58 protein-coding genes and 3 pseudogenes (2 of these 61 running past the window's edge) are annotated in these 57,671 nt (G+C 35.9%); 32 read left to right on the forward strand and 29 right to left on the reverse strand.

Going from position 1 to position 57,671, the window contains the following annotated elements; all coding sequences use genetic code 11:
• The 3 genes from AAGD93_RS05010 to glpX form a co-directional block, all read right to left on the reverse strand.
• Positions 1-336, reverse strand: partial view of a hypothetical protein gene (locus tag AAGD93_RS05010; protein WP_341819205.1) — the 5' portion only. Its footprint begins 492 nt before the window's first position; 336 of the gene's 828 nt are visible here — the first part of the coding sequence; its start codon is at positions 334-336; the stop codon falls past the left edge of the window.
• A 108-nt stretch (positions 337-444) separates the two neighbouring features.
• Entirely contained in the window at positions 445-909 is a 465-nt protein-coding gene (locus tag AAGD93_RS05015) for a hypothetical protein (protein ID WP_341819206.1), read from the reverse strand.
• An 81-nt stretch (positions 910-990) separates the two neighbouring features.
• The gene (gene glpX / locus AAGD93_RS05020; RefSeq protein ID WP_264338238.1) at positions 991-1,917 is read right to left on the reverse strand and encodes a class II fructose-bisphosphatase; all 927 of its coding nucleotides are present in this window, start codon (positions 1,915-1,917) and stop codon (positions 991-993) included.
• Between the two features lie 43 nt (positions 1,918-1,960).
• Here glpX and AAGD93_RS05025 point away from each other — a divergent pair, with 43 nt between their 5' ends.
• Together AAGD93_RS05025 and AAGD93_RS05030 are read left to right on the forward strand one after the other, a co-directional pair.
• Positions 1,961-2,476 (forward strand): hypothetical protein, encoded by a 516-nt coding sequence (locus tag AAGD93_RS05025; protein WP_341819207.1) that lies wholly within the window; start codon positions 1,961-1,963, stop codon positions 2,474-2,476.
• Between the two features lie 50 nt (positions 2,477-2,526).
• Positions 2,527-3,327 carry a hypothetical protein gene (locus AAGD93_RS05030; protein WP_341819208.1) on the forward strand — a complete coding sequence of 267 codons (801 nt, stop codon included), beginning with the start codon at positions 2,527-2,529 and terminating at the stop codon, positions 3,325-3,327.
• Positions 3,328-3,412: 85 nt separating this feature from the next.
• On the opposite strand, the gene ppdK is transcribed toward AAGD93_RS05030, so the two are convergent.
• Positions 3,413-6,148 (reverse strand): pyruvate, phosphate dikinase, encoded by a 2,736-nt coding sequence (ppdK, locus tag AAGD93_RS05035; protein ID WP_341819916.1) that lies wholly within the window; start codon positions 6,146-6,148, stop codon positions 3,413-3,415.
• 210 nt (positions 6,149-6,358) lie between these two features.
• Here ppdK and AAGD93_RS05040 point away from each other — a divergent pair, with 210 nt between their 5' ends.
• Entirely contained in the window at positions 6,359-7,210 is an 852-nt protein-coding gene (locus AAGD93_RS05040) for an Rpn family recombination-promoting nuclease/putative transposase (RefSeq protein WP_096616857.1), read from the forward strand.
• A gap of 106 nt (positions 7,211-7,316) precedes the next feature.
• On the opposite strand, the gene AAGD93_RS05045 is transcribed toward AAGD93_RS05040, so the two are convergent.
• A complete protein-coding gene (locus AAGD93_RS05045) occupies positions 7,317-8,672 on the reverse strand; it encodes a phosphomannomutase/phosphoglucomutase (RefSeq protein WP_341819209.1) in 1,356 nt (451 codons plus the stop codon).
• 137 nt (positions 8,673-8,809) lie between these two features.
• Here AAGD93_RS05045 and AAGD93_RS05050 point away from each other — a divergent pair.
• The 3 genes and pseudogenes from AAGD93_RS05050 (at position 8,810) to AAGD93_RS05060 (ending at position 12,387) form a co-directional block, all read left to right on the forward strand.
• Positions 8,810-11,100: pseudogene (locus AAGD93_RS05050) on the forward strand (hypothetical protein).
• Between the two features lie 521 nt (positions 11,101-11,621).
• Positions 11,622-11,882, forward strand: coding sequence for a hypothetical protein (locus AAGD93_RS05055; protein ID WP_341819211.1), 261 nt, complete (start codon positions 11,622-11,624; stop codon positions 11,880-11,882).
• Positions 11,872-12,387 (forward strand): transposase, encoded by a 516-nt coding sequence (locus AAGD93_RS05060; RefSeq protein ID WP_341819212.1) that lies wholly within the window; start codon positions 11,872-11,874, stop codon positions 12,385-12,387. The genes AAGD93_RS05055 and AAGD93_RS05060 overlap by 11 nt, the downstream gene beginning before the upstream one ends.
• Positions 12,388-12,739: 352 nt before the next feature.
• Here AAGD93_RS05060 and tsaD read toward each other — a convergent pair whose 3' ends face one another.
• A complete protein-coding gene (tsaD, locus tag AAGD93_RS05065) occupies positions 12,740-13,747 on the reverse strand; it encodes a tRNA (adenosine(37)-N6)-threonylcarbamoyltransferase complex transferase subunit TsaD (RefSeq protein WP_341819213.1) in 1,008 nt (335 codons plus the stop codon).
• A gap of 125 nt (positions 13,748-13,872) precedes the next feature.
• Here tsaD and AAGD93_RS05070 point away from each other — a divergent pair, with 125 nt between their 5' ends.
• Positions 13,873-14,094 carry a hypothetical protein gene (locus AAGD93_RS05070; protein WP_341819214.1) on the forward strand — a complete coding sequence of 74 codons (222 nt, stop codon included), beginning with the start codon at positions 13,873-13,875 and terminating at the stop codon, positions 14,092-14,094.
• Between the two features lie 106 nt (positions 14,095-14,200).
• On the opposite strand, the gene AAGD93_RS05075 is transcribed toward AAGD93_RS05070, so the two are convergent.
• Positions 14,201-14,938, reverse strand: a complete 738-nt coding sequence (locus AAGD93_RS05075; protein WP_341819215.1) for a hypothetical protein — start codon at positions 14,936-14,938, stop codon at positions 14,201-14,203.
• Positions 14,939-15,466: 528 nt separating this feature from the next.
• Positions 15,467-16,603: a cysteine desulfurase family protein gene (locus AAGD93_RS05080; RefSeq protein WP_341819217.1), complete on the reverse strand. Its 1,137-nt coding sequence runs from the start codon at positions 16,601-16,603 to the stop codon at positions 15,467-15,469.
• 155 nt (positions 16,604-16,758) lie between these two features.
• Here AAGD93_RS05080 and AAGD93_RS05085 point away from each other — a divergent pair, with 155 nt between their 5' ends.
• On the forward strand, positions 16,759-17,457 hold the full coding sequence (locus tag AAGD93_RS05085) for an alpha/beta hydrolase (RefSeq protein ID WP_341819218.1): 699 nt from the start codon (positions 16,759-16,761) through the stop codon (positions 17,455-17,457).
• A gap of 238 nt (positions 17,458-17,695) precedes the next feature.
• On the opposite strand, the gene AAGD93_RS05095 is transcribed toward AAGD93_RS05085, so the two are convergent.
• Positions 17,696-18,370, reverse strand: a complete 675-nt coding sequence (locus AAGD93_RS05095; RefSeq protein ID WP_065106727.1) for an ABC transporter ATP-binding protein — start codon at positions 18,368-18,370, stop codon at positions 17,696-17,698.
• A 314-nt stretch (positions 18,371-18,684) separates the two neighbouring features.
• On the reverse strand, positions 18,685-19,146 hold the full coding sequence (locus AAGD93_RS05100) for a HesB/IscA family protein (RefSeq protein WP_010081891.1): 462 nt from the start codon (positions 19,144-19,146) through the stop codon (positions 18,685-18,687).
• A 47-nt stretch (positions 19,147-19,193) separates the two neighbouring features.
• Here AAGD93_RS05100 and AAGD93_RS05105 point away from each other — a divergent pair, with 47 nt between their 5' ends.
• The 3 genes and pseudogenes from AAGD93_RS05105 (at position 19,194) to tnpC (ending at position 23,135) form a co-directional block, all read left to right on the forward strand.
• A complete protein-coding gene (locus tag AAGD93_RS05105) occupies positions 19,194-20,393 on the forward strand; it encodes a deoxyguanosinetriphosphate triphosphohydrolase (RefSeq protein WP_341819220.1) in 1,200 nt (399 codons plus the stop codon).
• Positions 20,393-21,643 carry a bifunctional diaminohydroxyphosphoribosylaminopyrimidine deaminase/5-amino-6-(5-phosphoribosylamino)uracil reductase RibD gene (ribD, locus tag AAGD93_RS05110; protein ID WP_341819221.1) on the forward strand — a complete coding sequence of 417 codons (1,251 nt, stop codon included), beginning with the start codon at positions 20,393-20,395 and terminating at the stop codon, positions 21,641-21,643. The genes AAGD93_RS05105 and ribD overlap by 1 nt, the downstream gene beginning before the upstream one ends.
• Before the next feature lie 112 nt (positions 21,644-21,755).
• A pseudogene (gene tnpC, locus AAGD93_RS05115) lies at positions 21,756-23,135 on the forward strand (IS66 family transposase).
• Between the two features lie 143 nt (positions 23,136-23,278).
• Here tnpC and rpe read toward each other — a convergent pair.
• Complete coding sequence (gene rpe, locus AAGD93_RS05120; RefSeq protein WP_341819222.1) at positions 23,279-23,959, reverse strand: ribulose-phosphate 3-epimerase; 681 nt, start codon at positions 23,957-23,959, stop codon at positions 23,279-23,281.
• Positions 23,960-24,062: 103 nt separating this feature from the next.
• Complete coding sequence (locus tag AAGD93_RS05125) at positions 24,063-24,491, reverse strand: zinc-ribbon domain-containing protein (protein WP_182366253.1); 429 nt, start codon at positions 24,489-24,491, stop codon at positions 24,063-24,065.
• 75 nt (positions 24,492-24,566) lie between these two features.
• On the opposite strand from AAGD93_RS05125, the gene dapD reads away from it, so the two are divergent.
• Positions 24,567-25,397: a 2,3,4,5-tetrahydropyridine-2,6-dicarboxylate N-succinyltransferase gene (gene dapD, locus AAGD93_RS05130; RefSeq protein ID WP_341819223.1), complete on the forward strand. Its 831-nt coding sequence runs from the start codon at positions 24,567-24,569 to the stop codon at positions 25,395-25,397.
• A 254-nt stretch (positions 25,398-25,651) separates the two neighbouring features.
• Here dapD and AAGD93_RS05135 read toward each other — a convergent pair whose 3' ends face one another.
• Positions 25,652-25,936 carry a DUF2610 domain-containing protein gene (locus AAGD93_RS05135; RefSeq protein ID WP_064125056.1) on the reverse strand — a complete coding sequence of 95 codons (285 nt, stop codon included), beginning with the start codon at positions 25,934-25,936 and terminating at the stop codon, positions 25,652-25,654.
• On the reverse strand, positions 25,937-26,308 hold the full coding sequence (locus AAGD93_RS05140; protein WP_410529898.1) for a hypothetical protein: 372 nt from the start codon (positions 26,306-26,308) through the stop codon (positions 25,937-25,939). It abuts the gene before it with no gap.
• A 101-nt stretch (positions 26,309-26,409) separates the two neighbouring features.
• Between AAGD93_RS05140 and AAGD93_RS05145 the strand changes: the two genes are divergently transcribed.
• The 3 genes from AAGD93_RS05145 to AAGD93_RS05155 all read left to right on the forward strand — a co-directional run bounded on the left by AAGD93_RS05145 (position 26,410) and on the right by AAGD93_RS05155 (position 29,321).
• On the forward strand, positions 26,410-27,459 hold the full coding sequence (locus AAGD93_RS05145; RefSeq protein ID WP_182320464.1) for a class I SAM-dependent methyltransferase: 1,050 nt from the start codon (positions 26,410-26,412) through the stop codon (positions 27,457-27,459).
• A 536-nt stretch (positions 27,460-27,995) separates the two neighbouring features.
• A protein-coding gene (locus AAGD93_RS05150) for an IS630 family transposase (protein WP_341819182.1) occupies positions 27,996-28,855 on the forward strand; the annotation gives its coding sequence in 2 pieces (ribosomal slippage) (positions 27,996-28,320 and positions 28,320-28,855; 861 coding nt in all).
• A 328-nt stretch (positions 28,856-29,183) separates the two neighbouring features.
• Complete coding sequence (locus AAGD93_RS05155; RefSeq protein WP_160142664.1) at positions 29,184-29,321, forward strand: hypothetical protein; 138 nt, start codon at positions 29,184-29,186, stop codon at positions 29,319-29,321.
• A gap of 662 nt (positions 29,322-29,983) precedes the next feature.
• Here the strand turns inward: AAGD93_RS05155 and recG are convergent.
• Positions 29,984-32,005 (reverse strand): ATP-dependent DNA helicase RecG, encoded by a 2,022-nt coding sequence (gene recG, locus AAGD93_RS05160; protein WP_341819225.1) that lies wholly within the window; start codon positions 32,003-32,005, stop codon positions 29,984-29,986.
• A 296-nt stretch (positions 32,006-32,301) separates the two neighbouring features.
• Here recG and AAGD93_RS05165 point away from each other — a divergent pair, with 296 nt between their 5' ends.
• Positions 32,302-33,132, forward strand: coding sequence for a hypothetical protein (locus AAGD93_RS05165; RefSeq protein WP_341819917.1), 831 nt, complete (start codon positions 32,302-32,304; stop codon positions 33,130-33,132).
• Here the strand turns inward: AAGD93_RS05165 and miaA are convergent.
• The gene (gene miaA, locus AAGD93_RS05170) at positions 33,129-34,013 is read right to left on the reverse strand and encodes a tRNA (adenosine(37)-N6)-dimethylallyltransferase MiaA (RefSeq protein WP_341819226.1); all 885 of its coding nucleotides are present in this window, start codon (positions 34,011-34,013) and stop codon (positions 33,129-33,131) included. The genes AAGD93_RS05165 and miaA overlap by 4 nt on opposite strands.
• Before the next feature lie 75 nt (positions 34,014-34,088).
• Here miaA and AAGD93_RS05175 point away from each other — a divergent pair, with 75 nt between their 5' ends.
• The 4 genes from AAGD93_RS05175 (at position 34,089) to AAGD93_RS05190 (ending at position 37,251) form a co-directional block, all read left to right on the forward strand.
• On the forward strand, positions 34,089-34,559 hold the full coding sequence (locus AAGD93_RS05175; RefSeq protein ID WP_182309938.1) for a hypothetical protein: 471 nt from the start codon (positions 34,089-34,091) through the stop codon (positions 34,557-34,559).
• Between the two features lie 415 nt (positions 34,560-34,974).
• Positions 34,975-35,562 (forward strand): L-threonylcarbamoyladenylate synthase, encoded by a 588-nt coding sequence (locus tag AAGD93_RS05180; protein WP_264338125.1) that lies wholly within the window; start codon positions 34,975-34,977, stop codon positions 35,560-35,562.
• A 17-nt stretch (positions 35,563-35,579) separates the two neighbouring features.
• Complete coding sequence (locus tag AAGD93_RS05185; protein ID WP_341819227.1) at positions 35,580-36,401, forward strand: AAA family ATPase; 822 nt, start codon at positions 35,580-35,582, stop codon at positions 36,399-36,401.
• Positions 36,402-36,474: 73 nt separating this feature from the next.
• Positions 36,475-37,251 (forward strand): hypothetical protein, encoded by a 777-nt coding sequence (locus AAGD93_RS05190; RefSeq protein WP_341819228.1) that lies wholly within the window; start codon positions 36,475-36,477, stop codon positions 37,249-37,251.
• On the opposite strand, the gene AAGD93_RS05195 is transcribed toward AAGD93_RS05190, so the two are convergent.
• From AAGD93_RS05195 to AAGD93_RS05210, 4 genes and pseudogenes are all read right to left on the reverse strand, one after another.
• A protein-coding gene (locus AAGD93_RS05195; protein WP_341819229.1) for an IS630 family transposase occupies positions 37,164-38,023 on the reverse strand; the annotation gives its coding sequence in 2 pieces (ribosomal slippage) (positions 37,164-37,699 and positions 37,699-38,023; 861 coding nt in all). The two genes, AAGD93_RS05190 and AAGD93_RS05195, sit on opposite strands and share 88 nt — an antisense overlap.
• Before the next feature lie 575 nt (positions 38,024-38,598).
• A protein-coding gene (locus AAGD93_RS05200) for an IS630 family transposase (protein ID WP_341819230.1) occupies positions 38,599-39,595 on the reverse strand; the annotation gives its coding sequence in 2 pieces (ribosomal slippage) (positions 38,599-39,132 and positions 39,134-39,595; 996 coding nt in all).
• 87 nt (positions 39,596-39,682) lie between these two features.
• A pseudogene (locus AAGD93_RS05205) lies at positions 39,683-40,538 on the reverse strand (IS4 family transposase); the annotation flags it as partial.
• 287 nt (positions 40,539-40,825) lie between these two features.
• Positions 40,826-41,773 carry an IS110 family transposase gene (locus tag AAGD93_RS05210; RefSeq protein WP_265035888.1) on the reverse strand — a complete coding sequence of 316 codons (948 nt, stop codon included), beginning with the start codon at positions 41,771-41,773 and terminating at the stop codon, positions 40,826-40,828.
• A 241-nt stretch (positions 41,774-42,014) separates the two neighbouring features.
• Here AAGD93_RS05210 and AAGD93_RS05215 point away from each other — a divergent pair, with 241 nt between their 5' ends.
• Positions 42,015-42,176, forward strand: a complete 162-nt coding sequence (locus AAGD93_RS05215) for a hypothetical protein (RefSeq protein ID WP_341819231.1) — start codon at positions 42,015-42,017, stop codon at positions 42,174-42,176.
• A gap of 190 nt (positions 42,177-42,366) precedes the next feature.
• On the opposite strand, the gene AAGD93_RS05220 is transcribed toward AAGD93_RS05215, so the two are convergent.
• The 4 genes from AAGD93_RS05220 to rlmB form a co-directional block, all read right to left on the reverse strand.
• The gene (locus AAGD93_RS05220; RefSeq protein WP_341819232.1) at positions 42,367-43,353 is read right to left on the reverse strand and encodes a quinone oxidoreductase; all 987 of its coding nucleotides are present in this window, start codon (positions 43,351-43,353) and stop codon (positions 42,367-42,369) included.
• Between the two features lie 170 nt (positions 43,354-43,523).
• Positions 43,524-44,060: a cytochrome c oxidase assembly protein gene (locus AAGD93_RS05225; protein WP_264338050.1), complete on the reverse strand. Its 537-nt coding sequence runs from the start codon at positions 44,058-44,060 to the stop codon at positions 43,524-43,526.
• Positions 44,061-44,783 (reverse strand): Bax inhibitor-1/YccA family protein, encoded by a 723-nt coding sequence (locus AAGD93_RS05230; RefSeq protein WP_341819233.1) that lies wholly within the window; start codon positions 44,781-44,783, stop codon positions 44,061-44,063.
• Positions 44,784-44,862: 79 nt separating this feature from the next.
• The gene (gene rlmB / locus AAGD93_RS05235; RefSeq protein ID WP_341819234.1) at positions 44,863-45,627 is read right to left on the reverse strand and encodes a 23S rRNA (guanosine(2251)-2'-O)-methyltransferase RlmB; all 765 of its coding nucleotides are present in this window, start codon (positions 45,625-45,627) and stop codon (positions 44,863-44,865) included.
• A 92-nt stretch (positions 45,628-45,719) separates the two neighbouring features.
• Here rlmB and AAGD93_RS05240 point away from each other — a divergent pair, with 92 nt between their 5' ends.
• Entirely contained in the window at positions 45,720-46,220 is a 501-nt protein-coding gene (locus AAGD93_RS05240) for a Smr/MutS family protein (protein WP_182319589.1), read from the forward strand.
• Positions 46,221-46,498: 278 nt separating this feature from the next.
• Here AAGD93_RS05240 and AAGD93_RS05245 read toward each other — a convergent pair whose 3' ends face one another.
• A complete protein-coding gene (locus AAGD93_RS05245) occupies positions 46,499-46,630 on the reverse strand; it encodes a hypothetical protein (RefSeq protein WP_341819235.1) in 132 nt (43 codons plus the stop codon).
• 403 nt (positions 46,631-47,033) lie between these two features.
• Complete coding sequence (locus AAGD93_RS05250; RefSeq protein ID WP_341819236.1) at positions 47,034-48,068, reverse strand: aspartate-semialdehyde dehydrogenase; 1,035 nt, start codon at positions 48,066-48,068, stop codon at positions 47,034-47,036.
• A gap of 140 nt (positions 48,069-48,208) precedes the next feature.
• On the opposite strand from AAGD93_RS05250, the gene AAGD93_RS05255 reads away from it, so the two are divergent.
• From AAGD93_RS05255 to AAGD93_RS05270, 4 genes are all read left to right on the forward strand, one after another.
• Positions 48,209-48,661, forward strand: coding sequence for a hypothetical protein (locus AAGD93_RS05255; protein WP_341819237.1), 453 nt, complete (start codon positions 48,209-48,211; stop codon positions 48,659-48,661).
• Positions 48,662-48,711: 50 nt separating this feature from the next.
• Entirely contained in the window at positions 48,712-48,849 is a 138-nt protein-coding gene (locus AAGD93_RS05260) for a hypothetical protein (protein WP_156517973.1), read from the forward strand.
• 208 nt (positions 48,850-49,057) lie between these two features.
• On the forward strand, positions 49,058-49,225 hold the full coding sequence (locus AAGD93_RS05265; protein WP_156518135.1) for a hypothetical protein: 168 nt from the start codon (positions 49,058-49,060) through the stop codon (positions 49,223-49,225).
• A gap of 16 nt (positions 49,226-49,241) precedes the next feature.
• Positions 49,242-49,886: a transposase gene (locus AAGD93_RS05270; RefSeq protein ID WP_341819055.1), complete on the forward strand. Its 645-nt coding sequence runs from the start codon at positions 49,242-49,244 to the stop codon at positions 49,884-49,886.
• 212 nt (positions 49,887-50,098) lie between these two features.
• Here AAGD93_RS05270 and AAGD93_RS05275 read toward each other — a convergent pair whose 3' ends face one another.
• Positions 50,099-51,373 carry an APC family permease gene (locus tag AAGD93_RS05275; RefSeq protein ID WP_341819238.1) on the reverse strand — a complete coding sequence of 425 codons (1,275 nt, stop codon included), beginning with the start codon at positions 51,371-51,373 and terminating at the stop codon, positions 50,099-50,101.
• A gap of 142 nt (positions 51,374-51,515) precedes the next feature.
• Here AAGD93_RS05275 and AAGD93_RS05280 point away from each other — a divergent pair, with 142 nt between their 5' ends.
• From AAGD93_RS05280 to AAGD93_RS07695, 5 genes are all read left to right on the forward strand, one after another.
• Positions 51,516-52,982 carry a hypothetical protein gene (locus tag AAGD93_RS05280; RefSeq protein WP_341819239.1) on the forward strand — a complete coding sequence of 489 codons (1,467 nt, stop codon included), beginning with the start codon at positions 51,516-51,518 and terminating at the stop codon, positions 52,980-52,982.
• Positions 52,983-53,151: 169 nt separating this feature from the next.
• Positions 53,152-53,316, forward strand: a complete 165-nt coding sequence (locus AAGD93_RS05290; protein ID WP_227738651.1) for a hypothetical protein — start codon at positions 53,152-53,154, stop codon at positions 53,314-53,316.
• Between the two features lie 92 nt (positions 53,317-53,408).
• Positions 53,409-54,575: an aspartate kinase gene (locus tag AAGD93_RS05295; RefSeq protein WP_341819240.1), complete on the forward strand. Its 1,167-nt coding sequence runs from the start codon at positions 53,409-53,411 to the stop codon at positions 54,573-54,575.
• Between the two features lie 91 nt (positions 54,576-54,666).
• On the forward strand, positions 54,667-54,870 hold the full coding sequence (locus AAGD93_RS05300) for a transposase (RefSeq protein ID WP_341819241.1): 204 nt from the start codon (positions 54,667-54,669) through the stop codon (positions 54,868-54,870).
• A 179-nt stretch (positions 54,871-55,049) separates the two neighbouring features.
• Complete coding sequence (locus tag AAGD93_RS07695; RefSeq protein WP_410529899.1) at positions 55,050-55,286, forward strand: hypothetical protein; 237 nt, start codon at positions 55,050-55,052, stop codon at positions 55,284-55,286.
• Here the strand turns inward: AAGD93_RS07695 and AAGD93_RS05305 are convergent.
• On the reverse strand, positions 55,283-55,435 hold the full coding sequence (locus tag AAGD93_RS05305) for a hypothetical protein (protein ID WP_341819242.1): 153 nt from the start codon (positions 55,433-55,435) through the stop codon (positions 55,283-55,285). The two genes, AAGD93_RS07695 and AAGD93_RS05305, sit on opposite strands and share 4 nt — an antisense overlap.
• A 13-nt stretch (positions 55,436-55,448) precedes the next feature.
• On the opposite strand from AAGD93_RS05305, the gene AAGD93_RS05310 reads away from it, so the two are divergent.
• Positions 55,449-55,661 (forward strand): hypothetical protein, encoded by a 213-nt coding sequence (locus tag AAGD93_RS05310; RefSeq protein ID WP_065094389.1) that lies wholly within the window; start codon positions 55,449-55,451, stop codon positions 55,659-55,661.
• A 154-nt stretch (positions 55,662-55,815) separates the two neighbouring features.
• On the opposite strand, the gene AAGD93_RS05315 is transcribed toward AAGD93_RS05310, so the two are convergent.
• On the reverse strand, positions 55,816-57,671 hold the 3' portion of the coding sequence (locus tag AAGD93_RS05315) for an ATP-dependent helicase (protein ID WP_341819243.1). 61 nt of this gene lie beyond the right edge of the window; 1,856 of the gene's 1,917 nt are visible here — the last part of the coding sequence; the start codon falls outside the window, past its right edge; the stop codon is at positions 55,816-55,818.

Genomic DNA, 57,671 nt, shown 5'->3' on the forward strand with positions numbered 1-57,671 from the left:
TTGTATCTCATTTTTAATTGTTTCCATCCTTTTAGTCTTTTCGCTAAAAAGACGACTAGTTTCTAAACTCTGTCCAGGTTTAGTAATGTTGATACTAAGATTATCATAATGATTAACAAGATGTCCTGCCTTTTTGTCTGGCCAATAACATCCATCAAAGAAACCAATTAGATCATCTTTGTTTAGAAATTCTTTTGCATCATTCATTCCTTCGTCAATTCGAAGAAGATATCTACCCAACCTCTTTTTAAAATTTTCTTTTAACTCCTCCTGATCTTTAGAAGTAAGCTTCTTATCCAATATATCCATTATTTCTCTTTGCTTACTTAATACCACATAGTTAAAAAGGAAAATGCTCTCCTTCTCCCGTCGATAATAGTTTGCTATTTTGTCAAATGGATCTGCTGGCCGGCCGTTATTATAATTTACAGAATCAGAAGAATCTTAACATTTATTATCCTTAAAATTGAAATTCAATTTTTCAAAATCTGATAACACTTCTTCTGCCCTATCTTTAAAAGACTGAAGTCTATCTTGAAGTTCTTTTCCATAATTCATTCCTTTGTCAATTTGAAAAACATATTGACTATATTTCTTTCTAAACTCCTCCTGTTCTTCGAGAAGAGGAAGATTCCTATCTAATATATCGATTATTTCTTTCCGCTTATTCAATATTACATAGTTAAAAAGGGCACTCTCCCCCTTCTTTTCATAATCGTCTGCTATTTTGTCAAAACACTTATTATCCTTAAACTCCAATTCCTCAAAATCTGAGAGCACACTTTGTACCTGAGTCTCATCGAATTGAAGATTTGCTTGAGGAGATAGAAGAGTCAACTTTTCTTCACTTTCCTTGGTACTCGAATTTTTGTACAAATCATTAAATAGATTTGTAATACTAGAAAACATTTCACACCTCTATTGTTATAAGTAAACTTGATTATATCTTAATGCTAAATGTTGTAAAGCTAAAATTAGAAACTAAAAAAGCTAACATAAGTTCTGCATTGTTTGCAGCTTTATCAGCCTATTAGGCAGAATTATTAAAGAATTAGTTGAATAGGTATTATGATTCAATTTAACTCCATCCACAAGTTCTCCGCTTGTTACTCCAGTTGCAATGAACACTGATTCACCTCTTGCCATATCTTTTACGGCGTAGACTTTTTCTGGGTCATCAATATTTAAATTTTTTGCTCTTTCTCTTAACTGATCCGTGTCAAGTACTAATCTTCCCTCCATCTGTCCGTCGATAGAGCTTAGCGCTGCAGCCGCAAGCACTCCCTCTGGTGCTCCTCCTATACCGATATACATATCATGATTGCCATTTACTAGTGAAACTATGGCCGCAACATCACCATCATCTATTAGTTTAATTTTTGCTCCTAATTTCCTGATTTTCTCTATTAATTCACCATGCCTTTCACGTTTAAGTACAGTTACCACGAGATCATTCACTTTGCATTTTTTTGCCTTGGCTAAATTGTCTAGATTCTTTTCAATGCTATTTTTTAGTGAGACTACACCCTCTGGAAGATTTTTTCCTACTGCTATCTTTTCCATATAAACATCAGGTGCATGTAAAAAATTACCTTTTTTCGTTGCAGCAAGAACAGACATTGCCCCTGATTTGTAATGAGCACAAATCGTAGTGCCCTCAAGTGGATCAACAGCGATGTCAATCTCAGGACCATTTCCTGTACCAACCTTTTCCCCAATATATAGCATAGGAGCTTCGTCTCTCTCCCCCTCGCCAATTACGATAGTACCATTTATTTCCATTGAACTTAATACTGTACGCATTGCATCAACTGCAACCTGATCGGCCTTTTTTTCGTCACCGAAGCCTGCTAGTTTATATGCAGCAAGCGCCGCAGCTTCGGTCACTTTAACTAATTTATAGGCTAAATCTTCCATCATTTGCTTTAAGAACTATATTCAATATATATCATGATATATCATGCTGCTTGAAACTGCAATATGTCTTGACTGGTTGTGGGAAAGTTGCTATAATAAAAATATTTATAGTGGTGGAATTACAGTTATGCCGTATAGTAATGATGATATTGAAGATCTGGCCTCGCACATAGCTAAAATGCTGCGATATACAGGGGACATTGATCTGAAAGACTTGCTAAAAGGTTCAAAATGGAAAGAAGTTAATTTTCAAGATGAATGTGAAGGAGGCAATTTATTAGGAGACTTACTTCTAAAACATGCAACCGAAAATAACAACTCACGCGTTAAGGATTTTCTCCTCAAAAATGGGTGTAAACCCCTTCAACAAGAGCAAATAACCGCAGCAATAAACAAGGAAGAAGAGGCACCTAATGTGGAAGAGAATAGAGCAGACAGTAATGAAGTAGATTCTAGTAACTCCATAAACCCTGGTATGACTGCTGAAGTACTTTACGGGCAACTAATACAAGGAAAAAAACAAATTCGGCAATTTTTGATTCGTTTGCAAATGCTGTAAGAGAGTCCAATATTACCGGCGATCGTAGCGTATTTCTAGATGTTGTAAAATTGTTTACAGATTTAGATGCTGTAATCTATCTTACAGATACTGCTTCCAGGACTATATTGGATATAGCTGCAATAACAAAACAAGCTGACGTTGTTAAGGTACTTTTGGATAGTGGCAAATTTAATGAAGAAGAAAAATTGCATGCCTTGAATTCTGCTATTGTTCAAGGTAATGTCCAAGAAGTTGAGCTAATTTTAGGTTACGTGAGTCCTGCAAACAGGAAAGAGGCTTTAGAAGTGGCCATACAGGTAGGTAAAACTGAAATTGTTAATGCGTTCTTGAATAGTGGTAAGCTTAATGAAGAAAACAGAGCAAAACCTTGCAGCAGTAATGGGAACATTGGTAGTAGACCTATAGCAACAGTTCCTCTAACCAGTACCAATGGTGATAATCATAATAACAAAAATAAAACGCCTGTAATACCAGAGGAAACAAATACTAAGCAAACTGCCACACCAAATAATGATAATAAAGCTAACGGCTTTGTAGATGCTCAATTTTCTATGCCAAATGAACAAGAAACTAAATATAAAGAGAGCAAAAAGGATTTTTACACCTCATTGACAAAAGATGTTGTTGGAGTTGTTATTACAGGATTATTCATTACTGCTGCTGTGATGGTTCCATTTGTAGCTGGTGCAGTAGTTTGCAGTGTCATAGCTGCTTTGATTGCAATATATACCGGGTTGCATGTAAAAAATTCTACATTACCAAGTTATAGGGAGATGAGAGAGAATGAAGTTGAACGTGTAAAAGGATGTCATCCCAGTGCCCAGACACTGGGATCCAGAAGGCCATAATAAAAACTAGATTCCAGCGTCACGCGCTGGAATGACACCCTCTGGTGGGCTCAAACCATATGAGTAGCCAACACTGCCACTATACTTACCTAGCAAATTTAGATCTAACACTAAACTGTGCTGCCACTAACTTTGCAATCGGTACTCTATAGGGTGAGCATGAAACATAATCCACCCCTGATTCGATGAGAAACTCTATAGATCTTGGATCTGCTCCATGCTCTCCACATATACCTAGTTTTATTTCTTTTCGGGTTTTTTTGCCTCTTTCAATAGCTATCTTGATTAACTCCCCTACCCCTTCGATGTCCAGCACTTCAAATGGGTCGTTTTCGAATATGTTGCTTTCCTTATAAGAATCAAGGAAATTAACTGAATCATCTCTTGAAAGTCCCATGGTTGTTTGCGTTAAATCATTAGTGCCAAAACTAAAAAACTCTGCATGTTTTGCTAACTTATCAGCAATCAGTGCTGCTCTTGGTAGTTCTATCATCGTTCCAATTGAATAAGCCTTGTCTGATGTCATTCCAGCGCGTGACGCTGGAATCTGCGTCTGGATCCCAGCTGAGATAACAGAGGATTCTTTCTTTGCTAGCTCGCATATCAGAATAAATTCTTTCTCGCTCATGATAAAAGGAATCATGATTTCAGGCTCCACTTCTATCTTCTTTTCTTTCTTTAATTCACTTGCAGCACTAAGTATTGCCCTAATCTGCATGCTATATATTTCAGGATGAGAAATAGCAAGTCTACAACCTCGATGGCCAAGCATTGGGTTCTTTTCTGATAACTGTGCTATTTTATTTTTTACTGACTCAACTGACTTACTAAGTGATTTGGCAATTTTTTCTATAGTAGACTGATCATTGGGTAAAAATTCATGCAAAGGTGGATCAAGCAACCGTATAGTGACTTCCCTGCCCTCCATAATAGAAAATATTTCTTTGAAATCAGACTTTTGCATTTCTTCTAGTTTAATGAGCGCATTTGCCCTTTCATTTTCATCGTCAGCTATTATCAATTTTTGAATGAATTCGATTCTATCACTAGCGAAAAACATATGTTCTGTGCGACATAAGCCTATACCTTCTGCACCGAATTCTTTTGCAATTTTTGCATCTTTTGGAGTATCAGCGTTCGCTCTCACTTTGATCGTTTTGATTTCATCTATCCAGTTAATTATCGTTTTGAATTCTTGCGATAATTCAGGTAAAATTGTAGGGAGAATGCCAAGCATAACCTCCCCTGTTCCTCCGTTGATGGTAATTGGTTCACCTTTATTTACTTTTGTATCCCCTACAGAAAAGAAAGTTCCATCTTTATCGATATAAAGTCCACTCACACTGCAAATGCATGGCTTACCCATTCCACGGGTTACAACAGCAGCATGCGAGGTCATCCCTCCCCGTGCTGTTACTATGCCACTTGCAGCATTCATTCCATTAATATCTTCAGGACTCGTTTCTGACCTTACTAAAATCACTTTTTTGCCCTGCTCTGCAGCTTTTTCAGCATCACTTGCACTAAACACTACATATCCAGAAGCAACCCCTGGAGAAGCCGGCAGTCCCTTCCCTATTACTTTCTGGTCACCCTTAACGTCAAGAACTGGATGCAATAAATTGTCAAAAGTTTTTGGATCAATTCTCAATATTCCTTCTTCTTTTGTAATCGTTCCTTCGTTTACCATATCAACTATTATGCGAATAGCAGCTTCAGCCGTGCGCTTGCCAGACCTAGTCTGCAAAATCCATAACTTACCGTCCTGCACAGTAAATTCGATATCCTGCATGTCTTTATAATGCCTTTCAAGTTTTTCACATGCCACGCATAATTCTCGGTAGACACTTGGCAGCAACTTCTCCATGGTGTTTTTTTGCTCTCCGTCAATTGGCATAGGAGTATAAACACCAGAAACCACATCCTCACCCTGAGCATTAACCAAAAACTCACCAAAAAGCTTTTTTTCTCCAGTTGAAGGATTTCGTGTAAATATCACACCAGTTGCAGAATTATCATTTAAATTACCAAAAACCATTGCTTGCACGTTGACCGCTGTTCCAAGGTTTTCAGGAATATTATGTATTCTTCTATAGGAAACAGCCCTATCATTTTTCCAAGAGGCAAATACTGCATTAACTGAGTTTAACAATTGCTCTTCAACGTTCTGCGGGAAATGTTTCTCAGTTTTTTCATATACTATCTTTTTAAAATCGTTAACAATTCTCTTTAAAACATCAACATCAAGATCAGCTAAGCTTTTTGCTCCACTCTTTTGCTGCTCATTATCAACAACATCTTGAAATAGGTGATGATCAAGCTGTAGTACAACATTGGAGTACATCATGATGAAACGGCAGTAGCTATCGTAAGCAAAACGTTCGCCACTTTTTTTTGCAAGCCCAACAACAGTTTCATCATTTAGACCAACATTTAAAATAGTATCAAGCATGCCCGGCATTGAACTAACACTACCAGAGCGTATTGAAACTAATAAGGGATTATTTAAATCCCCAAATTTACAACCGATGTCATTTTCGAGCATCGCCATGTAGTTTTTGATTCCACTACATATGTCATTCCAGTGCGTGACCACACTTTTTTCTGGATCCGAGTAGTCAGCTACTTGGATAACAGAAGATCTATTGTCTTGATAATAGACTTTGCAAGCAGAGGTGGAAATTGTGAAACCAGGTGGAACAGGAATGCCAACATTGCACATTTCTGCTAAATTTGCCCCCTTCCCTCCCAGCAGATTTTTCATTTCTGCATTGCCTTCACACTTGTTCTGGCTGAAGTAATGTATTAATTTTTCTTCCATCATTTTCCCCTGATTTTCACTGATAAACACATTGTACATATAGTTCCAATAAACCTGTGAGAACTTGAAACCTTAGGATAATAAATTTTACAAAATTTTGCAACAACGTTCCTTACAACAACATCAGTAAAGTTAACAAAAAAGACGACAAATTATTGAATTATTATTAATAAGAATATATAACATAAAGATACATTTAAAAATTTTTTTATGGCTCTTTCTAAATTTCTCGACCCCAAGAATGATGTTGCGTTCCGGCGTATTTTTGGTACTGAAAAAAATAAAGACATCCTCATTCACTTTCTCAATGATATTTTGGGGTTCACTGGCAAAGATGAAATAAAAGAAATAGAATTCCTCAGCACTATTCAAGATGCTGAAATTGCCTCTAAAAAACAAAGTATCGTTGATGTTCTTTGCAGGGATGAAAATGGGGTGCAAGTAATAGTCGAAATGCAAGTTGCCAAAACTAAAGGCTTTGAAAAACGCGCTCAATATTACGCTGCTAAAGCTTATTCAAGGCAAGCTGATAAAGGTGATCAATATCAGGATCTTAAAGAAATCATTTTTATAGCTATTGCTGATTGTATTCTCTTTCCTAATAAATCTGAGTATAAGTCAGATCATGTAATGTTAGACAAAGATAGCTATGAACATGATTTAAAAGATTTTTATTTTACATTTATTGAGTTACCAAAATTTCCTAAAACTAAAGAAGACCAATTGGAGAGTATAGTTGAAAAATGGATCTATTATTTTAAATATGCAGATGAAACTAGCGAAGAAGAATTGGAAAAGATAATAGGTAGTGATGTAATAATTAAAAAGGCATATGAAGAACTAAATAGATTCAACTGGTCAGAGAAAGAATTTATTGCCTACGAACAGGAAATAAAACGTATTCGTGATGAACGGGCTGTTCTTGAACAAAAACTTGATGATGCTAAAAAGGAAGGAAAAATTGAAGTTGCAAAAACAATGCTGGCTAATAATGTTGATGTCACCACTATTGTTAAGTTTACTGGCCTCTCCATGAGTGAGATCAAAGAATTGCAGAATTAAGTGGACCCGCAAACGGTTACACGAAATAATGCTGCAGCCTGACCAGGTGATAAGTACATTTAGCCTATTTATCTTTATACTTTCATGTCAATTTTATAAATCAAATTTATTTCTGTGAGTAGCTACAATTTAAAGACCTTGCTTCATCAATGTAATGGAACAAAACCTTTTTAGTAAGTTCAAAACCCTCTAAAGTCTCTCCTTCGCATCTTGCTGTAATGCAGTTTTGCGTATTTGATACCCTAAGAAGCCACCAACCTTTATTATCGGTTACCTTAACACCATCAAGATCTGAAAATACAATATTTTGCTTCTCCAGTGTTTTCTTTATTGATTCAATTATTTGAAATTTTTTCTCATCTTTCACTACAATCTTTACTTCATGAGTGATATATAACTTCGGTAAATCCTCAATCACCTGAGATAGGCTTTGGTTTTTCTTAAGCAAAATGTCAACTGCTTTAACAGCAGAATATAGCCCATCATCAAAACTTAGCTCAGAAAAGAAGAAGTGCCCGCTTAATTCACCAGCAAACTTTGCCTCTTCCTCTACCATCTTCTTCTTAACTAGTGAATGTCCAGTAGCGCAGGTAATAACTTGCCCTCCTAACTTGCTAACAAAATCATGCACTTTCATACTCATTTTTACGTTAGCAATAACTTTGCTTTCTGGATATTCCTCCAACACTTCACGTGCAAAAATTATAAATAAATGGTCATTGGAAACAACGTTGCCTTTATTATCAATTAAGCGCACCCTATCGCTATCGCCATCTAGCGCAATGCCAAGATCACATCCATATTCCTTCACAATGTCAATTAATTGAGCAAGATTTTTTTCCTCTATGGGATCTGGATCATGCAGTGGAAATGCCCCATCTATAGAGTTATTGGTTACGATGTGCGTATGACCAGGCAAGATCTTTTCAATATACCTTATAATTCCACTTGCTGGACTATTTCCACAATCCCAGGCTATTTTTAATTTCTGTGTAGTATCGTTCTTCACTGCACTTTTTAATATGCTAATGTACTCACTATATATATTTATGTTAATTAAGCTTCCAATTCTTGTGCTGTTTTTAATTGGACTGCTTATAATTTCCTTTATCTCTTGATCTGAGAAGACTTTTTTATTACTAAAAAATTTAAAGCCATTATATTCGCTGGGGTTATGAGAGGCAGTTATTATGATACCAAGATCCGCCTGTGTGATTTGTGTTGCAGCGTAAAGCATAGGTGAAGAGCATAGTCCAACGCGTATAACATTTGCACCGGATAAAGTTAAGCCCCTAATTAATTCTCTTTCTATACCTGGTGAATCTATTCTGCTGTCGTAGCCGACACAAACACTAGCTACGGTTTGGCCAAACTTTCTACCTATCTCGTACCCATCATTAATCTGCAAGTCTTTGCCTACTATACCTCTAATATCGTATTTTCTTATAATGGTATTGTCCATACTGCACTGCTTAAGGAGTAACTACTATATAACATAATGGACAAGTGCTCAAGTTTCTTCTTCATTTACCCACATAATTAGTTGATTTTTTAATTAAAGTTGTTAATATTATAGTATATTTCTAAAAGTGTAAAATTATGCCAGAGGAAAACGAAAATGTATTTATAGCTGAAAGTCAAAGTTTAGATGTAGATGAACAAAAGAAAAATGATACTTTAAATGTCATTGAATCTTGCAACGATCTTCAGGATTTTATCAAAAGACTGGAGGAAGAAAATTTAATCTGGTCTTTATTGGTCCTTTACGCAAAGATGAGGACATTACAGGACAGATAAATTTAAAGTGGGAAAAGGAGTTCCAAAAATTTGAGCAATCAATAGACGCAATGCATAAAGAACTTAAGTCGTCTCTGCCTAGTCAAAATTTCTTAGCGTATTCAACAACAGATAATGACTTCAAAATTAGATTTGAAAATGAAGAAAAACCAATAGAAATTAGCAATATTTTAAGGGCCAGCAGTGAAGGTAAGGTTTATAACATATCTTTAGGGAAAGATAGTCAAATAACTGCAACCAAAAAAGGCAGCAAAAGGCACTATGATTTTACTGGTTCAAGCTCATGTGAAATGACCATTAATTGGCAGGCTAAGGATTCTGAAGGTAACAGCATAGACTGTAGCATGACCGTAAAATTGGATTCTGGTGGTATACAGAGTGTTATTGGTGAGCCAAAATTTGGAGGAATAACGAGTTCAGAAGAAGTATTAAAGTTAGTTGGACAAAATAAAGAAGTTTTTATCAACAGAAAAACTCTGTATCAAGCTTTTACTGATATAGGTCAAGATATGGACAGTCTCGAGCCCACACAAGATCTATCATCGCAATTGCCTACACCAAGCAGCAGTGGGTATTCCTCTCCTAGCACACCTTCTTCACGTAGAAGTTCTTCTTCTGTTGAAAGCGAGATTGGTGATGAAGAGTCTGAAATCACTGATGAATACATTGACGATGACTACGATGAACAAGAAATACACAAAGATTATAAGAAAAAGTATGAACAAGAAGGATTAAAAGGTGTAGATGAGGCTATAAATGAAATTAACAAACTTGCAGAGCAGCGTGACAATCTAAGCTTAGAACGTGACTCCTTGAGAGATAAAGTTAATGAACAACAGCGAGTGATATTTGAAAGAGATCAAAGAATAAAGGAGCAAGATGCTTCTATTAAGTCACTTATAGAGAAACTCGAAAAATTAGAAGAACTTAATCAAAAGATAGAAAAAGAAGGTGATACACAAATAAGCGAATTAAGTGAAGAAAAGCAAACTGGGGAAGAAGAAGCTGAAAGACTTAAAGCTGAATTAAAAAGGATGACGCAAGAATTAGCTTGGAAGAATCAAAATATTGAGCAGTTAACACAAAAGATAGAGAAAGAACTGCAGGATAAAAATGATGTAATAGAAAGCTTAAATGATAAGTTGAAAGATAAAGAAGATGAAGTTCAATCAGTAAATGGGATAAATAAAGAACTACAGAAGAAATTGAAGCAAAGTGAAGCTAATTTAACTGTACTAGAGAAAAAGAGTGCAAATTTGGAGAATGATCTGAAGAAAATAGTGGAAGGTTTAAAGGATGATCATAAAAAGCAGTTGGCAGAACAGTTAATGGAAACAAAAAAGGAAAACAATACATTGGCTGAAACGGCGAGCCAATTGTCTAAAGAATTAAATGAATTACAGAGAGAAAAGGAAGATTTAGAGAGGGAAATTCGACAACTTGAACCTGGAAGATCACTTGCAGATGAGCTAAGCGAAGAAAATACGAAGAGGGAAATAGAAAAACTTCAATATCAACTTAAGGAAAAGGAAGGGATGTTAACGTGTACACAGGAAGAGCTGGCATCTGTCAAAGAGAGTCTAGAGCAACTGCAGAACATATTACAGCAGGAAAAAGGTCAGGCAACTCAAACTGAAGTTGAATATGAAAGTAGAGGAACAAGCATGCAGCAGCAAGACCAAGGTATACAAGCTGTAAACAACAACTCAAGCAGAATAGCTAGTGGGTTAAGACAAGAAAACAAAAAATTGACTAGAGACAAACTAACTATATCTGAACAATTAAAACAAAAAATAAGAGAGATTGACGAGTTAAAGAAAAATTTAAAGCAACTGCAAGAAGAAAATAAACAACTAAAACAAGAATTTACCAAAAATGCAGGCGTTGATGCATCATCTTCAACAGGTCAAAAAGAAGCTAAAGAAGCAGAAGTTATACCGCAAAACATTATGGATTGGCCTGTTCCAATTCCAGACGATAAACCAGAAGAGCAGAAAACTCCATTAGAGCCAATCAAGGTAAATACAGAATTATCAGATCCAAAATCAATCTCCGCTGAGGGTCCGGAAAAATCTCCTCCTCTTTCAAAATGATGAGTTTTGCTTCTATAGCTGACCCAAGCAACACGTCATCCCGCGATTTATTCGCGTTATCTCAGCCGCTAACACGTAGCGGGATACTTAACCGTCATACCGTGATTTATTCACAGTATCTCTTAGCCACTAACAAGCAGCGGGATGACAGCAATCCTACGTCATGCCGCCGCGGTATCTCTAGATCCCGCTAACTAGTAGCGGAATGACGAATTTTTGTTTTTCAAATTATAGCTAAACATACTGTAATTGCTATTGAATGATGGAGAGACATACTCCATTATTTTAGCACGAAGTAACAAATTCAATGAATTGGTTCTTCAAAAATAATTTAAACTTTTACAGTAGGTCATGAAATATTATAGCGATCTCATTAAAAGAAACTTTTATAAGTATCGTTGATGAGAAAGGAAAAGTTGTTAAGGAAGAAGTTGTTGCAAGCGAAAGTAAGGCAATAGCAGATTAGCCAAGGCAAAAAATACGAATCCATAGGAATAGAAAGTGGACAGTTGTCAATATCAATGTGCAAAGAGTTAAGGAGTTTTGGATTACCAGTAATTTGTGTAGATGCAAGGCATATGGCAGCAGCGTTGTCTGAAAGAATCAATAAGAATGATAAAAACGATGCGAGGGGTATAGTGCAGATGATGAGGGCTGGAAGAAGTGTTAGTAAAATCAGTTGTCAAATTAAAATAGCGCTTGGAAGCAGAAGACAGCTAATGTGTAGCAAACAGCAGGTTATTGGAACAATAAGAGGGTTGTTGAAGATACATGGTCGGTAAAGGATCAAAATTTGAAACTTTCGCTTTAAGAATACAAGAGGCAATAAATAATTTGGATGAAATCAGTAGGAGTTCAATTGAAGCGTTAGTTTGTAGTTTGGAAGGAATAGAAAAGTCATTAAGAAAGCTTGACAAAATGCTTTCAGAACAAGGTGAAAAAGACGATGATTGTAAATTGTTAACTACTGTTCCAGGAGTGGGAATTATAGTAGCAATGACGTATAAAGCTGCAATTGATAACCCACATAGGTTTGAGAAATCTGATACAGTTGGAGCATATATAGGGTTGACACCAAGGCAATATTCTTCTGGAGAAGTTGATCGGCATGGCAGCATATCAAAGATGGGACCAGCGGAATGTAGAAGTATGTTATATGAAGCTGCACAAACAATGCTTACAGTTACCAAGAGGACATTTAAATTAAAAAACTGGGGTTGCGAAGAAAAAAGGAATGAAAAAAGCAATTGTAGCAGTAGCAAGAAAATTAGCTGTAATTATGCATAGGATGTTGGTTGATAAAACAGAATTTTATTATCAATAAACATCAAAAGAGCATAGGACAATAATTTTATTGAAAATAAAGATAGCAATGCCGATGGAAGGGACAAGCAAGAACTTAGTTAGACTTCGTGGTAAATATGTTGCCGTCCACTTCCGCCTAACAAGTATAATGCGGCTTGACAAATTTATTGTCATCTCAGACCGCGGAGAGAACCATATGCTACTTTTAACTTATGTAAAATTACCAAGGATTATGGAGAAGATATGCTGTTTTGATTTGTGTGAAAATTATTGTTGACTTATGTGCAATTAGAAAACCTAAGTCACTTTAGCTATAATTCAGAATTGAGAGCTTTTAATAACTCTCTAACTCCCACTTAGGTCTTGGTGCAAAATTGAGAGAATCTATATAATTTTTCTGTAACCTTTCAATTCCTGTCCATCCAACCATAATTGCATTGTCTGTACATAGGTCGTTAGGGGGAAAAAATATGTTTAAGTTTATGTGTTGTTTTAATTTTTCTCTCAAGAAATTATTTGCTGCAACTCCGCCGGTAATCACAAAGTCATTGATTTTGATATTTAAAGATTCGGCCATAATAATCGCATTACTAACCCTGTCCAGCAGTATGTCACTAATACACTCTTGAAACGAAGCACATACATCACACACATCTTGCTCGCTCATTTTAAGTTCTTGTACTAAGTTTTTTACTGCTGTTTTAATCCCAGAAAACGAAAAGTTACATCCAGAACGTTTTATCATTGCCCTTGGCAGTTTGAATCTTGTGCCATTGCCTTTTTTAGCCAACTTTTCAATTAATGGGCCTCCTGGGTAGCTTAAACCCAGCATCTTAGCAACTTTATCAAATGCTTCTCCTAGTGAATCATCGAGCGTTTCTCCAAGTTTAATGTATTTACCTACATCCTGTGCAATTAAAAATTGACAGTGACCACCTGATATTAGTAGGACTAAAAATGGAAATTTTACCTCATGCAGTAACCTAATAACCAATGTATGCGCTTCTAAGTGATTCACTGCAATGAACGGTTTTTGTGCTACATGCGCAATTGCTTTAGCCATCATTGTACCAACTATTAATCCACCTATGAGTCCTGGTCCTGACGTTGCTGCAATTGCATTGAGGTCACAAAAGTTAAGGTTAGATTTTTCCACGACGCTTTTTATTAGACCACTTAAATGCTTCATATGAGCACGTGAAGCTATTTCAGGGATCACCCCACCACGTTTTTTGTGTTCTGCTTGGGAGAGAATTTCGTGAGCAAGGACTTGCTTGTCACTATTTACAATCGCTACTGCAGTTTCGTCGCAGCTTGTTTCAACAGCTAAAATGGTTTTCATGTATATTCGAGCACTTTATTATCAAAACTATATCTTGAAACGCTGTAGAAGTTAACTGTAAAGTTAACTTCTACAGCTAAAAGATTTACCGACAACCGTCATCCCGCTGCTTGTTAGCTGATGAGATGCCGCGAATGAATCCACAACTGTACGAACATTATGATTTGAGAGCAATTTCCACTAGGAAGGTGTCATTCCAGTGCCTCTATGATGTCATCCCAGTGCTTGACACTGGGATCCAGCTTTTTCATAATCATCAAAATGTTGTATTTTTACATAAAATGGCTACTTTTATGCTTACCAACTTAATAAAATTCCTGAATCCCAGTGTCTGGGCACTGGGATGACACCCCACTGGTAGGAATTGCTCCCAAACTACAACGTTCGTACAGTTGTGGAATGAATCGCGGTATGACGGTTCGCGGCGGTATGACGTCTGGCCTGCACTATAAGCTAATCATCATCTCCAAATATAGAGCTAATTTTTTTGCCCCCAGGAGAAAATTTATTAGTCCAACTGCTTTGCACTTTGGTTACGTCTTTAGTGGCAGTTTTATTGCTGTATTCCTTGATTTCCTTATCTATTCTCTCCATCATTTGTGGATCAAGGTAGCTCTTTTTCCATTGGTCAGTAGCAAGAAAAACTTTGTTTAAATCTTGAGTGCGGATTAAGTATTCTTTGTCTTTAGGGTAAACTTCCTGCGCCCAAGCAAATAGCTCAAAGTAGCGTGCAAATAATTCAGATGCGCGTGATTTTGCAGTTTGATAAGCCTGTATCTCCTTAAATATGACTTGGCCGATAATTTTCTGTACAAGAATATTTGACTGCTTTAAGTTCTGCTCAATATCTTGATAAACTTTATGGAGAAATTCCTGTTCTAAACTTAAGTTCAGTTCATTTTCAACCATATGTGAAAGTTCATGCACTATAATGTATGGGTTTGACCTTCTTAGCACAATAACATATCTATTTACACCGGAAGACCTGATTGTCTTACACACTCCCTCTTCCATATCCACTAATCCCTCTTGGTATATCTCAAACGAAAGCCTATTTTGCTTTATTAGTGACAAAGTGAGGTTTAATGTGTTTCTAAACTTCTCAAATTGATAGAGATATTCGACATACCGTATTGCATTTTCACTGCTTCCTACTCCCGTTGCTTGTTTTATTAAATTCCTGATTAGCATACCTTATTATTAAAGGAATTTTTTTTATACTCAAGAATTGATTGGCTACAAAGTGTTTTTAGGAAGCCTGATTGCATAGCTAAAGTAATTCATGTTTACTGATAACCGTCATACCGCTGCTTGTCAGCGGGATCTATGGTGAGATACCGCGAATGAATCCATAGCTGTACGAACATTCATTTTTGAAGGTAAATTGCACAGCAAATGGTGTCATTCCAGTGCTCTTTTTTTGTCATCCCAGTCTGGGATCTATTTTGCATGTAACTCCAATTGTGTTTTGGCATAAAACGCGACACGTATTAGACTTATTTGCAAGCAAAGCTTGCTAGATCCAAGTAGTCAGGGGACTGGAATGACACCATAGGTGCACTGCCGTCATAAAGGAACCAGTGTCAGCTACTTGGATGACAGCTAGCCTAACAACCTTCATCCCGCTGCTTGTTAGCGGGATCTAGAGATACCGCGGGGTTGTAAAGTAATTTTTTACATCTAATGCTCGGCCAGTGCCTGCATGATACCACGTATTATCTATACCAAGGTGTTCTGCTTGTAGATATTATACCAACAATCCACTATTTTTTTTATGTCTTGTGGTTTAGTTTCTGGACCTATACTGATTCTAATTGAACACTCTGCTTGCTCTTTTGTTGCCCCCATTGCAAGCAAAACATGGGAAGGCTCAACTTTTCCAGAAGAACATGCGGAGCCATTACTAACTGCAATATAATTCAAGTCAAAATGCATGAGCTGCACATCACTCTTTACTCCTGGCATATAAATAAAACTTGTGTTTGGCAGCCTCTTAGAGTTTTTACCGAAGATTCTTATGTCACTGGCAAGATTTAATAATTCACACTCTAATTGATCGCGTAGCTCCTTTACTTCATCCATTTTTGATAAAAGATCTGGAATATTTTGCAGTGCAGCAGAAAGGCCTGCAATTGCAACAATATTTTCCGTACCACCACGAAATCCCTTCTCTTGTCCACCACCTATTATAATAGGTTCTATCGCAAGTTCTTTATTGAATATTAAAACTCCACTGCCTGCTACACCGCCAAATTTATGGGCGGATAAAGTGAGTAAATCCACTCCTAAATCTTCCATATTAACTTTAATTTTCCCAACACTTTGAGCAGTGTCAGTGTGGCAAATTGCTCCAAACTTGTGTACTATTTTAGCTATTTCCTCAATAGGTTGAATAACTCCGGTTTCGTTATTTGCCATCATAACTGAAACTATTGCTTTGTTTCCTTTAAGTTCGCTTAGAATTTTTTCTAGCTCTAAAAAGTCAACAATGCCCTCCTGATTAACAGGTATTATATATGGATTACATGCAGAATTAAGAATTGAAGGATGCTCTATAGCTGAAATTATATGCAGGTAGCCTGCTATTCCTCTCATAACAAGGTTATTCGCTTCAGTTGCACCAGACGTAAAAACTATTTCTTTATCACTTGAGACGCCAATAGCACCACGTACGTTATCTCTTGCATCCTGAAGAATCTTCCTCGCTTCTTGTCCTCTCTTATGTAGTGATGATGGATTGAGCGTTTGTTTTGACAAGACCTCAAATATACTTTTTTTTACATTTTCACTAATTGGAGCAGTTGCATTGTAATCAGCATATACGCAACCACTATTTTCTAAAGAAAATGGACTCATCTGTCACTTAAATAAGTTTACCATCAACTATAGCCATAACTATGTACGTTAGCTTTAACACGATAAAAAATTTATTGCAAAAACAGCGAAATTAATACATAATTAATAACTCACGTCATCAATACCTGTCAAGCGGGTTCTTATTAGGAGTTATCATGGTTGAAGTTTTTTTAAATAATGCAACAAGAAAGATAGAAGGTGAATACCACCAAAGCAAAGATGCCAACGCGCCGGTTGTGCTGGTTTTACATCATCATCCTCAATATGGTGGTAATATGGATAGTAAAATTGTACATAGTACATATACGTCTTTTATCGATAACAATTTTTCTGCATTGAAAATTAACTTTCGTGGTGTGGGAAAATCTACCGGAACTTTTGATAAGGGTATAGGAGAATTAACTGACGCTGCGGTAGCCATTGATTGGCTTCAGGAACATAATCCTAGCAATGTTCCAATTTGGATCGCTGGTTTTTCTTTTGGAGCATGGGTGGCTATGCAGCTAACAATGCGCCGCCCTGAGATAGTGGGTTTTATTGCTTTTTCTCTTCCGGTAACTAAGTACGATTTTTCTTTTCTTTCTCCCTGTCCAGTTTCTGGGCTTATAATACAAAGCAGTAATGATACAATCTCAGAAGAAAGCGATGTAACAGAATTAGCAAAAAGGTTGATAAATTCAGTAAGAAGTGATCACATGAAATACCATATAATAGATGATACTAATCACTTTCTAAAGGATAAAGAAGAGGAAGTGACTCAAATCGTGGACAATTATATAAAACTGCGCTTGAATAGTGCAACTATTTCTTCTCAAAAGGTCAAAAAAGAGGTAAGGGTAAAAGAATATGCCTAATCTTTACAAACAAGAGAAATGAGTGTAGTAATATAAATGAAAAGGTTTTGTTATGTTTAAAAAGCTATTATTTTTTGTTTTAGCTGTGTTTATGTTATCGGGGTGTTCCCTAAGTAAACAGCGTAAGTTAAAAAGTCCGTGTATAAAAAGCAATGAAAGCATTTCATGCGAGTTGTACTCTGTTAATGATCATTGGTTAGATAAGTATAAGGCATAGAAATTGTGCTATTTTTCCTATTCACAACTTCACTAATGATCGATCTCTCAATTGGAAAATGCAGTCTGCCTTTTCTGCAAGGAGATGATTGTGTGTTACTATAAGCATAGAGCTGTTATTTTCCTTTACGTATGAATGTAGCAGTAAAAACACGTTAAAAGAATTTGTTGGATCTAAGTTTCCTGTTGGCTCATCTGCAAGTAAAAGCTTTGGAGAATTTACAATGCTTCTTGCAATTGCAACTCTCTGCCTTTCCCCACCCGAAACTTCAGATACCATGCTACTTGCTTTGTTTTCCAGACCAAATTTTTCCAACATTGCTTGCGAATTTTTTTTTGCTTCAGCTTTGCTTTTTCCTGCAATGAGTTGAGGAAGCATAATATTTTCCAACACCGATAACTCTTGTAACAAATAGTGAAATTGATAAACAAAACTAAGAAAATTTCTTCTTACATGAGTTTTATGCTTATTACTGGCTTGTGTGCAATTTATTCCATCTATCGTAACTATACCTGAAGTTGGCTTGTCCAACAAGCCTGCGATTTGCAATATAGTTGTTTTCCCTGCACCTGAATTGCCAATCAGCGCTACTACTTGCCCTCTTGTAACACTTAAGTTGATATCCTTTACAACAGCAGAATTGTCCTTGAAGCTTTTATCTACAGAAGTTAGTTCTAGTGCTACATTACCACCCATGTTTAAAAGACCTATAACCATACAAATGTTGTGCTTGCATAGCAAATGATAGTGCATGACCAGTAAAAAAGAAATAGAAGAATAAACCTCAGTGTCAAGTATACAACTATATGAACGTTGTGACTTGAGAGCACCCTCCACCAGAGAAGAGTGTCATCCCAGTGCTCCGACACTGGGATCCAGGAATTTTGATTGGACACTAAGTTGGTGAGCATAAAAGTAGCTAATCCTATGTTAAAACACAACGTTTGTGATGGGATTTCGTAAAAGGCTGGATTCCAGTGTCACGCACTGGAATGACATCAAATTTTTGACTAAACTGAGAAGCTGTTGCCACAACCACACTGGGATTTAGCAAAGGCATTCTTTATTTGAAAACCAGAACCACTGAGATCCTCAGTATAATCTATAACTGAGTTATTTAAAAATTTTGCTGAACAATTATCAACCATTAATACAGGATTGCCATTTTCATCATTAATTACTATATCTTTACCTTTTTCGCTAAAACTGGAGTGGCTTCTATAGTCCTCGCTTTCTTCATAATCATCATCTTCGTCTTCGTCATCAAACTCATCATCGTAATCATCGTCTTCATCATCCAAAGATAGATTTTTATTCATTTGATCCATAAGAAAATTGTATTTGAAGCCAGAACATCCACCACCTGAAACTGCAACCCGTAAAATGGAACTCTTATCCCCTTCCTGCTCTGCAAGAGAGTGGATTTTTTTTAGTGCATTATCAGTTAAGTTGATGTTGTAATTTGTTGACATAGTAACCACCGTTTATTATTGATAACTTATTATAGTAGAAATTTTACATGTCAAACAATAATTTTCTATTAAATTATACATGTTTTCCAAGCAAAACAAAAGGGAGATACTTCAAAGAGCCAGAAGATGAGAATCGCAGCTGCTTTCAGCGTGATAGGGACCGTATCATTCACTCTAATGCGTTTAGAAAGTTGGAGTACAAAACACAAGTTTTTATCAATTATGAGCACGACTACTATCGCACTCGGCTTACTCATAGCCTTGAAGTTGCACAAATTGCAAGGTCCATTGCGCGTAGACTTGGCTTAAATGAGGATATCACTGAATGCATAGCGCTCGCACATGATCTTGGTCATCCTCCATTTGGTCATGCAGGTGAAGATGCTCTAAAGAAATCAGTTCAAGATTTGAATCTTGATAACGAGAAGTATGAGTTTGATCATAATGTTCAAGCTATAAGGATTTTAACTTATCTTGAACAAAAACATGCTGATTTTGATGGTATGAATCTAAGTTGGGAGGTGATTGAAGGAGTTGCAAAACATAACGGTCCCTTGCTTGGTCAAAACGCGGAGTCTTCTACAAGTAATCAGCTGTTATTAGAATACAACAAAAAATATGATCTAAAACTTGAAGAATTTTCAAGCATTGAAGCGCAAGTTGCTTCAATTGCCGATGATATTGCTTACAGTGTTCACGATCTTGATGATGCACTCAGGGCGAATTTAGTAACCATCGAAGATTTGCTGAATGTTCCTTTAATTGAAAAAATGTTTAAAGACATAAGGAGCAGATATTCAGAATTGCCTCAGAGCAAACTCATACATGAATCACTGAGTGGAACTATAGGAACTATGATAAGTGATGTTGTTTCTCAGACTGAAAGAAATATTGAAGATCACAAAATAAAAAGCGTAGAAGACGTAAGAAGTCTAAATAAAATGCTAGTCACATTTTCACCAGAAGTTGCGAATGCTACAAAAGAAATGAAAAGATTCAACATGGAGAAAATATACAGAAGCTATAAACTGAGTAGAACGATGAACAAAGCAAAACGCATAATACAGGAACTCTTTCAATGTTTTTATGAAAACCCAGGATTACTTCCCACAGAGTGGAGCAAACTCGCTTGTGAATCTCAGCGTTCAGTAATAATATGTGACTATATCTCAGGTATGACAGATAGATTTGCTATACACGAGCACAGAAGAATTTTTGATACCTCATACGAAATGACTTCTTTCTAATGACTGATGATCATTTCATGTCAATTGCATTAAGGCTTGCAGAAAAAAATCTTGGAAATGTTACACCAAATCCTGCTGTCGGGTGTGTTATTGTAAAAGATGGTACAATTGTTAGTGAGGGATATACAGGGATTGGTGGGCGTCCGCATGCGGAGGTAGTCGCTTTGCAAAACGCTAAAGATTCAACTCATGGCGCAACTATATATATCACTCTTGAGCCATGTTGTCATCACGGAGTCACAGGGCCTTGCACTGCAAAAATCATAAAAGCTGGCATAAAAAGAGTAGTAATTGCAACTATTGACCCAGATAGTAGAGTTTCAGGTGGAGGCATTAAAGCTCTGAAAGAAGCAGGAATTGAAGTTGAGCAAGGTATTATGCAAAAAGAAGCAGAAGAACTGAATGTCGGTTTTTTCACCACTAAAGAATTACATAGACCATTTATAGCTTGCAAAATCGCAACAACTCTTGACGGAAAAATCGCAACATTTACAGGCGATAGCAAATGGATAACAAGTGAAAATACGAGAAACTGGGTGCATGAGCTCAGAACGAAATATGATGCAATTATGATTGGCAGCAATACTCTTATTAATGATGATCCACTCTTAACTTGCAGATTACCAGGACTCGGAAGTAGATCGCCAATAAGGCTAATTATAGATAGTCAAGGGAGATTAAAGGAAGAGCATAACATTGCAAAGACTGCAGACAAAGTAATAACTTGGGTCATCACAAATAAAGAAGTAGAGAAAAAAATAAAAAACATTAACTATTTGATAGTTAATTCAAATGACAAACCTCCTGTCATTCCAGATGTCACCCCAACACACTCTCCTGTCATTCCAACGCCTTCTCCTGTCATCCCAGTGCCCAGACACTGGGATCCAGAAAACTTCAAGCAATTGCATAATGAAAACTGGATTCCAGCGTCACGCGCTGGAATGACATCGGAGCCTGACATTATCAATAAAGTCTGCTTAAAAGACATGGCATCAAAACTTGTTTCAGAAATTGGTATAACAAGATTATTAGTTGAAGGTGGAGGAGTGTTAATCACAGAACTATTAAAGTGTAATTTAATCGACAGGTTGATAATATGCCGCAGTGGTAAAATTTTAGGCAATGATGCCACTCCTTTTGTAGGAGATTTAGGGATTCAATTCATTAACAACTGTTATCAGTTTAAAAAAACAAAGATAATAGAGTTTAGTGAGGATATAGTTGAGGTTTGGGATAGGTCGTCATAATCCTTACATACTCAAACAGTAAAAAAAAGGTATCCGTTCAGCGGAGCGGTAAAATAAAAAGTAGACAAGGAGTGCTAAAAACATAATATCACAAGTAGTATGTGTGGTAAATATGTCTGATCTACTAGCTAGTCTTCTCAAGCTCTGTGAAAGCTTTAAAATAGAGATAGAGCAACTAAAAGCAGAGATAAAGAGGTTAGAGATAGAAAACGAAAATTTTAGATCTGAGAATAAGGCGCTAAGAATCGAAAATGCTGAATTGAAAGAAAGACTAGGTCTGAATTCACAAAATTCATCGATACCGAGCTCAAAAGAGTTATACAAGCTAAAGAAGAAAAAGAAAAAAAGTGACAGGAAAATAGGGGCACAGATTGGGCATGAAGGAAAGTATCGCCCTAAAATGGAAGCAGATGAAGTGGTGAAAATAGAGTTCTTGCGAGTGCGGAGGAGAAATTGCGATATCGAAAGAGCCATACATTCATCAAAAAGTTGATTTGCCAGAAATTAAGCCTTATGTTGTGGAATACCAATGGCCGCTGTTGCAAGTGTGGAAAAAGAAAAAGTAGCAGGCTACCAGAAGGTGTTACTGCGGATACATTTGGTCCAAAAGTTAAGTCAACAATCGCGGCGCTGAGCGGATTTTACAAGAACTCGAAAAGAGAAGTAGCAAATATTATAAAAAATATTTTCAACCTGGACATCAGTGTTGGTAGCGTGTCAAATAGCGAGGCTAGAGTTGCAGAAAAATGCCAAGAAGCATATGAGCAAATCGAGCAAGAAGTAAGTAAAAGTGAAGTTCTGCATATCGATGAAACGAGCCATTATAACAAAGGTAAACTTGGTTGGTGCTGGATGTTTGCCAGTAATACAGCAAGTTTTATAAAATTGACAGAGTCAAGAGGAATGAAGGTTTTACAAAATAGTAAGTTCTGCAATCGCAATAGCTTAGTAGTAACCGACAGGTACGCAGCATACAACTACTTTGCCGATAAGAACAGGCAAATCTGTTGGGCACATTTATCAAGAGATTTTGAAAGATTAGCACATAGTTGAAGTTAAAGTTCTGGGCTGTTACTTAAGAAACGTAGCCACTGAATTATTTGCACTAAAAAAGGCCTTGCTAAAAAATGAGATAGATGTTTTTAGATTTACCAGACGTGCCAGAAAGTTGCAAAAACGTACAAGATATTACTTGAAGGAAATATCACATTTACCTGAAGCAATTGGAGCTTCTCGAGTTGCAAAAAATATTTTGAAATCTGAAAGAATAATGTGGAATTTTTTAGATGACCCAGAAAACATTCCGCTGACAAACAACCATGCTGAACAGCAGATACGGCATTATGTCGTTTATCGCAAAAATTCATATTTTACCCAATCGAAGCGGGGAAATGCATTCCTTGAACGGATAATTTCATTATACTTGACATGGAAACAAAGGGGTCTCAATCCTTTCCAAAACCTCTTATCTATCATCTCTCACACCGCTTAGCTGAACGGATACAACCCAAGAAAGGTTTTTCTACGTCATACCACCGCGGTATCTCAGCATAGATTCCGCTAACGAGTAGCGGAATGACGAATTTGTTGTTTTTCAAATTGTAGGTAAACCTAAGCCACTTTAGCTATATAGGGTCACAACAATAGATTTTTAAGATCGTTTACGGCCTTCTTAATATCTTCAGCCTTGAATATCGCCGATCCCGCAACTAAAATATCAGCACCTGCTTTTATTATATCAGCTGCGTTAAAAAAGTTAATTCCACCATCTACTGAAATTTGTGTTTTAAGGTTACGCTCTTGTATCATTTTTTTCATAGTAGATATCTTGTTCAACTGTGAATGAATGAATTCCTGCCCTCCAAAGCCAGGGTTGACTGTCATAATCAGCACAATATCTAGCTCATGTATTATATATTCAAGCACACTTGGGGAAGTTGAAGGAACAATTGAGACTCCAGCTTGAATCGGTTTTTTTGCGTCGTTTACATTTTTGTATGACTTTATCTTTCTTATCAACCTCTCAAGGTGTATCTCTGCTTCTGCATGTACAGTGATAATATCAGCACCAGCATTTATAAAGCTTTCAATGTGGTTACCAGGAGATTTGACCATTAAATGCACATCAAAAGGAAGATTGCTATATTTACGTATTGCAGAGACAACGCTAGGACCAATTGTAATATTTGGAACGAAATTCCCATCCATAACGTCTATGTGTATGTAATCTACACCTAAATCGCTAATTTTTCTTACTTCTTCTCCTAATTTTGCAAAATCTGCTGAAAGTATAGAAGGTGCAATTTTAATACTCATGAGCTGCCTTTTTTGCTAAAAAATAACTTATTTTTAAAACTCTGTCACCCTAAGCACCATCTGAGTAGCTAGAGGAACTGGATACTGATATCGGTATGCCTATTTAACTAGATCTTAAATTAGATAAAAAAAGGTAGTCTTGATAAAACTTATTTACAGCAAGTTTTTTTACATTTGGACTTTCTGTTTGTTCTTTTTTGTACCCTAATTTATAGCTTATTGAATCCTTGTATAAACTGATCGTTTTGTATGCTTTGTTCATCTCTCTAGGAAAGATGCCGTTAGCAATTACGACGCATAACCCTGTAGCTGTTGCAAAAGCTAGAGTGGTAAATGCTAGATTTTGTAAAAAATTTCTTCCACTAACTTTTTTTTCCTGTATATTAGCAGAGTGCTGTTTGTTTGACACTTCTTCTAGATATTCATGCCATATGTGATTGCAGTTCGTACATTTTACCTTTCTTCCAGACGCGCCAATTTGCTTAGGAGATACTAAGTAAGTTTTAGTACAACTATTACATTGTATTTTCATAGCACTTACATATAAAGTAGTAACAAGCTCAAATGATACAGAGCTACAAATTTAATATCAATATATATATAACAAATGGAAGGTTTGCAACTAAAAAAAACACAGAGTGAGATAGAAAATATTTGGAAAAATAGAGAAAAATTTAATGACTGTAATCTAAAGAAAACAGCAAGAATAGCAATTAAAGAGGTAATTGAGCTCCTTGATAGTGGCAAAATTAGAGTAGCAGAAAAGCTATCAAGTGGAGAATGGGTAGTACATAAGTGGATAAAGCAGGCAATATTATTACATTTTCTCACTGAAGAAAACAAAATAATAGACAATACCAATTGCTGGTTTGACAAGATCGGTAACAAATTTAGTGAATGGAATGAGGAGAAATTTCGCCAGTTAAAAATTAGAGCAGTTCCTGGGTGTTTTGTCCGCCGATCTGCTTATATAGGTACAAATGTTGTCCTAATGCCAAGTTTTATCAACGTTGGTGCATATGTTGATTCAGGAACAATGATAGATACCTGGTCAACGATTGGTAGCTGTGCGCAAATAGGAAAAAACTGCCATATTTCCGGTGGAGTGGGAATAGGTGGAGTCCTTGAGCCTATTCAAGCTTCACCTGTCATTATAGAAGATAATTGCTTTATTGGAGCACGTAGCGAGGTGGCCGAGGGTGTGGTAGTGAGAGAAGGATCAGTCCTTGGCATAGGTGTGTTTATTGGGGCATCAACAAAGATTATTGATAGAGAAACTAGCAAGGTATTTTACGGCGAAGTGCCACCTTATTCTGTAGTGGTACCAGGGTCTATTCCATCTAAAAATAATATTTCAACCTATTGTGCAGTCATAGTAAAAAAAGTGGATGAAAAGACGAGATCGAAAATCTCTATAAATCAAATATTGAGGGATTAAACTATATATCTGTAATATGACACAATATTACATAGTAAATGATGTCATTTCAGTACTTACTGTACGAACATTGTAATTTGTAGGCAATTTGTGTGGCAGGTGGTGTCATTCCAGTGCTTGACACTGGAATCCAGTTTTTCACGCAACCCCATCAAAAACGTAGTGTTTTAATATAAATGAGATTAGCTACTTTTATATTCACCAACCTAGCTGGATCCCAGTGTCAAGCACTGGGATGATAAGAGAGCAGTTTGCTATTTTTTGCTATCGCTTTTTTTATCATTATTACTAACCACAGTAATGGCATACGCGCATAACTCTGAGAAAGAGACTCCATTTTCTTGAGATAGTTTATATAATTTTTGTAGACTTTCTTTTACTTTATTAGGAATATTCCCTCCACGTTCTTTTACAAGCCAGGAATCTTGATGATGAATTGGATGAGCATCACTTTTTGGATTTCCTATGTATATTGCAAAAGGTGAACTTTGTCCTTTGAAGTCACATTGTACAGTAAATTTTTTTATAGATTCGGCCATTTAAAGACCTCTACTTTTCTTTTTGGTCGATTTTATAGCAGGTGGAAGAGGTGGTTTCTTTATAAAATCTTGTCTATTGACAACACTTTCTCTACCTTCCAAAGCTCGGCGAACATCAGCTCTGCTTAATTGCGACTCTTTTGCTACCTTCATTCCATGCTTTGCCATAATATTAGCATATGCTAGTACTTTTTTTACCAATGCTAGATCACCATCTAGCATTTGAACTAGCACTTGAAACACTTCCGCTAAAGTTAGCCCATCAGCATTTATAACCTTGTTTTCTATAAAATTGACAGCTTCTTCAAATTTGTATTCAATACTATCATCTTGAGGTACAAGGGCAACATAATCGGTGTTTTTGTCGTCCATAACTGAAGCACTATTACTCACAAACTTAAGTTTATACTATATATATAAATACTCTACTATTTTATATTATGGCACGCTATAGTTAAACATTTATTAATAACATGCTCACTTATATACACGAATTAATTGACAAAAGTCAAGGATCAATATCCATCAGTGATTTCATGAATGCCGTTTTGTACCATGAAAAATACGGCTATTATACAAGTAAATTACCGCTTGGTAAGGATGGTGATTTTACTACCGCACCTGAGATCAGCCAATTATTTGGTGAAGTAATTGCAGTTTGGATAATGCATACATGGGAAAAATTAGGAAAGCCATCAAAATTTTCTCTAGTTGAACTTGGGCCAGGCAAAGGAACACTCATTCACGATATAATAAGAGTCACTAAAAAATACAGCAGCTTTTTTAATTCAATGTTGATCCACTTAGTTGAAATAAGCCCTACTTTACGGAAGATACAAAAGGAAAAATTAAAAAGCTTAGATGTTAATTGGCACAAAAATATTGACAACCTACCAGAACAACCAACCATTTTTTTAGCAAATGAGTTCTTTGACGCTCTTCCGATAGATCAGTTTGTATATCATGATGAGGGGTGGTATGAAAATATGGTGACAAAACAAGATGATGGCAGTCTCTTGGTGTCATGCCAGTGCGTGACACTGGAATCCAGAAAAAAAGAATCATGGATTCCAGTGTCAGCTACTCAGATGACAAATGGAAAATTTTTTAATGGTGCAGTGGTGGAAATATGTTCAGTTGGGGTTGAAATATTAAAAAAACTTGAGAAGAAGATATATAATAATAAAGGAGCTGCTTTGATTGTAGATTACGGTTATGTATACCCCGCATATAAGAGCACTTTGCAATCGATAAAACAACATAAGTATGCTAATTTTCTTGAGAATGTTGGTAATAGTGATATTACCGCACTTGTAAACTTTCAAGCATTAAAAGATTCATTAAAACACGTAGATTGCGAGATTTTAACTCAAAGAGAATTTTTATATCTTTTTGGCATAAAAGAAAGAACCCTGGCTTTAATGAAAAGCGCAAGTGATGAACAAAAGAATAGGATCTTTAGTGAATTCTTAAGGTTGACTGAAAATATGGGCACTCTTTTTAAAGCAATGCTATTGATATAGGGAGAGTAGACCGGCGGACCTTCCCCGCCAGCCTCTCGCAGAACTGTGCATGAACCTCTCGACTCACACAGCTCCCATTATTCGGCCCTTGCTACTAATTATAGCATAATCAAGGACTCTGTTTTAATCAATTGCTCATCCCATTTCTGGTTGACAAATAACCAAACTAAATCCCTTCGCTCCATCTCCATTACAGAGATTTCTTCACTACTACGCGCCCCTGTTTTCCGTATCGGTACTCTCACCCTTGGAGTTTAGCTCCTTGGATTTCTCCCTTATCATCGAAATGACAGGTTCCCGCAGTTCCACGCAATAGCCCAAAATAGATTCACGCCACCTCTATGCCGGACGCCACCTATCCAGTAAACAAGCTCCCGATACCAGGTTAGCCTGGTTTTGACGTCGTCTAGTTCCTTTCGACACTTTTTCAGTGGTTCATTTGCATTCGTCTCTCTATTTCATACATGACACATATAGCTCTTTCCATAAAAGTCCGGATGTGATAGGATAAGGATAGATGATGATAAGGAGGTTGAATGCCAGCAGCATATAGTTATGATTTAAGAAAAAAAGGAATGGAAGCGCTAGACGAAGGAGAAAGCAGAGAAACAGTGGCAGCAAGATTTAAGATTGGACGAACTACTTTATGGGAGTGGCAGCAAAGAAGAAAAGAAACAGGAGACTTTCAATCAAAAAAACTTGGAAATGGGGGTTACAATCACAAAATTACCGACTGGGATACCTTTGCCAAATTTGCCAGAGAACACGGAGGAAAGACTCTATCGGAAATGGCTAAACTTTGGAACAACGTTAGTATCCAAACGATCTATCGAGCCCTTAAAAAAATTGGATTTACGCGCAAAAAAAGACATATGGATACAAGGAAAGAAACGAAGAAAAACGTGCTGAATTTTTGAAAATTATAGCGACAAAAGAACCTAAAAACTTAGTGTATATAGATGAGTCTGGCATTGATAACACCGAAGACTACCCCTACGGATATTGCCAGAAAGGACAGCGGTTTTATGCCTTAAAATCTGGAAAGAAAACTCAACGAATCAGTATGGTTGCAGCCTTAAGTGGAAGAAAGATAGTTGTTCCGTTAACCTTTGAAGGCCACTGTAATATGGATGTTTTTAATGGATGGTTTGAGCAATTTTTGACACCGATCTTGGAACCTGGACAGACTGTCATTCTTGACAATGCTACTTTTCATAAGTCTGATAAGATTATCGAGCTTGCTAAAGGGGTTGGTGCAGAAATTTTGTATCTGCCGCCTTATTCTCCAGATTTCAACAAAATTGAGCATCATTGGTTTGCTATAAAAAACAGAGCCAGGAAAAACATTCCTCTATTCGAATCCTTTCGTCGTGCTGTTGATTCTGCCTTCCTATGACCTGTTCGGACTATTATGAGAAATGCTATACTTGCTGCATCAGTCATCGCCTGCGCTATTACTGATTTCCACAGCAAATAATACCTTTGTATATCATCTGACGTACTATTTGTTTCATAGTGGTTAAAAAATTCTTTAAAATTGAAGTTGTTTGACATAATGATACCTCTTTAGATTGAAATTTGAAGTGATTTGAGTTTATGTTGCCACAGCAGATTCCGCTAACAAGTAGCGGGATGACGAGCTTATCGTCATCCCGCCACGAACCGTCATACCGCGATTCATTCGCGGTATCTCTAGATCCCGCTAACAAGCAGCGGGATGACGGTTGTCAGGCCAGCGCCCCTATGATGTCATTCAAGTAGCTGACACTGGTTCCTTTATGACGGCAGTGCCCCTATGGTGTCATCCCAGTGTCCCTATGATGTCATCCCAGTGCCCAGACACTGGGATCCAGGAATTTTGATTGGACACTGGGTTGGTAAGCATAAAAGTGTTATGTAAAATACAACGTTCTTGATGGGATTGCATGAAATGCTGGATCCCAGTGTCTGGGCACTGGGATGACAAAGGAGAGCAGTGTCAAGCACTGGAATGACATCACAGGAGCACTGACCTCTCTTGGGCTCTTTTAGCTATAAACGTTAAGAAATTTACCAAATGAAAAAAAAGGCAAAAGAAGCCCTGGGGTTATTATCCGCTTTAAAATATTGGCGTTTTTTATGTTTTAAACGCTTGACAAGCGAAATTCAGCTGCTTTTAATTGCAACTAACCTACGCTGCAAATGTTTAAGAAATTTACTAAGCAGAAAAAAAGACAAAGAATCCCCGAGTTAGCTAGTCTTTTACTATCTCTGTCGAGTATTGGCATTTTTTGATGTCTTGTAACGCTTTATAAGCGCGTTCAGCTTATTTAGATAAAAATCTAGATGTAGATGAAGTTTTGTAAAGACATACAGTATCTATATACTGCAAAAAATTAAACATAAGACGCCGATACATTAAGTAATCCTTACCTTTTAATCTGCAGATTGGCGAAAGCAAATACAATAGCTTCAATTTTATGATAAGGGGGCTGGCGGAGTTTGTCAAGGAAGTTTTTTTGTTTCTGCGGGCTACCTGGTTTTTCTACTGAAATTTTGAAAAATGTAATCTACTCCTATATTCAAATATATCAAGCAGTAATTCAAAATCAGCCATTGCGCCTTTTGCGTTATTATACGCGAGATTGAGCAGCTCTTTGTCCTGATATAAATCAGCAAATTTAAATTCCATACATCCTGATTGTTTTGTGCCTAAAATATCTCCACTGCCTCTTAGCATCATATCCCTTTCAGCAATGTAAAATCCATCTTGTGACTCACACATGATCTTTAACTTTGAAGATGAGCTTTTACTTAAATTATCGTATAATAATACACAAAAAGATGGCTTGTTTCCTCGCCCTACTCTGCCTCTTAACTGATGCAATTGTGATAACCCAAATTGCTCTGCATTTTCTATAATCATGATGGTTGCATCTGGCACATCTATACCAACTTCTATCACAGTGGTTGCAACAAGCAGAGAAAATTCATTCCTTTTGAAGGAAAACATAACTTGATCTTTCTGCTCCTGAGTCAATTTTCCGTGTATTATCCCGACTTTATCAAGAAATGTTTTTTGTAATTCCTGAAAACGCATCTCTGCTGCAGCAATATTGGTCTCTTCGTTTTCTTCTATATATGGACAAATCCAATATGCTTTTTCGCCCCTGTTTATAGCACCTTTTAGCTTTTCAATAACATCTGGCACCCTACTAATGTTCATAGTTACAGTTTTTATTGGCAATCTGGATTTTGGTTTTTCTTTCAAAATTGAACATTCAACATCACCATACATAGCTTGCTGCAAGGTTCTTGGAATGGGAGTTGCAGTAACGAAAAGTATATCGGCATTTTCTCCTTTTCCTACCAAGCGATTTCTCTGCATCACTCCAAATCGCTGTTGCTCGTCTATGACTGCAAGCCCTAAATTTTTAAATGTAACGTTAGCTTGAAATAGTGCATGAGTGCCAATCACTATATTTAAAACACCACTTGCAAGTTCGTTCATGATAATCTTTCTTTCCTTGCGCGAAGTTTTACCAGTAAGCAGCGCAACTTTTATATCGGTACAGGATAAAACTTCCTCAATCCAATTATAATGTTGCTCCGCCAAGATAGTAGTCGGTGCCATTAGAGCTGCCTGCATGTTGTTTTCTACCACATTTATCATCGCAAAAAGTGCAACTACGGTTTTGCCACTACCAACATCACCTTGCAGCAAGCTTATCATGCGATACTTGGATTTTTGTCTTTCTGAGATCTCATCTATTGCACGAGTTTGATCATTTGTTAATTGAAACGACAATTCATTTAAAACTTGCTCTTTGTATTTACTCAATATTACAAATTCTCTTCCCCTTTCTTTCACATGATTTTTTCTTGCAAGTTTCAGCGCTAGCTGATACGCAAACAATTCATCATAAGCAAGCCTTTTTCTACAAACCTCAGCTTCCGCCAATGAGCTTGGTCTGTGCAACTTTATGATGCTTTCCCTCCAACTTAACCATTTTTTTTGCTTGATTAATGTATCATCTATCCACTCTGGTAAATCAGGCAATTCCTTTAGATTAGAGCTTATTATGTTCCCAATGCGCTTATTGGTAATGCCACGGCATAATTGGTAAACTGGCTCTATGCAAGCTATTTCTTTAAATTGGTTGATGTCAAGCGACACGTAATCTGGATGAGTAATTTGCCAATGTTCAGCAAATTTTTCGAGTTTGCCACTGATGATCACATTCGCTCCAATTGGAAATAGTTTATATAAATACTTAACTGAGTAATTAAAAAAGACTATGAATATATACTGACTCTCACTTTCAACGACTATTTTATATGGTCTACCTCTAAAAGTGGGCGACTGATGTTCATAAACTTTTGCAATGAAAGTTGTAAATTCTCCAACTCGAGCATCAGATAGTAACTTGCTTCTATCCACATAACTAAGTGGCTTATAAAACAGCAGATCCACCACCTTGTCCCCACCACAAAGTTTAGGCAATATTGCGGAATGGAACTTAGGTATATTCTCCAGCCTGCTATTTAGAAAAATCTGATTGCTCATTGAGATTCATACATGTGTAAAACTGTTATAGAGCCTTTTTAAAATCTTGTCACCTTATGGTCAGGTATGCACTATAGCTAGCACAGCTCTCTAACGTCATACCGCGATTCATTCGCGTTATCTCAGCCGCTAACACGTAACGGAATGACGAATTTGTTGTTTTTAAAATCGTCGGTAAGCCTAAGTTACCCCTAACTATATTTGCTATCATAGGGCTTATAGTAGGTATTTTATTAACTTATTAATCATTTTTATGTATTATTATACCATTAGCAGTCTATATCAAGGTATTAATGATGAACAGCTCTACACCAAAAGAAAAGGAAAATCCAATAGTTACACTAAGAGCTCAAGCAGAAAAGTTTGGTTTTAGCAAGTTAAGAGCTGGTAAAGACAATGCTGAAGCGAATTCTGGTAATACAGCGTTCTTAGATTTTCAGAGAATGGATTTTGTTATTAACGGCAAAAGTATAAGTAGAGATTTGATTGCCGAGCTATACAAAGAACATGATAGTTTACTGCCAAAAAGTGAAGGTAAAAATGAAGACTACCGCCCATTTGCAAGAAAAGTTTTTAAGGAGATGTTCAAATACGCTAAGGCAGAAGTTCCAAGTGACTCTATCTTGGAAGAATTAGTTATCAATTGTAATCAAGCAGGATATGAAGCTGGTGTACATATAGAGTTTCAAGGTGCACTTAGCCAGCATTCATTCATAATAGAAAGCCCTGAAAAAGTGATAAGTATTGACTGTGTTAGCCAAAATAATGTGAGTGTTAAATCTGATATGACATTACCAATATTTTTCCAAAGGAGTGACGGTACATTCGGTGACAAGGTGTGTGATCTATCCAGCTCACTAGAATTCACGCTTAAGTCTCAAGATGATAAAAATGTAACATACACAAATGGTAACTTGTCACTTACTGTTCCTGAGAGACTGAAGGACTATAATATAGGTGATAAAAGCTTATTTGACATTATAAAAGAATACTTTCAGAAATTGTGCGAGAGGCTTGGATTTTTTAAAATAAAAATAGAGCATGGTTTATGCGATCCACTAGAAGTAAGCGACCATCTGGAAAATATGGAACCCCCTATTCATAATAATGAGCACGGCCTGAATTAAAATATCTTGAGCTCATTTGCACAATCAATCACTTCAGCATTTGGAAATTGGTTTTTAAACCAGGTATACTGACGTTTCGCGTAGTGTCTTGTGTTTGTTTGAGCAATTTGTATCGCTTCGTCTAAAGTAATCTCACCTTTCAAGTACTTTATAATTTCTGGCACTCCGTGTGCTTTCATAGCTGGTAAATGTGGGGCTAGGTTCATGCTAAGTAACTTTTTTACTTCATCAATTGCTCCATTTTCGATCATTTTGATAAAACGAGAATTTATTTTTCGGTATACATCTTCACGTTTAGGCAGAATTGTATATATCTGAAAATTATTGAATAAAGGAGGCTGTCTATTTTCTTGCCATACAAAGATTGTCTTACCAGTTTCAGTGATAACTTCAAGTGCCCTTGAAAGGCGGTGCGAGTCATTCATGAATACTTTACCTTGAATCCTTGGATCTTTGCTTAGCACTAATTTGTAAAACTCCTCTTTACTTAAATTTTTCCTTAATTCGCTTACATTTTTCCTCACTTCCTGACTTATTTGTGGCATTGATGATAAGCCTTTGATTAAACTGCTGATGTAAAGCCCGCTTCCTCCAGTGATGATAGGTATTTGAGCATTTTCTAATGCGTGATTAACTTCTTTTTCTAAATCCTCTAACCATAGACCCACGGAATAATTTTCTTTTGCTGAAACATAACCATATAGTTTATAAAATACTTCTTGCTTTGGTGGTTGAGCAGTAATTATGGGAATTTCTTCATATACCTGCTTTGAATCACAATTTATTATACTAATATTTCCATATTTTTCTATCAGGTTATCGCATAATTCTGATTTACCTGAGGCCGTAATTCCTGTAATAATTACTATATTATTTTTCATTTATATTAATTTAATTAACATATGATAAAGTGTAGTAAAAGTTTGGATTCTACAATCTAAAGTTTGGAGATTTTTATGGCAGAAAACAACGACAATAATTCATTTACTAAGCGTTTCACAAACAGGACTCCTGGCGGTACAGGGGAAGGTTTTTCCAGTAAGTATTCGTCTCAAAACACCAAAGAACGTGCGCTAGGGGAAAAAGGAAAAATTTCTGAATTAGCAGGCAAAAAAACCGAATCCAAGGAAGCTTTTTCTGAAAGTGGCGGCATAAAAAGTAAAAGCAGAACTGTCAATGAAAGATCTTTTGCTGATGCAACAAAAAGAAGTAGGTCAGATCTTATATACTTAGTCCGTGGTAAAGATCGTGGAAAATCAGCGTGGCATTATGTATTAGTTGATAAAGAGAAAAGAGAAATGTTTCTAGCAAAAAGCAGAACTGGCTCTATAGATGTTGCAGACTATGGAGAGATTTTGTATTCAGGATGGGGAGAGGATCCACCACAGGCAATAGTTGATAAAGTCAATGAAGAGTTTGGGTTGTAGCAAGTCTGCATAACAAATGGTAAGCTGCGTTGTATTATATTCACAAAAACTAGCGTATCTGTTTAGAGGAGTGGCTAATGTGCAAATATTGAAGCAAAGTGCGTGACACACAGCTGTACGAACATTGCAATATGGTACATAGTAAACGATGTCATTCCAGTGCTTGACACTGGAATCCAGCTTTTTCATAATCATCAAAATGTTGTATTTTAACATAAAACGGCTACTTTTATGCTTACCAACTTAATAAAATTCCTGGATCCCAGTGTCAAGCACTGGGATGACACCATTTGTTGTAAACTCACTTTTACTCTATGGTCTTGCCGCTATCCTGAACGGATACAAACTAGCAGTTACTATATAAGATACAATGCAACAAAACTGATCTAGTTGTTATAAATAAGTTTTGAGCTATATGGTATCTAAAATAATAAATGCAATACAGAACAACTTGTTAGTGTGTTTTCCAACAGAAACAGTGTATGCTCTTGCTTGTAATGCACTAGATAATGAATCTATAGGAAAAATATATCAGATAAAGAAACGCTCTCAAAATAAACCACTGTCTATATTTGTTAGTGATATTTACAATTTGACAAAAATAGCAAAGGTAAAGGAAAGATATATTGATTTAATAAACCACTTTTCTCCTGGACCAATTACCTATATTTTACCACTTAAAAACAACAACATATTGCCAAACGAATTCTTTAAAGATAGTATAGGTATCAGAATTCCTGAGCATCCTATTGCAATTTCAATACTAAACAAACTGAAAGTTCCAATAGTTGCAACTAGTACAAATATTTCAGGAAAAAAAAGTGTATGTAAGGCAAACGATATACCACAATCCATTAAGCAACATTTATCTGTAGTGATTGAAGATGACGAACTAGTTTCTGGTATAGAATCTACTATTATTGACTTAACCGAAGATAAGATTAAGGTTTTAAGGGAAGGTGCAATTTCATTACAAACAGTAAACAACGCATTTTCAAACTAAAATCTATAGGAGAAAGAATGAAAAAAGTAATAGGCCACAACCAAGCCAAAAAAAAAATAATGAACAACTTATCTGTTCAGTCTTGGCTGATCTGTGGTAAAAAAGGTATAGGAAAAGCAACACTTGCAAAATCCTTCTCCAATTGGTTACTCATAAAAAACTATAATGAAGTAGCATTGGACTTACACATTGTTGAAGGTGATACTATCGGAATAGAAAAAGTCAGAGAAATGAAAAACTTTCTACACTTAAGTCCCATTCAATCAGAACACAAAATAGCTATAATAGATAGCTTAGAGGCAATGACTAATAACGCTAAAAACGCAATATTGAAAATATTAGAAGAGCCGCCAAAAAATTCTAAGATATTTATAATTAGCCATAAGCCATATGATATACAAACCACTATCTTGTGTAGGTGCTTTCAGCTAAATTTACTCCCATTAACTTATGATGAAACAAAGCAAGTTGCTTCATCTCAATGTAAGTTTGATGGTCAAACGTTTGATGAAATGATCACTTTATTTCCTGGAATGCCAGGAATGATAATAAATGCAATAAGTAGTGATGCTTATGAAGCATACAAATGCTTTTATAAATTTCTTCATGATTTAAAGAATCCCAATATGATTAATAAAGTAATTAATAGCGAAATCGAACTAGAACTAGCATCATATATAATTCAGGCCTTCATTTTAGAAAGCATAAAGAGAGAGGTAAATGGTGTTGAAATTCTGCTAAGTCAGTGGAAAAAAATAGATGAACTTTTCGTTGCCGCAAAGCAACTCCACTTAGATAAAAAGCATGTTTTAGCTAATGTAGTTAATATCATGACATAAGTTTACAAAGTATAATACTTTTAACATAAATTCATGATAAAATTCTGTTAATTTAATACTCGAAGTATATAATTTGACTGATAATAAATTAACTGTATGGCAATCAATAGAAGTTTTGACGAAAGCCATATTGAACATGCAGAAAAAATTAAGCTTAATTAAGAATATAGCTTCAGATCAAGACATAACCCTAGAAAAAGGAAAGGAGTTGTTAAGTGGCATTTATGAAGCAAATTTTAAGCTAAACAAGACAATCAATATAGCTACTTTGCCAAAAATTGGCTATCATATGCTAAATGGTGAGCTTGTTGTACGTAATCATATTACGGAAGAGGAAGTAAAGATTCCTGGAGATTTTCATTACCTTAAAGTCGTTAAATCCGATCATGATAATTATAAATTAACGTTTTGTAATTTTTTAGGTAATGAGTTTTTTGAATATAAAAAGTATGATCCACAATATTCTGGCGTTTCAGATGAATATAAATTTGTGGATTTTGGTAGTGTAAAAAAGACTCATAATCTAAAATTTAAGGAATATGTTGGTCATGCACCTAAGTTTTTTGCTGCAGAAGGTCCTATTGAGCCTGGATCTCAAAACCATGCAATTGATCTATTTAGGCTAGTCAAAGATGGTAAAGGTAGCAAAGTGGGAACCCTCGCTGATGAATTTGGTTATTTTGATGATCAAAATAAATTACATTATTATAATTATCACAAAAGTGCTGAAAGTATAGCATTTCTCATAATAGTCCGAACAGGTCATAGGAAGGCAGAATCAACAGCACGACGAAAGGATTCGAATAGAGGAATGTTTTTCCTGGCTCTTTTTTTTATAGCAAACCAATGATGCTCAATTTTGTTGAAATCTGGAGAATAAGGCGGCAGATACAAAATTTCTGCACCAACCCCTTTAGCAAGCTCGATAATCTTATCAGACTTATGAAAAGTAGCATTGTCAAGAATGACAGTCTGTCCAGGTTCCAAGATCGGTGTCAAAAATTGCTCAAACCATCCATTAAAAACATCCATATTACAGTGGCCTTCAAAGGTTAACGGAACAACTATCTTTCTTCCACTTAAGGCTGCAACCATACTGATTCGTTGAGTTTTCTTTCCAGATTTTAAGGCATAAAACCGCTGTCCTTTCTGGCAATATCCGTAGGGGTAGTCTTCGGTGTTATCAATGCCAGACTCATCTATATACACTAAGTTTTTAGGTTCTTTTGTCGCTATAATTTTCAAAAATTCAGCACGTTTTTCTTCGTTTCTTTCCTTGTATCCATATGTCTTTTTTTGCGCGTAAATCCAATTTTTTTAAGGGCTCGATAGATCGTTTGGATACTAACGTTGTTCCAAAGTTTAGCCATTTCCGATAGAGTCTTTCCTCCGTGTTCTCTGGCAAATTTGGCAAAGGTATCCCAGTCGGTAATTTTGTGATTGTAACCCCCATTTCCAAGTTTTTTTGATTGAAAGTCTCCTGTTTCTTTTCTTCTTTGCTGCCACTCCCATAAAGTAGTTCGTCCAATCTTAAATCTTGCTGCCACTGTTTCTCTGCTTTCTCCTTCGTCTAGCGCTTCCATTCCTTTTTTTCTTAAATCATAACTATATGCTGCTGGCATTCAACCTCCTTATCATCATCTATCCTTATCCTATCACATCCGGACTTTTATGGAAAGAGCTATAACTGTACGAACATTGCAATTTGCAGGTGGCAGATGAAAGTAGCTGATGCACATCTGTACGAACATTTGCTTTTGTTAAGGTAATATGGTGTTATGAAAGTAGCTGACACTGGAATGGCTTTGTTGCATCGCTACTTATGAAAGGCTAACTATAGTTAGGATTATAAGCAACCTATTGAAAATCTTGTTTTTTTGCAATCAATCTGATCAAATTTAAGAATAGTAATTTGTTATTTATATTAATAAATTTAATTCTATTGAAAATAGCTAAAGCATTGAAATTCTTGAATTTTAGCCGGATTGGTAAATGGTAGTGAAATTTCTTTTACTCAAATTTAGGTATTCATTGACCGTTCTTGTTATAAACACCAGAATAATAAGCTACTGATATTCACTATCTTTTTTATCTTTAATCCATCATAGCTAGCGATGCAACAAAGCCCACTGGAATCCAGATTGTAACCGTTCACGGATTGTGAGAATGAATAAAGAACTAATACCAATTCTCATTACTAGTGAATCAAATAAGCGGCATTGCAGAGTTTTTTAATTGTGGAGTGAGAAAGAGAGGTAATAAATTTGCACAAAGCGCTCTCAAGCAAAGCAATTGTGTCGTAGATTTTGTTACGCAAAATGTTCTGTTTTATATATAACCAAAACCTCTCAACAGGATTGAGGTCAGGTGAGTATGGTGGTAGGTATATAATGTCGATATTTTTAGGTGCTTTTAAATTTTTTGACTTATGCCAACTAGCACAATCCATGATAAGAAATGCCTCCCTTGTTCCTAAATATTGTGACATCTGCTCAAGGAATATATTCATACAATCAGTATTGACGTTTGAGCTAGAACTTTCTCCATTTCTGGGATTAACTGCACTATAGAGATAAAAATTTTGCCTACCTAGTTTTACCTTAACCTGTGTCCTAATGCCTTTTTTAAACCACCCGTGTCCAATCTTTGAATGTGTGCCAAACCGCGATTCATCCAAGAAAAATAGCTCTTTTTCAGGATACATGACAATAGTTTCATTAAGATTTTTTTTTAAATTCCTCTTGTTTACTTTTATCTTGTCCGTTATGCACTGGTCTTGGTGTGATATATGAGAATTTCATTCTTTGCATATTACGGTGTACTGTAGATTTGCTGATATTCAAACCAAACTTTTCTTGAATTCTTATTTTCATTTCTTTTATAGTAATATTGGGGTTTTCCTCTATCCACACCTCAACTTGTTCACGTTGACTTTGATTCAATATAGTTTTTCTACGGCGTTGAGGCGGAGCAAATAATTTTTCTTCTCTGCCAAATTTTAGGTGCTTTATCCATGCAGTAAGTGCCTTTCTTGAAATGCAGCATATCTTTGCTACGGCTGTTATACTGTGCTTTTTTGCTGCAATTACAGCATTTAGTTTTTTTGCAACATATGCGTTATTTCTTACTTTCTTCAGCATTTCTTTTGCTGATCCCACCACTTTTTCATCCAATAATTTTGATCTTAATGCCATTTAAACCTCGCTACTTTACTTACTTCAGTATGGCTTTTTTTCTATTATTGTCTATCCGTTACTTGTGTAGCGGGAATTGGTATTAGGTAGTTCTTCCGTCTTATGCCTAATATTATTCTTAGATGGATTCATCATAAACTTTCCAAATCTAACTTCCAAACGTGCTGTTCTTTTTGGCTTATTATCTTTTACAGGAACTTCAACTTCTACCGTACCTGCACAATGAGAGGATTTAATAAATGCCCATAACTTCTGCTCACCTTTTTCAGGATATCGAGATTTTCTATTTACTTCTCTATCTCTGCATGCTCTAACTAGCACTGCCGAATTAAGATTATGTGCAAGCTCAAAAAAGTCATATATATCTGCTTCTCTATCGCATACAGTTATAGTCTCAGTTTGAGTTGGATCAATAATATTATTTGTTTTTCTTAAAGTTTCCAACCACTTTACGCTTTCTTTATCTTCAATGCGATCGCTCTTTTTTTTAAGGTTCTCAGTTTCTTCAGGTCTTGAATAAACTTTTTGATCTAGTATCCCTAGTACCAAACCTTCTATACTAACGGCAAGAGCTGTATGCATTATAATACCTTTTGCAGTATCATAACTGGACAAATTTGCTAATCCGCTTGTTTTTTTATGGTTATTATATACAATGTAACTGGTATCTTGAATGACAAGAACCCTCTTGTGAGCTTTTGTTCTCTCAACCGTCTTATTAATATGTGTAGCTAAAATATCACTTTCTTTTACATTCTCATTTTGAAAAAAACGGTATGCTGCTTTTGCTTCTGACCAACTTTCACATGCTTGATTAATCTAACTTTCAGGTAATTTTGTCAAACATATCAGCAATCTTTACTAATCGCTCAGTTAACCTTTTATCTCCAAGTACGGCATCTCCAAATTCATTTTTAGCCCATTCACTACTTTTACTTGCCATTTTACACCCTCAATATTTGCAAACTTTAATATTGTAATATTTTACTTTTTAGTCCATTTATATTTGTGGGTAATAGTAAGGAATGACATCAACTATGTTTTTTTAAAAATTTTTTATTTGTAGTTTTGCAACTTCATATGGGCAATAAAAACCCATTTGTTATAGAAACAGAATTTTGTATCAAACAGCCACCACAGCAATTTCTGCTTAAGTTAATGAATATGCGCTTTTAATGTGTGTGGACGCGCATATTCATTAACCAATTTCAGTTATTGCTATGTAAATTTTTAAATATGCAAATTAACTGCTTCTTTAAGCCTTGCATTAGCAATCACTATTATTTTACGCATTAGAGCTGTTATAGCCACCATCTTTTTCTTACCACTTTCAATAAGCTTAGAATAAAAGGCACCAAGTGCAGATTTGGACCTTGCAGCAGCCATGGCAGCTGTAAAAAGCTTTGAACGAACGTTACTTCTTCCACCTATAATCCTTCGGTAGCCAATAGCTTTACCACTTTCCTTAGGATGAGGCGCAACACCTGCAAGGCTTGCAATTTGCCTTTTATTTAAAGAACCAAGTTCCGGTATGAGACACAATAAACATTGAGAGGTTTTTCTACCTATTCCAGGGACTGTTTCAAGAATTTTTTGGCATCGTTGCAATTCAGGATTTTCATTGACTATTTTTTGTATAGCTTGATCAAGCTTTTCTACCTGGTTGTTGAGGAATTCAATAGCTTGTTGACAACTTTCCTTAATGTAATCATTTCCAGGAGTTTTTAGCCTATTCTTCTCTTGAACAAGCATTTTCGTAATATCGTCACGACGCTGACAAAGTGCAAACAAGGTGGTTTGTTCTTTTGAGATAGGTGTAAATAGCTGCAGATGTCCACAACGCTCAGAACCATATTGGGCAAGCGCTTTTGCATCAAGACTGTCGGTCTTTGCCAAAGTTCCATGAGATAGAATGAAGTTTTTAACTTGACGAGTATTAGCACGATGCACAGCAATGTTTCTATCAATAAGAAAATACAATAAGCCAAGCTCATAACCTCCTGTAGCTTCTAAAATTACCATGGAGTTGGGCAAGATATTTGAAAATTTTTGGTAGAATTGTTTCCAACCAACACAACTATTGTCAAATTTGATGACACCTTTTTGTTCATTAACTGCAGTAACAAATTCAAGTTTTCCGATATCAATGCCAATAAAATTTTGATAAGATGTAACCATAAAGAACCTCGAGAGTTTAAGTTAAAATTTAAGATTGTAAACGGGTGCATATATATGTCCCAAACAACTATTCAAACGTCTCGAAGGATAGGCTTGAGTACCTTGATATCTACGTATGTTATAATACTACCGTCTTACGGTCGCTCAAGCCTGGCGATAACCACATTTTTATAGAGTTATCTTCCTTCTTGCTTCTTTTTATATCACATTTCCAACTTACAACCGTCTTGGATGGAAACCAGTGTCAGCTACTTTCATGACACCATCACAAGGTGAAACTGGATCCCAGTGTCTGGGCACTGGGATGACAAGAAGAGAGCACTGGAATGACAGGAGAAGGGGGGCTACTACCGTCATAAAGGAACCAGTGTCAGCTACTCGGATGATACCTCTTTCTACTTAATTTGGGTTATGCAAGAAGTCTATTCGCGGTATCTCAGCATAGATTCCGCTAACGAGTAGCGAAATGATGGTTTTTCAAATCGTCGGTAAGCCTAAGTCAGTTTAGCTATATGCTTTTAATTCCCCCAAAAGGAGAATTAAATATGTGAAATTCTAGTTGATATAATTTAATGAATGGTTAATTTTAACTATTAATTTATTTGAGAGATTTTAATAATATTTAACCCACTCGTTTTTCTATTTTCCATATCGTGATGGGCTTGCATTATTTCATCAAATTTATATTTTTTATTGATCCGTACAGTTAAAAGTTTTTTTCTTATCATCTCGAAGATTTCCATTGTGGTAAGCACTAATGTGAATCTATCATGCTTATAATGGTATATTGAGGTTCCAGTTGCAAATAACGAACGTGAACTAAGTAAAGAAAAACTAATAGGAGCGTTACCTGATATCTGCCCATAGGAAACGTATATGCCGAACCTGCCTAAAGATTCAAAAGAGAGCTTACTTGTAGCGTAACCTATGGGGTCATACACTGCACCTACTCCTCTGTTTTGCGTAATCTCCATAATTTTAGAAACGAAGTCTTTATCATTGTAGTTTATTGCGTATGTGCAGCCACTTTGTAAAGCTATCTTCATTTTTTCATCAGAGCTTACAGAACCTATCACTACACCTTTTTTATCCTTTGCCCATTGACATATTATTTGCCCTAAGCCACCATTAGCTCCATGAACTAGCACGAAAGCACCAGGCCTGATTTTATAAGATTGATTAACTAAATAGTGAGCTGTCATACCTTTAAACAGCACTGCAGCAGCAACTTCATCAGATATGTCATCTGGAATTTTTATCAGATATTTCTGGTGTATAATGCGCTTTTCACAATATGCCCCTGGAGGAGCTGTGCAATATCCAACTCTGTCTCCAACTTTGAATCCATCACTGATTTTTTTACCAAGTTTTTCAATAACCCCAACTGCTTCCACTCCAAGCACTGATGGTAAATTTTTAATTTTGCGTGTACCTTTTCTGTGCTCTAAATCATAACGATTTAAGCCGATAGTTGTGTGACGCACTAAGACTTCCTCGCCTTTTGGCTCACCTATGCTCTTATCTACAAATTCTAATACTTCTGGTCCCCCAGTTTTTTTAATTTGTATAGCTCTAACCATGATGAATATTAAGACAAAAACTTTGATTATGTTATCTAACAATTAATATTTTGCAAAGTTATTGTTTTCACAATCAATAGACTTCTTGCGTTACCTCCTGTCATTCCAGTGTCAGCTACTTGGATGACACCCTATTGATTACTGAAATGACATGGTTTGCAAACATTCTGTTACTTAAGCTTAAAAAACGTGTATGACAGTGTTATTTCGCTCAAATCTTTTGTATTGTTATCAAGCATTATCTCAGGATCTATATAAAAAGATACGGGCATAGCTGCTTTTTGTTTTGGTAGCAACATTTGTTCTTCAAAACAAAAGCATGCAATTTTATTGAAATACTTACCTGCTTTGAAAGGCGTAACGTTATACACCGCCATTCCAAATGAAGGCTGATCAGATAGATTTTTTGCGTAATAAAACGCTAAACTTTGTTCTCCTATGTTTACATCAACGTAGTTAGTTTCTGATTTAAATTCCCAAGGTAGATCGGACATTATATCAGCATTGAAGTGGACCCTGATTTTTTGGTCAATTGCACTTATTGTTGCATTAGTTACTTTTCTTGTTGTGCCACCATATCCAGTAGCTTTACAAAAAATGCTATATAACGGTACCGATGCATATGCAAGACATAACATCAACACGACTAAAGATATTAAAAAGAAAACTATAGAATTCTTACTACCTTTCCTTAAAAAGGAAAACATCTAGTCCCTATTATTGAACAAGTTAAGTAACCTGAGTAAATTGAGGAATATATTGATAAAGTTGAGGTAAAGACTAGTTGCACCCAGTATCGCCAGCTTAGTGGCTGCAGCCTCTGAGCCATCATTATATCTATAATAAACGTCTTTGATTCTCTGAGCATCATATGCAGTCATTAAGGTAAATACTATTACTGATATGAACGATATTGCAAAATAGAGAGGACTACTTCCAAGGAATAAATTTACTATAGACGCGATAATTAACCCTAAGACTCCCATTCTCAAAAAAGAACCCATACTAGTCAGATCTTTTTTTGTAGTATTGCCATATAAAGCCATGGAAGCAAACATGATCGATGTGATGAAAAACGCTCTTGCTATGTTTTCCGCGGTGTAAAACACAAAAATATAAGATGAGGAGAGCCCTATTAGCACCGAAAACGTGAAAAACACGGTAAACGCGGACTGAACACTAAGATGTAAGATTTTTGGATATACAAAAAGCACTAGCAAAAGTGGAGAAAATGTTATCGCATACAACAGAACAGGATTAGAATGAATTATCTGAAAAAGACCAGAAAATACCGTTAGAAATGCAACAAGCCCTGTAACGCCCAAAGCTAAAGCCATGTAATTATATACTTTAGTTAGGTAACTTCTGAGCCCAGCGCTATAGTAAACGCCTTGAGAGCGAATATCCTGTTCATTTCTCATGTAAGACATAGTATAACTCCTTTTGTCCATTATTTAACACATTATAATATAAAACCACATTTTTATCAAGTGTTTTTATTATAAACAGCTATGCGCTGGCATTTGTTTTAATATAAATAGAATATAGGCCTATTGCTGCTGCATTTGAAACATTTAAGCTGTCAATTACGTTTGATATTGGGATCTTTAAAAGATAATCACAATTTTCTTTAACTAACCTCCGCATTCCTTTCTCTTCAGAACCAAAAATAATTACTCTTTTTTTCTCAAAACTCTTTATTTCATCTATATTTTCTTTAGCATTGCAATCAAACCCGTAACACCAGTAGCCGACCTTTTTTAAATACTGCATAGTTTTTACTATATTTGTAACGTATATTAGCGGAACAATATCTAAAGCCCCACTTGCTGCTTTTGCAATAGATGCATTTTCACTCGGTGAATGGTTATGTGGTAAAACCAATGCGTTGACATTAAAACAAGCTGAAGTTCTTAAAATCGACCCAATATTGTGCGTGTCAGTGACTTGATCTAAAATGACTATAGTAGAGCTATCGTTCGAGCTTTCAGCTATTTCTTCAATGCTTAAGTTATAAAGAATAGGGGCAACATTTAAAGCAATTCCCTGATGGTTAGCACCTTTGGGTAAAACGTCATTAAGTATTTTGTTTTCTACTAATCGAACTTTAATGCCCTTACTGTCTACACATTGCCTAATTTCTTTTTTGTGCTCTCTATAGAAATTTTCTGTTGCTAACAGTTCTATACACCGCCTATTTTTATTCTTCAGTGCTGACATGCAGGTGTGCTTTCCATACAGCCAAAAATTCTCATTAGTTTTTGACGATTTCATCGTATTATTGAAAATCGGGTTTTTATAGAATAAGCAACATTTTACTATGTTTGGATATTGTTGTAAAATTATACAATTCGATTAATGCGTTTATGTCGGACGATGAGTTGGATTGGCAAAAAAATGTTAAGCCAATAGAATGTGGAAAAGTTACTTTGAAAGTTGATCATAAAGTAAATATAAAGTCTATGGTTGATAAAGGTACCTCCGACTTACAAGGGAATTTTCTTAATACCAATAATAGTAACTCATCATTTTGTCTTGACCAAAACACAAAATCAAAAGTTGATAGGGGTAAATATTTTATAAGTGATAAGCTCGATTTGCATGGCTATAATATAGAGGATGCTTACTGTAAATTGATAGATTTTATTATCAAAAATTATCGAGCAGGAAATAGATGTTTATTGGTAATTACGGGATACGGCAGTGCAACAAATAAAACAGACACTATAAAGAGTAACTTAAATAAATGGTTAAATGACACTAAAATCCAGCATATGGTTCTATACTACCAACAAGCTACGAAAAAACATGGTGGTAAAGGGGCTTTTTATGTTTTATTAAGAAGGAATAAAAACCTTGAGTCCTGATACTTAAAATTCCTTTTAAGCCTTAATTTTTCTTGTATAACCATACAGTGTTCGGCAGCGCGTGACGCACAACTGTGCGAACATTGTGATTTGGGTCTACCAGGAAGGATGTCTCCCAGTACCTCTTTTCCCGTCATCCCGCTACGTGTTAGCGGGATCTCATTTCACTTTATGAGGGTGTCATCCGAATAGCTTGACTACTTGGATCCAGATTGGATACTGAGTTGGTGAGTATAAAAGTATAGCTTCTACGTCATACCGCCGCGGTATCTCAGCCGCTAACAAGTAGCGGGGTGACGAGTTACTATACAGCTGCGAACCGTCATACCGCTATTTATTCCATAGCTGTACGAACATTCATTTTTGAAGGTAAACTGCACAGCAAATGGTGTCATTCCAGTGCTTGACACTGGAATCCAGCCGGCTTTGTTGCATCGCTAGCTATGATGGATTAAAGATAAAAAAGGTGGAGAATATCAGTAGCTTATTATTCTGGTATTTATAACAAGAACGGTCAGTGAATACCTAAATTTGAGTAAAAGAAATTTCACTACCACTCACTAATCCGGCTAAAATTCAAGAATTTCAATGCTTTAGCTATTTTCAATAGAATTAAATTTATTAATATAAATAACAAGTTACTATTCTTAAATTTGATCAGATTGATTGCAAAAAAAACAAGATTTTCAATAAGTTGCTTATAATCCTAATTATAGTTAGCCTTTCATAAGTAGCGATGCAACAAAGCCATTCCAGCGTCACGCGCTGCCATGTGGTATACAAATTTCCTTCGAATTACAACGTACGTGCGCTCTATATGCACTTGATTGACAAATGCTCTCTTATCAAAATCTCAAGAATCTGCACTATATTTAATGCTGCGCCTTTGCGCAGGTTGTCAGCCACTATCCACATATTTAATCCGTGCTCAACAGTATTGTCTCTTCTAATACGCGATACATATACAGCATTCTCCTGTACAACATCAATTTGAGTTATGTATTCACTATCTTCACGCCTGTTGTACACTAAAACTCCACTATCTTCGGCTTCACTTAGCACTTCACGAGCTTGTTCTTCAGTGATATGTTGATCAAATTCCACATTTACTGCCATAGCGTGACCGATAAAGACGGGTACCCTTACACAAGTTGCAGTAACTTTTATATCTTCCTCTAAAATTTTTTTTGTCTCCTCTTGCATTTTCCATTCCTCTTCTGTAGAACCATTTTCCATGAATTCTCCTACATGGGGAATGCAATTGAATGCTATTTGCTTAGAGAATATCTTGGGTTTTTTAGCTTCGTTCATAAAGATTTTTTTTGTCTGGTCATAGAGCTCATCCATTCCTGTTTTGCCTGCACCAGAAGTTGATTGATAAGTTGAAGCAACGATTCTCTTTATTTTTGCTTTTTGGTGTAATAGATGTAGTACTAGCAGCATCTGTATTGTAGTACAGTTTGGATTGGATATTATGTTGTGGTTTTTATATTCCATAATTTTTTCTTTATTAATCTCTGGAATAATGAGTGGCACACCCTCTTTCATTCTAAAATGGGAACTGTTATCTATCACGATGCATCCAGCCTGTGTTGCAATTGGTACATACTCTTCAGAAACATGAGATCCAGCACAGAAAATGGCTACATTAGTTCCAACGAAGTCATAATCCTCAAGGCATAAAACTGTTAACTCTTTGTCACCAAAGCTCACCTTCTTCCCTTCTGATTTTTTCGATGCAAGTGCAATAACGCAATCTATCGCCTCATCTTGAAATTCAGCAAGCGTGCTTAATACCTCACGCCCTACTCTTCCGGTTGCTCCAATAACAGCAATTTTGTATCCCATATAGATGAACCTCTAATTTCAAAGTTCTATTATATTTTTACTGACAAAATTTACAATTGTTTTAATATTTTTACCTTGCAATTAATTGTAATTTAGCTATTATTATGCAATATTAGTAATATTACATAATGAAATGAAAGATGAGTAAGGAATACGATGAAACTAAGGTTAAACCTGCAATTTCTACACCTCAAGGGCCTGAAGGAACCAATCGATCAAAGGCCCAAAGTGTTCTTTCGAATAAAAGAAAGCCTACAATAAATTTTGATGATAAAAAGTATGGTGTAAAAACCTCTAAAATAGACCAACAGTCTCTAAACAAAAGACAAGAATCTTCAAAGCTAAGAGATTTCTTAAGGTCAATACCAATAATAAGGAGATTTTTAGCAAGGATTTTCACACCTGAAAAAATAGAAATCATCAGTAACCCTATATATGACAACATGGAAGCATATAAAAAATCGCAGGAAGATTACCCTAGTAAGATAAAAGATGAAACTAGTATAGATGATGAACACACAAAAGAAGTAGATAGTAAACTTGAGAAGGGTAATGTTGAACAAGTGGACAACAAGAAAAGTCGTGGTTCATAAATATCAATCATTTAAAAATTATCTCTAGCTACAACATTGTATCTGTTCAGATGCATGGCTCATGTACAAATATTGAAACAAAAATTCCAGTGCTCCCTTTCTTGTCATCCCAGTGCTTGACACTGGGATCGAGATTGGGCACTAAGTTGGTAAACACGAAAGCGATTAATCCTTTACAACGTTTTTGATGGAACTGCGCGAAAGAACTGGATTGTATATTAAGTCAAAGTCGCAAGACTATAATGAGCTAGCTGTCAATTGGATTGATTGATAGAAATCGTAGGCATCTCAGTACACTCCTAGCTTTAAAAAATGGAGTACGAACGGTAGGGGGATCTAAAAGATCGAATCACAATCCTGTTACATTATTATTTGATTATATTTATAGGTACAAAAATGGCTAGAACAGTTTTCATTGGTATTGATGTTTCAAAAGAAACACTTGATATCTCAATCAACAATAAACATCAGCGTATAGAAAATGTAGAGACAGCTATATCTGAGTTTATAAAGTCAAAAATGGCTAACGTATTTGTTAAGTTATGTGTAAACAGGTGGTTATGAAAAACTTGTCATAAAGTTGTTACGGGAACATAACATAGCTGTTCACAGAGCTCACCCAAATCGGGTATATGCATTTGCAAAAGCCTGCAACCACTTTGCAAAAACAGATAAATTAGATGCAAAATTACTAGAAAAATATGCTGAATTTATCACAAAAAATGACGAGGTAGTAGAATACATAGTTTCACAAAAGCAAGAAGAACTAAAAGAGCTAAGAGAGCTAAGAGCAGTTGAGCGCAATCTAAACGATGAAGTTCACGCAAATAAGTGTCGTTTGCATAAGGTTACAGGAAAAGCCAGGGAATATATAGAAAAACAGATAGAATTTGCAAAAAAACAATTAGAGCAAATTAGGCAAGACATAGAAGATATAATAAACTCTGATCCTGATTTGAAGGAAAAAAGCAAACTGCTAACTAGCTATAAAGGTGTTGGACGGAAAACCGCAAGTATCCTACTCATAGAGGTACCTGAACTTGGCAGGTTAGATAATAAGGAAATAGCTTGTCTAGTTGGAGTTGCACCAAAAACTAGTGAAAGCGGAAGGAAAGTGAGCAAAGCCCAGATCATAGGTGGCAGATTTTATGCTCGAAAAGCATTATACATGTCTGCTGTGGTTGCAATGCGTCATAATAAAAAAATGAAAGCAGCGTTTAGTTGACTCTGGCAAAGCCGCTAAAGTCGCTTTAGTTGCTGTAATGAGAAAAATCATCATTTGTTTAAATGCTATGATAAAAAACAATAATTTTTATCTTGATGTTTAAGACGGTAGATGCCAGTGTCAAGCACTGGCATGACACCCATTTCTTCCTATAGTTGTCTTTTCTCGTCTACCTTATTTTGCCACTCTGCTGAACAGATACATAACATTTGCTATACAGAAACTCTGCGATACCAAAATAAATAAAGAGGTACGCCACTTGCAGTGAATAAGCTTGCGATCAGCAAGGTATTCACAGAAGTTTCAAATATTACCCAACAGCAAAAGGTTGTTGCTATACTGCCAATTAAAAATTTGTAACAACTCTTTTCTTGCACAATAACTCTGAGAAAAGCAAGACTGCATGCAAGGTAAACAAATAAAAATGAAACTACAGAAAAGTCGATAATTGATGTGATCTGCTTAGCAAAATTGTTGCTTGAAGTGAGAATTAGTAGAACTGAAGTACCAACAGAGCTGATTGTTATGCCCCAGAAAGGAGAACCGTGCTTGTTTCTTTTAGCAAAGAACTGTGGCATCAGTTTATCTTCTGCAAGGCCAAGGGCCACTTGTCCACTAGCTAATACCCAAGCATTTAAACTGCCAACACAAACAATAAAAGCAACAATAGAAATGATCAAATGCCAATTACCTGGAAACATAATTTTTATTGCGTCAACATACGGCGCTTTTGAATTAACTAGATCATTGCCGTTTATCAATCCCATGATTGAAAGGCTATTAATGAAATATATAACTGCAACAAAGATTGTGCCAAGTACTATGGCTCTTGGTATAGTCTTAGCTGGATCGTTAACTGATCCTGCAGGTGCTGTTGCTGATTCAAGTCCAATAAAACACCATAGAGTGAGTAGTGTAGAGCGAGCAAGGACTTGAGACATCGTGAGGCTTGATATTTCCTCACTTATGATAAAATTATTCCTATCAAAGAAAAACAACGCTGTTACTGGTATAGCAAGCAGTGCGGTAATTTTGACAGTCATCAATAAAAGCTCAACACATCCAGCAGCAGTGACACCTCTTAAATTTATTAGTGTAATGATCGTAAATAATAGTATTTCTAAAAATAAGCGTATATTTTGAATATCTCCATGAAAAAGCGAAGTAAGATAGCCAATACTTGCAACGATTACTGCTGTTGTGCTAACCCATGAAATCACCCAATACGTCCAACCAACAAAGAAAGCTGCAGCAGGGCCGAAAGCATGCTTTACATAAACGTGAGGGCCACCCGTTTCTGGAAATTTTGCACAGAGTAAGGCAAAAACCAAAGCAAGAGATATAGCACCAAGCCCTGATATCACCCAGCTTATAAGGCTATACATACCATATGGAGCAAGGCTAATTGGAAGCATAAAAATCCCAGAGCCGATTTGGCTGCTAATCACTAAGGCAAAAATAGCCCAAAAACCTATTTTGTTTGACACAATAACTTTCAATTCTTATCTGAATAAATTAACAATATAACTGAAGCTCAGAAATTTCAATCGATCTTTTAACATAAAAACTTGCATTTTTCTCAATTTATTTCTAAAATAGATTATATTAACAAGTTATTAAGAGGAGGTTATGGATCCGAGGTTAAAAGCATTTTTGGTTGTTTGTAGTATTATTGCATTTTTGATTGCACTTTTGTTTCTCGTGTATTATTTAAATCTTCTTGTTAACTATATCCTTGAGCCGATTCTAGTTCGTCCCTTTGAAAGATTATACAAAAACTTAATTGTTGATGGTCTTTATGCCTATTTATCTACAAGCACTTCTAGCCCTGCACTAGCATTTTTGGCTACAGGTTTTATTGTTATTGCTGCGTTTATTTGCCTGAATAAAATGCTTCTTCCCTTGCAAGAGAAGATCATAAACAACTATACCTCCTTTAAAAACAACAATATTGATAGCAATAGCATGTTGTTTGAGGTTTATAAAGATCCAACAATAAAATTAAAGGACAAAATCTTATTCTTCAGTATACACTTGATATATTACCTACAGCTTCCATTTTTGTACATTGCATCAAAGGTATCAGCTCTACGTGGGTTTCTTATATTTAATTTTGGTTTATTATTGTTAAATTATGCACTGCTAATTCCAGTAGCACTTCTTGAGTTAATAAAATATCCATCAGTAAAACTCTTTTCACCTTTGGGTTTGAATGTAAAGCAGCTAAGCTTTTTGTTTAATGTAAGTGATGTGGGTACTAGTAGTCAGAGCGTTCATACTAGAAGTTTTCAGCAAAGCGTTATTGAATGTGCCAAAAAATTAAAGGAAGAACATGGTACGCCGTTAAATGAGTTGGATGAAGAGTTTAAAAGTTATATAAGCGGTTTAACAAGTCAGCAAAAACGAATGATAGAACCTTATCTAAGATTGGATGGTTATGAAACTGGGGAGTGGGTAAATTGGGTAGATTCACAAACCGGATTGACATTGACACAGGCTATAAATTTAGTTTTAATTGCGGCAAGAGAGCAAAATGCAGACGTAGAACTATTGAAATCTATATTACTGGTTCGCTTTGAAGAAAGTAACCGCCAATGTGGTCCTGGAATGCTTCTCCGTATTATTTATGCATTAAGTGGCCTTGAAGCAGAAAACAACTTTCCAGCTCAACTGGAGCCTCAGCTAATGGGGAAGTTGGCTGGTAATGCTACTAAAAGATTTCTTGAGAAATATGTGGATAAGCACTACCATAAAATAAAAGTTTTGAAAGAAAATTTTGATAATTTGTATTCACCAAGTTCTGGGGTGGATTTGAGCAACGTGAGTGATGAAGTAAAGGACGGCATTTCTTATACAAGAGATGCTATAAAAGAATTCGTGTTTAAGGAATTATATGTAAAGTTTTATAACGACTATGGGGAGCATATTCAGAGAGGGCAGATAAAACAAAGGTTAAGGGAGTTAATAACGGATGAAGTCGTAGACGCGGCAATATATTCTAAAATAGATGAAATAGAAATCCCTGCAGAACCACCTACTTATCTTGAAAGAGTAAAAGCATTTTTTGGAGGTCATGCAAGGTCTTCTGCTGCTTAGTGGTTTAGTTCGTGCTATATAGCTAAACTGACTTAGATTTACTGACAATTTTAAAACAACAAATTCGTCATTCCGCTACTAGTTAGCGGAATCTATACCGCGAATGAATCCATAGCTGTACGAACATTGTGATTTGAGAGCAATTTCCACAAGGGAGGGTGTCATTCCAGTGCTTGGCACTGGAATCCAGCCTTTATTATGCAGCCACTTGGTTGAAATTAAGTCTTCTGGATCCCAGTGTCTAGGCACTGGGATGACACCATTTGCTGTGCAATTTACCTTCAAAAATGAATGTTCGTACAGCTATGGAATGAATCGTGGTATGACGCGTTAGCTATAGCTTTGTCCTCCCTTTTCTAAATGGCTTGCAAGCTGCTATCTCTACAAAAACTATATTTTTCTTCAGAAGAGAGTTATATTGTAACTATGGACAAAATAATCATAAAAAAATTTGGTGGGACTTCGCTAACTGATTTAAACCGAGTTGCAAATTTGATAAAAAACGATATTGAGAAAGGTTGTAATGTAATCGTTGTTGTATCTGCTGTTGCAGGATTTACTGACCAAATGGCTTTTCAGGCTAGGCAAATCTCAAATTTAAGTTGCAGACAAGAGTTATCAGAGTATGACGTTATGCTTTCAGCAGGAGAGCAAATCTCTTGCGGTCTATTAGCTATCACTCTCCAATCGATCGGAGTTAATGCTAAATCATGGCTTGCCTGGCAGTTACCAATTGTAACTGATGATTTTTATTCTGAGTCTAAAATAAAAACAATAAAGATTGACCGTGTGAAAAGATCTTTTGCTGAGGGTTATACTGCTGCGATCATCGCTGGTTTTCAGGGTATAAATGATGATAGAATCACTACTTTTGGAAGAGGAGGCTCTGATATATCAGCAGTTGCCTTCGCGATAGCCTTTGGTGTTAGAGCTTGCGAAATTTTTACTGATATTGATGGAATATATACAGCAGACCCGAAAATTGTTCCAAAGGCACGCAAGCTCAAATTTATCTCTTACGATGAAATGTTGGAAATGTCGTCATCTGGTGCTAAAATACTGCATAATCGTTCAGTACAACTTGCAATGAAACATAACATTAAAGTGCAAGTGCTATCCACTTTTAAGGAAGTAGAAGGCACCACAGTGCTACACAAAAGGGAGGTACTAGAGAGATACTTAATTACTGGAATAGCTTATAGCACTAATGAAGCTCTTGTAACTTTCACTAACCTTGCAAATAACTTGCGTACTTTAAGAGATATAGCAGGAGCAAACGTTAAAATTGATATGATACATGGGTCAAGTTTTGTTATCTCCAAATTTGATATTGATTTAATGGAAAAGTCACTGAATAAGAATGAAAATTATGCTATAAACGATAATGTAGCTAAAATTTCAATAATTGGTATTGGTGTTATGTCTAACGCTGAAGTGATGCACCGCACACTCAAGGTTTTAAGCGAAAAAAAGACAGAAATACTTGCTATCACAACATCTGAAATCAAAATCAGTATAATTGTTCAAAAAGAATACGTTGTAGCTTTGGTCAAAGATTTACATACTGAGTATGAGCTTGATATGCAGCACTAGGATAGGCTTGACGTCCAGTTGTCTAAGAGTATGTCTTGAAAAGGAATGAGGAAAAAAATATGATAGTGTAAGTAAAAAATAGGAGGGAAAATTGTATCCAAGTGATATAAGTGATAAGGAATGGGAAATTTTGGAGCCACATGTTGCACAAGGAAAGATAGGGAGGCCAAGAAAGCACAATATCAGAACAATTATTAATGCAATAAGGTATATAATGAGAGGTGGTTGTAAATGGAGAATGCTGCCGAAAGATTTTCCTCCATGGAAGACGGTGTATGACTATTTTCTCAGGTGACGTAGTAATGGCAAATTGGAAAAAATACATAATATGCTAGTAAAAGAGGTAAGAAAAATGTTTGGTAAAAATGAAACACCTTCAGTAGGAATAATTGACAGTCAATCAGTAAAAACCACTCAAAAAGGGGATCCAGAGAATATGATGCTGAAAAAAAAATAAAGGGTAGAAAACGTCATATTGTTGTAGATACAGTGGGCTTAATTATTGCGGCTGATGTTCATAGTGCAAGTGTTCAAGATCGTGATGGTGCTCTAAATCTTTTCACTCAAGCTAAATACAAGGCTCCAACTTTACGTAAGTTTTTTGCTGGTCAAGGATACATAGCAAAACCGCTGTTTATTGGAGACAGGATACGATTACCAAGAAAGCTGTTGATGTTACAGGATTTTTCGACAATCTGGACCACAATTTAGCACTGCAGGCTATCAAGAAGCACACAGACTGCAAATGGGTCATACTGTATGTTGAAAGGTGGATGAAATCCCCTATTCAGCAAGCAGATGGCAGTAAGGTAGTTAGGGAAAAAAGGAGTTCCGCAAGGAGGTTCAATAAGCCCAATCATTTCAAACATATTTATGCACCATGCATTTGATATATGGATGAAACAAAATCACCCAACAGTACCATTTGAAAGATATGTGGATGATGCGATAGTGCACTGCAGAACTAAAAGACAGGCAGAATTTATGCGAGCAGCAATCGAAGAAAGATTGGCACAATGTAAGCTAAAATTGCAACCTGATACCAATGCCATTCCAAAACTCCATCATTATACTGCCTTAGTATAACCTTCTCACTTCTATTGTCTATTTGTTTGTTATGTAATAGAAATTGGTATGAGATTGAAGAATTAAGTGTGAACGGTTACAGAATTTTTGCCAGGAGAAACATATAGTTGAAGTAATTCAGATTTGTAAGATATGTTTATCTGCAATTATAGCTTCAACAGTAGGCAATGTTGCTTTTAATTACCTCAACATTTTCTCTTGGCAATTCTTTAATGAACCGAGAAGTGCGCATCGGTTGCCACTGGTTGTTAATTTCCCTCCTATCTGCACATGAAATGATTAACCTTTCTTTGGCTCTGGTTATGCCAACATATGCGAGTCTCCTTTCTTCTTCTAAAGCTTTACCACTTTTGTCATCAAAAGATCTTTGATGAGGAAATAATCCCTCTTCCCAACCAGGTAGAAACACGCACGGGAATTCAAGTCCTTTGGCTGCATGAAGAGTCATAACATATACGGTGTCATCGTTATTCATATTATCCACTTCCATCACCAGACTTATATGCTCCAAGAAAGTTGTGGCATTATCGAAATTTTTTAAAGATGAGATGAGCTCTTTAACATTTTCTATTCGTGCTAAGCCTGTTACCTCCTCATTTTCAAGCATTTCAATATATCCTGATTGGTTTGCTACGATTTTAACGAATTCATGCAGTGGTTTTACGCTTACTATTTCTTCCCAAGCTTTAATTTTATTTAAAAAATCGTTGAGTGAGAGTTTAATTCTTTCGGTTACCTGATTACTATTAACTAATATTTTTGCTGCCTCAAAAAAAGAAATTTTGTTATCCTGAGCAGTCGTGTATATTTTCTTTAGAGTTGTAGCTCCTATGCTTCTTTTTGGCCGATTTACTATCCTTTCGAAAGCTAAGTCATCGTTATTGTTTGTAACAAGTCTTAAATATGCAATTATATCCCTGACTTCCTGACGTTCGTAGAATTTTACGCCACTTATAATCTTGTAGGGAATTGAATATTTTATAAAATACTCTTCCAGAACTCTAGTTTGAAAAGTGGCCCTTACCAGCACTGCAATGTCACTAAATCCGTATTTATTGAGCTTTAATATCTGTTCGCTTATGAACCTTGCTTCAGCTTTCCCATCCCATAATTTTATTAGATTTACCTTTTCCCCTTCAATGTTTGTTGTCCACAATTTTTTTTCTAAGCGAGTCTTATTGTGATTGATAACATATGACGCAGTTGCAAGTATGTGGGATGTTGACCTGTAGTTACACTCTAGTTTAACGGTTTTTGCATTTTTAAAATCATCAGAAAACTTCAAAATATTTTCAACTTCTGCACCACGCCAACTATATATCGACTGGTCATCATCTCCTACACAGCAAATATTTGAGTGCTCTTTTGCAAGGTATTTTAGCCAAAGATATTGTATCGCATTTGTATCTTGATATTCATCTACCATGACATATTTAAACTTGTTTTGGTAATAGGACAGAACTTCGGTCTTTTGATTAAAGAGCTGTATGTTATATAGCAATAAGTCACCAAAATCGACAGAATTAAGGAATTTCAACCTTTCCTGATACTGGTGATAGACCTTGAGTGCAGTTACATATACTGGCCTAAATGATTGAATATCTTCCACTTCAGATGGCAATAAGCACTTCTCTTTCCATTGCTGAATAATATTCATAATGGTCTTACATTTTTCTGATAGGTAATCAGGATTTATTTCATTGATAATATTTTTTATTACCTGTAATTGGTCATCCACACCAATGATTGTAAAATTGGGGTTTAAGCCCACAATTTCTGCGTGCAGGCGCAAGATTTTTGCTGCAATTGCATGGAAAGTGCCAAGCCATGGTATGTTTGTGCCCGTTAGCTCAAGTACCCTTGATACCATCTCATTTGCTGCTTTATTTGTAAATGTAACTGCTAATATCTCATCAGAATAAGCGTGACCGTTTCTAATTATGTGTGCTATTCTTGAAGTAATCGTTCTTGTTTTTCCCGTCCCGGCTCCTGCCAGTATCAAAACTGGTC

The organism is Wolbachia endosymbiont (group A) of Brachyopa scutellaris, assembly GCF_964026995.1.
GTDB lineage: Bacteria > Pseudomonadota > Alphaproteobacteria > Rickettsiales > Anaplasmataceae > Wolbachia > Wolbachia pipientis.

Excerpts from the sequence above, each read along its gene's own strand:
- AAGD93_RS05015 (WP_341819206.1), bottom strand. The coding sequence starts at position 909 with ATGTTTTCTAGTATTACAAATCTATTTAATGATTTGTACAAAAATTCG.
- glpX (WP_264338238.1), bottom strand. The coding sequence starts at position 1,917 with ATGGAAGATTTAGCCTATAAATTAGTTAAAGTGACCGAAGCTGCGGCG.
- AAGD93_RS05025 (WP_341819207.1), top strand. The coding sequence starts at position 1,961 with ATGCTGCTTGAAACTGCAATATGTCTTGACTGGTTGTGGGAAAGTTGC.
- ppdK (WP_341819916.1), bottom strand. The coding sequence starts at position 6,148 with ATGGAAGAAAAATTAATACATTACTTCAGCCAGAACAAGTGTGAAGGC.
- AAGD93_RS05040 (WP_096616857.1), top strand. The coding sequence starts at position 6,359 with ATGGCTCTTTCTAAATTTCTCGACCCCAAGAATGATGTTGCGTTCCGG.
- AAGD93_RS05045 (WP_341819209.1), bottom strand. The coding sequence starts at position 8,672 with ATGGACAATACCATTATAAGAAAATACGATATTAGAGGTATAGTAGGC.
- AAGD93_RS05055 (WP_341819211.1), top strand. The coding sequence starts at position 11,622 with ATGTGCAAAGAGTTAAGGAGTTTTGGATTACCAGTAATTTGTGTAGAT.
- AAGD93_RS05060 (WP_341819212.1), top strand. The coding sequence starts at position 11,872 with ATGGTCGGTAAAGGATCAAAATTTGAAACTTTCGCTTTAAGAATACAA.
- tsaD (WP_341819213.1), bottom strand. The coding sequence starts at position 13,747 with ATGAAAACCATTTTAGCTGTTGAAACAAGCTGCGACGAAACTGCAGTA.
- AAGD93_RS05070 (WP_341819214.1), top strand. The coding sequence starts at position 13,873 with ATGCCGCGAATGAATCCACAACTGTACGAACATTATGATTTGAGAGCA.
- AAGD93_RS05075 (WP_341819215.1), bottom strand. The coding sequence starts at position 14,938 with ATGCTAATCAGGAATTTAATAAAACAAGCAACGGGAGTAGGAAGCAGT.
- AAGD93_RS05080 (WP_341819217.1), bottom strand. The coding sequence starts at position 16,603 with ATGAGTCCATTTTCTTTAGAAAATAGTGGTTGCGTATATGCTGATTAC.
- AAGD93_RS05085 (WP_341819218.1), top strand. The coding sequence starts at position 16,759 with ATGGTTGAAGTTTTTTTAAATAATGCAACAAGAAAGATAGAAGGTGAA.
- AAGD93_RS05095 (WP_065106727.1), bottom strand. The coding sequence starts at position 18,370 with ATGGGTGGTAATGTAGCACTAGAACTAACTTCTGTAGATAAAAGCTTC.
- AAGD93_RS05100 (WP_010081891.1), bottom strand. The coding sequence starts at position 19,146 with ATGTCAACAAATTACAACATCAACTTAACTGATAATGCACTAAAAAAA.
- AAGD93_RS05105 (WP_341819220.1), top strand. The coding sequence starts at position 19,194 with ATGTCAAACAATAATTTTCTATTAAATTATACATGTTTTCCAAGCAAA.
- ribD (WP_341819221.1), top strand. The coding sequence starts at position 20,393 with ATGACTGATGATCATTTCATGTCAATTGCATTAAGGCTTGCAGAAAAA.
- rpe (WP_341819222.1), bottom strand. The coding sequence starts at position 23,959 with ATGAGTATTAAAATTGCACCTTCTATACTTTCAGCAGATTTTGCAAAA.
- AAGD93_RS05125 (WP_182366253.1), bottom strand. The coding sequence starts at position 24,491 with ATGAAAATACAATGTAATAGTTGTACTAAAACTTACTTAGTATCTCCT.
- dapD (WP_341819223.1), top strand. The coding sequence starts at position 24,567 with ATGGAAGGTTTGCAACTAAAAAAAACACAGAGTGAGATAGAAAATATT.
- AAGD93_RS05135 (WP_064125056.1), bottom strand. The coding sequence starts at position 25,936 with ATGGCCGAATCTATAAAAAAATTTACTGTACAATGTGACTTCAAAGGA.
- AAGD93_RS05140 (WP_410529898.1), bottom strand. The coding sequence starts at position 26,308 with ATGGACGACAAAAACACCGATTATGTTGCCCTTGTACCTCAAGATGAT.
- AAGD93_RS05145 (WP_182320464.1), top strand. The coding sequence starts at position 26,410 with ATGCTCACTTATATACACGAATTAATTGACAAAAGTCAAGGATCAATA.
- recG (WP_341819225.1), bottom strand. The coding sequence starts at position 32,005 with ATGAGCAATCAGATTTTTCTAAATAGCAGGCTGGAGAATATACCTAAG.
- AAGD93_RS05165 (WP_341819917.1), top strand. The coding sequence starts at position 32,302 with ATGAACAGCTCTACACCAAAAGAAAAGGAAAATCCAATAGTTACACTA.
- miaA (WP_341819226.1), bottom strand. The coding sequence starts at position 34,013 with ATGAAAAATAATATAGTAATTATTACAGGAATTACGGCCTCAGGTAAA.
- AAGD93_RS05175 (WP_182309938.1), top strand. The coding sequence starts at position 34,089 with ATGGCAGAAAACAACGACAATAATTCATTTACTAAGCGTTTCACAAAC.
- AAGD93_RS05180 (WP_264338125.1), top strand. The coding sequence starts at position 34,975 with ATGGTATCTAAAATAATAAATGCAATACAGAACAACTTGTTAGTGTGT.
- AAGD93_RS05185 (WP_341819227.1), top strand. The coding sequence starts at position 35,580 with ATGAAAAAAGTAATAGGCCACAACCAAGCCAAAAAAAAAATAATGAAC.
- AAGD93_RS05210 (WP_265035888.1), bottom strand. The coding sequence starts at position 41,773 with ATGGTTACATCTTATCAAAATTTTATTGGCATTGATATCGGAAAACTT.
- AAGD93_RS05220 (WP_341819232.1), bottom strand. The coding sequence starts at position 43,353 with ATGGTTAGAGCTATACAAATTAAAAAAACTGGGGGACCAGAAGTATTA.
- AAGD93_RS05225 (WP_264338050.1), bottom strand. The coding sequence starts at position 44,060 with ATGTTTTCCTTTTTAAGGAAAGGTAGTAAGAATTCTATAGTTTTCTTT.
- AAGD93_RS05230 (WP_341819233.1), bottom strand. The coding sequence starts at position 44,783 with ATGTCTTACATGAGAAATGAACAGGATATTCGCTCTCAAGGCGTTTAC.
- rlmB (WP_341819234.1), bottom strand. The coding sequence starts at position 45,627 with ATGAAATCGTCAAAAACTAATGAGAATTTTTGGCTGTATGGAAAGCAC.
- AAGD93_RS05240 (WP_182319589.1), top strand. The coding sequence starts at position 45,720 with ATGTCGGACGATGAGTTGGATTGGCAAAAAAATGTTAAGCCAATAGAA.
- AAGD93_RS05250 (WP_341819236.1), bottom strand. The coding sequence starts at position 48,068 with ATGGGATACAAAATTGCTGTTATTGGAGCAACCGGAAGAGTAGGGCGT.
- AAGD93_RS05255 (WP_341819237.1), top strand. The coding sequence starts at position 48,209 with ATGAGTAAGGAATACGATGAAACTAAGGTTAAACCTGCAATTTCTACA.
- AAGD93_RS05260 (WP_156517973.1), top strand. The coding sequence starts at position 48,712 with ATGCATGGCTCATGTACAAATATTGAAACAAAAATTCCAGTGCTCCCT.
- AAGD93_RS05265 (WP_156518135.1), top strand. The coding sequence starts at position 49,058 with ATGGCTAGAACAGTTTTCATTGGTATTGATGTTTCAAAAGAAACACTT.
- AAGD93_RS05280 (WP_341819239.1), top strand. The coding sequence starts at position 51,516 with ATGGATCCGAGGTTAAAAGCATTTTTGGTTGTTTGTAGTATTATTGCA.
- AAGD93_RS05295 (WP_341819240.1), top strand. The coding sequence starts at position 53,409 with ATGGACAAAATAATCATAAAAAAATTTGGTGGGACTTCGCTAACTGAT.
- AAGD93_RS05305 (WP_341819242.1), bottom strand. The coding sequence starts at position 55,435 with ATGATTGGGCTTATTGAACCTCCTTGCGGAACTCCTTTTTTCCCTAAC.
- AAGD93_RS05310 (WP_065094389.1), top strand. The coding sequence starts at position 55,449 with ATGCACCATGCATTTGATATATGGATGAAACAAAATCACCCAACAGTA.